This is a genomic window from Pseudomonas sp. GW821-FHT02B10 (genome assembly GCF_059421865.1).
Window position 1 is genome coordinate 1 of record NZ_JBWKVU010000019.1, and the last position, 55938, is coordinate 55938.

The 55938-nt window shown below is 58.1% G+C and carries 60 protein-coding genes and 4 tRNA genes (1 of these 64 only partly in view); 53 read left to right on the plus strand and 11 right to left on the minus strand.

Features of this window, described 5'->3' with window-relative positions; genetic code table 11:
* Nucleotides 1-185 precede the first annotated feature (185 nt).
* The 50 genes from birA to bfr all read left to right on the plus strand — a co-directional run bounded on the left by birA (nucleotide 186) and on the right by bfr (nucleotide 36680).
* A complete protein-coding gene (birA, locus tag AC07VU_RS28600) occupies nucleotides 186-1145 on the plus strand; it encodes a bifunctional biotin--[acetyl-CoA-carboxylase] ligase/biotin operon repressor BirA (RefSeq protein ID WP_274304821.1) in 960 nt (319 codons plus the stop codon).
* Entirely contained in the window at nucleotides 1135-1884 is a 750-nt protein-coding gene (locus tag AC07VU_RS28605) for a pantothenate kinase (protein WP_274304820.1), read from the plus strand. The genes birA and AC07VU_RS28605 overlap by 11 nt, the downstream gene beginning before the upstream one ends.
* A 7-nt stretch (nucleotides 1885-1891) precedes the next feature.
* A complete protein-coding gene (locus AC07VU_RS28610; RefSeq protein WP_274304819.1) occupies nucleotides 1892-2329 on the plus strand; it encodes a hypothetical protein in 438 nt (145 codons plus the stop codon).
* Between the two features lie 142 nt (nucleotides 2330-2471).
* A tRNA-Tyr gene (locus AC07VU_RS28615) sits at nucleotides 2472-2556 on the plus strand.
* Nucleotides 2557-2580: 24 nt separating this feature from the next.
* Nucleotides 2581-2654: transfer RNA gene (locus AC07VU_RS28620), tRNA-Gly, on the plus strand.
* Nucleotides 2655-2680: 26 nt separating this feature from the next.
* A tRNA-Thr gene (locus AC07VU_RS28625) sits at nucleotides 2681-2756 on the plus strand.
* Between the two features lie 84 nt (nucleotides 2757-2840).
* A complete protein-coding gene (gene tuf / locus AC07VU_RS28630) occupies nucleotides 2841-4034 on the plus strand; it encodes an elongation factor Tu (RefSeq protein ID WP_007924207.1) in 1194 nt (397 codons plus the stop codon).
* A 54-nt stretch (nucleotides 4035-4088) separates the two neighbouring features.
* A tRNA-Trp gene (locus AC07VU_RS28635) sits at nucleotides 4089-4164 on the plus strand.
* A gap of 45 nt (nucleotides 4165-4209) precedes the next feature.
* The gene (gene secE / locus AC07VU_RS28640) at nucleotides 4210-4578 is read left to right on the plus strand and encodes a preprotein translocase subunit SecE (RefSeq protein ID WP_009045851.1); all 369 of its coding nucleotides are present in this window, start codon (nucleotides 4210-4212) and stop codon (nucleotides 4576-4578) included.
* A 9-nt stretch (nucleotides 4579-4587) separates the two neighbouring features.
* The gene (gene nusG / locus AC07VU_RS28645) at nucleotides 4588-5121 is read left to right on the plus strand and encodes a transcription termination/antitermination protein NusG (protein WP_002555501.1); all 534 of its coding nucleotides are present in this window, start codon (nucleotides 4588-4590) and stop codon (nucleotides 5119-5121) included.
* Nucleotides 5122-5239: 118 nt separating this feature from the next.
* A complete protein-coding gene (rplK, locus tag AC07VU_RS28650; protein ID WP_003176435.1) occupies nucleotides 5240-5671 on the plus strand; it encodes a 50S ribosomal protein L11 in 432 nt (143 codons plus the stop codon).
* A complete protein-coding gene (rplA, locus tag AC07VU_RS28655) occupies nucleotides 5671-6366 on the plus strand; it encodes a 50S ribosomal protein L1 (RefSeq protein ID WP_007925952.1) in 696 nt (231 codons plus the stop codon). The genes rplK and rplA overlap by 1 nt, the downstream gene beginning before the upstream one ends.
* Nucleotides 6367-6564: 198 nt before the next feature.
* Nucleotides 6565-7065, plus strand: a complete 501-nt coding sequence (gene rplJ, locus AC07VU_RS28660) for a 50S ribosomal protein L10 (RefSeq protein WP_007925954.1) — start codon at nucleotides 6565-6567, stop codon at nucleotides 7063-7065.
* An 80-nt stretch (nucleotides 7066-7145) separates the two neighbouring features.
* On the plus strand, nucleotides 7146-7511 hold the full coding sequence (rplL, locus tag AC07VU_RS28665) for a 50S ribosomal protein L7/L12 (protein ID WP_007925956.1): 366 nt from the start codon (nucleotides 7146-7148) through the stop codon (nucleotides 7509-7511).
* 219 nt (nucleotides 7512-7730) lie between these two features.
* Nucleotides 7731-11804, plus strand: coding sequence for a DNA-directed RNA polymerase subunit beta (gene rpoB / locus AC07VU_RS28670; RefSeq protein ID WP_007925957.1), 4074 nt, complete (start codon nucleotides 7731-7733; stop codon nucleotides 11802-11804).
* Nucleotides 11805-11868: 64 nt separating this feature from the next.
* Nucleotides 11869-16068 (plus strand): DNA-directed RNA polymerase subunit beta', encoded by a 4200-nt coding sequence (gene rpoC / locus AC07VU_RS28675; protein WP_007925958.1) that lies wholly within the window; start codon nucleotides 11869-11871, stop codon nucleotides 16066-16068.
* Between the two features lie 198 nt (nucleotides 16069-16266).
* Nucleotides 16267-16638: a 30S ribosomal protein S12 gene (rpsL, locus tag AC07VU_RS28680; protein WP_003186084.1), complete on the plus strand. Its 372-nt coding sequence runs from the start codon at nucleotides 16267-16269 to the stop codon at nucleotides 16636-16638.
* Between the two features lie 110 nt (nucleotides 16639-16748).
* Nucleotides 16749-17219 (plus strand): 30S ribosomal protein S7, encoded by a 471-nt coding sequence (rpsG, locus tag AC07VU_RS28685; RefSeq protein WP_007925959.1) that lies wholly within the window; start codon nucleotides 16749-16751, stop codon nucleotides 17217-17219.
* A 30-nt stretch (nucleotides 17220-17249) separates the two neighbouring features.
* Nucleotides 17250-19379: an elongation factor G gene (gene fusA, locus AC07VU_RS28690; protein ID WP_007925960.1), complete on the plus strand. Its 2130-nt coding sequence runs from the start codon at nucleotides 17250-17252 to the stop codon at nucleotides 19377-19379.
* Nucleotides 19380-19409: 30 nt separating this feature from the next.
* A complete protein-coding gene (gene tuf, locus AC07VU_RS28695) occupies nucleotides 19410-20603 on the plus strand; it encodes an elongation factor Tu (protein ID WP_007924207.1) in 1194 nt (397 codons plus the stop codon).
* A 140-nt stretch (nucleotides 20604-20743) separates the two neighbouring features.
* The gene (gene rpsJ, locus AC07VU_RS28700; RefSeq protein WP_003186070.1) at nucleotides 20744-21055 is read left to right on the plus strand and encodes a 30S ribosomal protein S10; all 312 of its coding nucleotides are present in this window, start codon (nucleotides 20744-20746) and stop codon (nucleotides 21053-21055) included.
* A gap of 80 nt (nucleotides 21056-21135) precedes the next feature.
* The gene (gene rplC / locus AC07VU_RS28705; protein ID WP_007924205.1) at nucleotides 21136-21771 is read left to right on the plus strand and encodes a 50S ribosomal protein L3; all 636 of its coding nucleotides are present in this window, start codon (nucleotides 21136-21138) and stop codon (nucleotides 21769-21771) included.
* A 12-nt stretch (nucleotides 21772-21783) separates the two neighbouring features.
* A complete protein-coding gene (gene rplD, locus AC07VU_RS28710) occupies nucleotides 21784-22386 on the plus strand; it encodes a 50S ribosomal protein L4 (protein ID WP_007924200.1) in 603 nt (200 codons plus the stop codon).
* Nucleotides 22383-22682, plus strand: a complete 300-nt coding sequence (rplW, locus tag AC07VU_RS28715; RefSeq protein ID WP_002555488.1) for a 50S ribosomal protein L23 — start codon at nucleotides 22383-22385, stop codon at nucleotides 22680-22682. Before rplD ends, rplW begins: the two co-directional genes overlap by 4 nt.
* A gap of 14 nt (nucleotides 22683-22696) precedes the next feature.
* Complete coding sequence (gene rplB / locus AC07VU_RS28720; protein ID WP_007924198.1) at nucleotides 22697-23521, plus strand: 50S ribosomal protein L2; 825 nt, start codon at nucleotides 22697-22699, stop codon at nucleotides 23519-23521.
* Nucleotides 23522-23537: 16 nt separating this feature from the next.
* Nucleotides 23538-23813 carry a 30S ribosomal protein S19 gene (gene rpsS, locus AC07VU_RS28725; protein WP_002555486.1) on the plus strand — a complete coding sequence of 92 codons (276 nt, stop codon included), beginning with the start codon at nucleotides 23538-23540 and terminating at the stop codon, nucleotides 23811-23813.
* A gap of 13 nt (nucleotides 23814-23826) precedes the next feature.
* Entirely contained in the window at nucleotides 23827-24159 is a 333-nt protein-coding gene (gene rplV, locus AC07VU_RS28730; RefSeq protein ID WP_003103908.1) for a 50S ribosomal protein L22, read from the plus strand.
* Nucleotides 24160-24172: 13 nt separating this feature from the next.
* Nucleotides 24173-24859 (plus strand): 30S ribosomal protein S3, encoded by a 687-nt coding sequence (rpsC, locus tag AC07VU_RS28735; RefSeq protein WP_007924192.1) that lies wholly within the window; start codon nucleotides 24173-24175, stop codon nucleotides 24857-24859.
* 12 nt (nucleotides 24860-24871) lie between these two features.
* Entirely contained in the window at nucleotides 24872-25285 is a 414-nt protein-coding gene (rplP, locus tag AC07VU_RS28740) for a 50S ribosomal protein L16 (RefSeq protein ID WP_003228729.1), read from the plus strand.
* On the plus strand, nucleotides 25285-25476 hold the full coding sequence (rpmC, locus tag AC07VU_RS28745) for a 50S ribosomal protein L29 (protein ID WP_002555481.1): 192 nt from the start codon (nucleotides 25285-25287) through the stop codon (nucleotides 25474-25476). The genes rplP and rpmC overlap by 1 nt, the downstream gene beginning before the upstream one ends.
* A 2-nt stretch (nucleotides 25477-25478) precedes the next feature.
* Nucleotides 25479-25745, plus strand: coding sequence for a 30S ribosomal protein S17 (gene rpsQ, locus AC07VU_RS28750; protein WP_003194644.1), 267 nt, complete (start codon nucleotides 25479-25481; stop codon nucleotides 25743-25745).
* Between the two features lie 23 nt (nucleotides 25746-25768).
* Complete coding sequence (rplN, locus tag AC07VU_RS28755) at nucleotides 25769-26137, plus strand: 50S ribosomal protein L14 (protein ID WP_002555479.1); 369 nt, start codon at nucleotides 25769-25771, stop codon at nucleotides 26135-26137.
* 11 nt (nucleotides 26138-26148) lie between these two features.
* Entirely contained in the window at nucleotides 26149-26463 is a 315-nt protein-coding gene (gene rplX, locus AC07VU_RS28760) for a 50S ribosomal protein L24 (RefSeq protein WP_003186046.1), read from the plus strand.
* Nucleotides 26464-26483: 20 nt separating this feature from the next.
* Entirely contained in the window at nucleotides 26484-27023 is a 540-nt protein-coding gene (gene rplE, locus AC07VU_RS28765) for a 50S ribosomal protein L5 (RefSeq protein WP_007924186.1), read from the plus strand.
* Between the two features lie 13 nt (nucleotides 27024-27036).
* Nucleotides 27037-27342, plus strand: a complete 306-nt coding sequence (rpsN, locus tag AC07VU_RS28770; RefSeq protein ID WP_003228726.1) for a 30S ribosomal protein S14 — start codon at nucleotides 27037-27039, stop codon at nucleotides 27340-27342.
* Nucleotides 27343-27550: 208 nt separating this feature from the next.
* Complete coding sequence (gene rpsH, locus AC07VU_RS28775; RefSeq protein WP_003228724.1) at nucleotides 27551-27943, plus strand: 30S ribosomal protein S8; 393 nt, start codon at nucleotides 27551-27553, stop codon at nucleotides 27941-27943.
* Nucleotides 27944-27955: 12 nt separating this feature from the next.
* Complete coding sequence (gene rplF / locus AC07VU_RS28780) at nucleotides 27956-28489, plus strand: 50S ribosomal protein L6 (protein WP_007924185.1); 534 nt, start codon at nucleotides 27956-27958, stop codon at nucleotides 28487-28489.
* Nucleotides 28490-28499: 10 nt separating this feature from the next.
* Nucleotides 28500-28850, plus strand: coding sequence for a 50S ribosomal protein L18 (gene rplR, locus AC07VU_RS28785; RefSeq protein ID WP_003186037.1), 351 nt, complete (start codon nucleotides 28500-28502; stop codon nucleotides 28848-28850).
* A gap of 3 nt (nucleotides 28851-28853) precedes the next feature.
* Nucleotides 28854-29354, plus strand: a complete 501-nt coding sequence (gene rpsE, locus AC07VU_RS28790) for a 30S ribosomal protein S5 (RefSeq protein WP_007924184.1) — start codon at nucleotides 28854-28856, stop codon at nucleotides 29352-29354.
* Nucleotides 29355-29356: 2 nt separating this feature from the next.
* The gene (gene rpmD, locus AC07VU_RS28795) at nucleotides 29357-29533 is read left to right on the plus strand and encodes a 50S ribosomal protein L30 (protein ID WP_003176408.1); all 177 of its coding nucleotides are present in this window, start codon (nucleotides 29357-29359) and stop codon (nucleotides 29531-29533) included.
* Between the two features lie 3 nt (nucleotides 29534-29536).
* Nucleotides 29537-29971, plus strand: coding sequence for a 50S ribosomal protein L15 (rplO, locus tag AC07VU_RS28800; RefSeq protein ID WP_007924183.1), 435 nt, complete (start codon nucleotides 29537-29539; stop codon nucleotides 29969-29971).
* Entirely contained in the window at nucleotides 29972-31300 is a 1329-nt protein-coding gene (gene secY / locus AC07VU_RS28805) for a preprotein translocase subunit SecY (RefSeq protein WP_007924182.1), read from the plus strand.
* A 24-nt stretch (nucleotides 31301-31324) separates the two neighbouring features.
* Entirely contained in the window at nucleotides 31325-31441 is a 117-nt protein-coding gene (rpmJ, locus tag AC07VU_RS28810; protein WP_002555468.1) for a 50S ribosomal protein L36, read from the plus strand.
* 130 nt (nucleotides 31442-31571) lie between these two features.
* The gene (gene rpsM, locus AC07VU_RS28815; RefSeq protein ID WP_009045849.1) at nucleotides 31572-31928 is read left to right on the plus strand and encodes a 30S ribosomal protein S13; all 357 of its coding nucleotides are present in this window, start codon (nucleotides 31572-31574) and stop codon (nucleotides 31926-31928) included.
* Nucleotides 31929-31958: 30 nt separating this feature from the next.
* Nucleotides 31959-32348: a 30S ribosomal protein S11 gene (rpsK, locus tag AC07VU_RS28820; RefSeq protein ID WP_007924177.1), complete on the plus strand. Its 390-nt coding sequence runs from the start codon at nucleotides 31959-31961 to the stop codon at nucleotides 32346-32348.
* Between the two features lie 18 nt (nucleotides 32349-32366).
* Nucleotides 32367-32987 (plus strand): 30S ribosomal protein S4, encoded by a 621-nt coding sequence (gene rpsD, locus AC07VU_RS28825; protein ID WP_003176404.1) that lies wholly within the window; start codon nucleotides 32367-32369, stop codon nucleotides 32985-32987.
* Nucleotides 32988-33009: 22 nt separating this feature from the next.
* The gene (locus AC07VU_RS28830) at nucleotides 33010-34011 is read left to right on the plus strand and encodes a DNA-directed RNA polymerase subunit alpha (RefSeq protein WP_007924176.1); all 1002 of its coding nucleotides are present in this window, start codon (nucleotides 33010-33012) and stop codon (nucleotides 34009-34011) included.
* Between the two features lie 42 nt (nucleotides 34012-34053).
* On the plus strand, nucleotides 34054-34440 hold the full coding sequence (rplQ, locus tag AC07VU_RS28835) for a 50S ribosomal protein L17 (RefSeq protein ID WP_007924175.1): 387 nt from the start codon (nucleotides 34054-34056) through the stop codon (nucleotides 34438-34440).
* Between the two features lie 171 nt (nucleotides 34441-34611).
* Nucleotides 34612-36060 carry a catalase gene (locus AC07VU_RS28840; RefSeq protein ID WP_053262849.1) on the plus strand — a complete coding sequence of 483 codons (1449 nt, stop codon included), beginning with the start codon at nucleotides 34612-34614 and terminating at the stop codon, nucleotides 36058-36060.
* Between the two features lie 155 nt (nucleotides 36061-36215).
* Complete coding sequence (gene bfr / locus AC07VU_RS28845; RefSeq protein ID WP_007924173.1) at nucleotides 36216-36680, plus strand: bacterioferritin; 465 nt, start codon at nucleotides 36216-36218, stop codon at nucleotides 36678-36680.
* Nucleotides 36681-36771: 91 nt separating this feature from the next.
* Here bfr and uvrA read toward each other — a convergent pair whose 3' ends face one another.
* Complete coding sequence (gene uvrA, locus AC07VU_RS28850; RefSeq protein ID WP_277589705.1) at nucleotides 36772-39606, minus strand: excinuclease ABC subunit UvrA; 2835 nt, start codon at nucleotides 39604-39606, stop codon at nucleotides 36772-36774.
* A gap of 180 nt (nucleotides 39607-39786) precedes the next feature.
* Between uvrA and AC07VU_RS28855 the strand changes: the two genes are divergently transcribed.
* Nucleotides 39787-41181: an MFS transporter gene (locus AC07VU_RS28855; protein ID WP_457275062.1), complete on the plus strand. Its 1395-nt coding sequence runs from the start codon at nucleotides 39787-39789 to the stop codon at nucleotides 41179-41181.
* A gap of 9 nt (nucleotides 41182-41190) precedes the next feature.
* A complete protein-coding gene (locus AC07VU_RS28860; RefSeq protein ID WP_009045846.1) occupies nucleotides 41191-41703 on the plus strand; it encodes a single-stranded DNA-binding protein in 513 nt (170 codons plus the stop codon).
* 94 nt (nucleotides 41704-41797) lie between these two features.
* On the opposite strand, the gene AC07VU_RS28865 is transcribed toward AC07VU_RS28860, so the two are convergent.
* The 10 genes from AC07VU_RS28865 to AC07VU_RS28910 form a co-directional block, all read right to left on the minus strand.
* Nucleotides 41798-42853, minus strand: a complete 1056-nt coding sequence (locus AC07VU_RS28865; protein WP_495030915.1) for a hypothetical protein — start codon at nucleotides 42851-42853, stop codon at nucleotides 41798-41800.
* 199 nt (nucleotides 42854-43052) lie between these two features.
* Nucleotides 43053-45449: a hypothetical protein gene (locus AC07VU_RS28870; RefSeq protein ID WP_495030916.1), complete on the minus strand. Its 2397-nt coding sequence runs from the start codon at nucleotides 45447-45449 to the stop codon at nucleotides 43053-43055.
* Nucleotides 45450-45459: 10 nt separating this feature from the next.
* Nucleotides 45460-46599, minus strand: coding sequence for a hypothetical protein (locus AC07VU_RS28875; protein ID WP_495030917.1), 1140 nt, complete (start codon nucleotides 46597-46599; stop codon nucleotides 45460-45462).
* Entirely contained in the window at nucleotides 46578-48023 is a 1446-nt protein-coding gene (locus AC07VU_RS28880) for an alkaline phosphatase family protein (protein ID WP_053262844.1), read from the minus strand. The genes AC07VU_RS28875 and AC07VU_RS28880 overlap by 22 nt, the downstream gene beginning before the upstream one ends.
* Nucleotides 48013-49245 (minus strand): metabolite traffic protein EboE, encoded by a 1233-nt coding sequence (eboE, locus tag AC07VU_RS28885; protein ID WP_495030918.1) that lies wholly within the window; start codon nucleotides 49243-49245, stop codon nucleotides 48013-48015. Before eboE ends, AC07VU_RS28880 begins: the two co-directional genes overlap by 11 nt.
* Nucleotides 49242-50126 (minus strand): TatD family hydrolase, encoded by an 885-nt coding sequence (locus AC07VU_RS28890; RefSeq protein ID WP_150053019.1) that lies wholly within the window; start codon nucleotides 50124-50126, stop codon nucleotides 49242-49244. Before AC07VU_RS28890 ends, eboE begins: the two co-directional genes overlap by 4 nt.
* Before the next feature lie 38 nt (nucleotides 50127-50164).
* Complete coding sequence (locus AC07VU_RS28895) at nucleotides 50165-50932, minus strand: EboA domain-containing protein (RefSeq protein WP_274304812.1); 768 nt, start codon at nucleotides 50930-50932, stop codon at nucleotides 50165-50167.
* Nucleotides 50929-51813 carry a UbiA family prenyltransferase gene (locus tag AC07VU_RS28900; protein ID WP_150053018.1) on the minus strand — a complete coding sequence of 295 codons (885 nt, stop codon included), beginning with the start codon at nucleotides 51811-51813 and terminating at the stop codon, nucleotides 50929-50931. Before AC07VU_RS28900 ends, AC07VU_RS28895 begins: the two co-directional genes overlap by 4 nt.
* On the minus strand, nucleotides 51810-53693 hold the full coding sequence (locus AC07VU_RS28905; protein ID WP_274304811.1) for a 3-dehydroquinate synthase: 1884 nt from the start codon (nucleotides 53691-53693) through the stop codon (nucleotides 51810-51812). The genes AC07VU_RS28900 and AC07VU_RS28905 overlap by 4 nt, the downstream gene beginning before the upstream one ends.
* A 732-nt stretch (nucleotides 53694-54425) precedes the next feature.
* A complete protein-coding gene (locus tag AC07VU_RS28910; RefSeq protein WP_495030919.1) occupies nucleotides 54426-54992 on the minus strand; it encodes a cysteine hydrolase family protein in 567 nt (188 codons plus the stop codon).
* 103 nt (nucleotides 54993-55095) lie between these two features.
* Here AC07VU_RS28910 and AC07VU_RS28915 point away from each other — a divergent pair, with 103 nt between their 5' ends.
* Nucleotides 55096-55938 carry the 5' portion of a GlxA family transcriptional regulator gene (locus AC07VU_RS28915; protein ID WP_495030920.1) on the plus strand. The gene runs 156 nt beyond the window's last position, so only the first 843 of its 999 coding nucleotides appear in the window; it begins with the start codon at nucleotides 55096-55098; its stop codon lies beyond the right edge, outside the window.

Here is a 55938-nt window from a genome sequence, read left to right on the forward strand (position 1 = left end):
AGTAGGTCATCGTCAAGATTAAATTCCGAAACCCCAATTGCGAAAGCAGTTGGGGTTTTGTTTTTGCGCGCGGAAAACCCTTTCAAATTGCAGCTGCTAGCTGCTTGATTGTGCCTGGTCACGCTTTCTATGCAACAGCCTTAGGCATGGCTATCATGCCTGCCTCATTGTGAGGCGAGATCTGCATGCTGACATTGTTGGAGCTTCTGAAGGATGGGCGGTTTCACTCGGGCCAGGCCCTTGGTGCTGCCTTGGGCGTTAGTCGCAGTGCCGTATGGAAGCAGTTGCAGCAGTTGGAGGCTGAGCTGGGGCTCTCTATCCATAAAGTTCGCGGTCGCGGTTATCAGTTGGCGGCTCCGCTGACGCTTCTGAATCCGGCTGATATTTACGAGCAATCAAAGGATTGCCCTTGGGCTGTGCTGGTTTTCGATTCTATTGACTCTACAAACGCCGAAGCTCTGAGGGTTGTCGAGCGTGGCGTGCCTGCGCCGTTCCTGGTGCTCGCTGAGCGTCAGACGGCGGGGCGTGGTCGGAGAGGGCGAAAATGGGCTAGCCCTTTTGCAGAAAATGTTTATTACAGCCTCGTACTGCGTATCGATGGTGGAATGCGTCAGCTTGAAGGGCTCAGCTTGGTAGTCGGGCTGGCGGTCATGCAAACCTTGCGCGAGTTTGGAATTGCTGGTGCGGGCCTGAAGTGGCCAAACGATGTTTTAGTTGGACGCAAAAAAATCGCCGGAATCCTGTTGGAGTTGGTTGGGGATCCTGCTGATGTTTGTCATGTAGTTCTGGGTGTAGGTATCAACGTCAGCATGCAGAAAACCGACGAGATTGATCAGCAGTGGACGTCTGTACGGCTTGAGTCCGGCAAGCAGGTTGATCGCAACCAGTTGGTTGCTCGGTTGAGCATGATGCTGAAGGCTTACCTGGAGCGCCACCAGGCCCAGGGCTTTTCCTCTATTCAAGAGGAGTGGGAGCAGAATCATTTGTGGCAAGGTAGTGCGGTGTCTCTGATTGCTGGGATCAATAAAATAGACGGTGTTGTTATGGGCATCGATCAGCAGGGCGCATTGCGATTGAGGGTGGATGGGGTTGAGAAGGTCTACAGCGGTGGTGAGCTCAGCTTGAGGTTACGCAATGATTCTTGAGCTTGATTGCGGAAACAGCTTCATTAAATGGCGCGTTCTGGATAATGCTGCGCTTGGGGTATTTGCTGAGGGTGTGGTTGATTCCGATGATGCTTTGGTCGGGCATCTGCGTACGCTAAACGGCTTGGTTTTGACCCGCTGCCGCTTGGTCAGCGTGCGCACGGCCGAGGAGACGAGCAAGCTTACTTCCATGTTGGTTCAGGCTTTTGGCGTGGCGGTGATCTGTGCTGCGCCTGCGAAAGAAATGGCCGGCGTACGAAATGGTTATGAGGAGTTTGAGCGACTTGGCCTGGATCGCTGGCTTGCCATGCTGGGAGGCTTTCGCCTTGCGGCTGGTGCCTGCCTGGTACTCGATTTCGGGACGGCGGTTACTGCGGATTTCATTTCTGCGGATGGCGAGCACCTGGGGGGGTTTATCTGCCCAGGGATGCCATTGATGCGTAATCAGCTGAGAACTCACACTCGTCGAATTCGGTACGATGATTTGTCTGCCGAGCGCGCGCTGGTGAACCTTTTACCGGGTCGTACGACGGTTGAGGCGGTAGAGCGCGGCTGCTCATTGATGTTGAGGGGGTTCGTTCTAACTCAGTTGGAGTTGGCGCGTGGTTACTGGGGGGATGATTTCGTAGTATTTCTCACTGGTGGTGATGCTGATCTGGTTTCTGGGGTTGTCCCGCAAGGGCGAGTGGTTCCGGATCTGGTTTTTGTCGGATTGGCTATGGCATGCCCATTGTCCTGAGGTTTTTATGCGCTGGTTGTTCCTGCTGCTTCTGGTTCTCAATGTGTTCTATTACGTCTGGCATCAGCAGGAAGTGCCTTTACGTGCTAAGGAGGTAACACCTCTGACGCTTTATAAAGGGGCCCAGCAGGATATCCGCTTGTTGAGTGAGTCGTCTGACGCTCTCTCTAGGCGTGATAAGGGTGGGGCTCAAGCCGATTGCCTCTATATAGGTGGTTTTGCTCGTCGTGATCAGGCTCAAATGCTCGAGCAGCGTCTGTCGGCATTGGGGGTGGAGGTCCGGTTGAAGTCCTTGGGGTTGCCTGATGCTTCTGGTTACTGGTTGCGGGTGGCTCCTGAAAGCAAGCATTTGCTGGATGATTCGCTGCTGCAGAATCTTGCTAAAGAATTCAATGAGTTAAAACATAAAATAATGTCATGCGAAGGCATTGCAACTGCCGAATAGTTTGCATAGAATGGCGCCCGCTCCGCAGTGAAGACCTCTAGAGGTAGACGCAGCGAAGCGAGGTCAACGCAGCTAACCTCAGGTTTTTAATGAGAAAATGCTTGACAGAAGGGTGGCATGATGTAGAATGCTGCCTCGCTTAGGAGGGGTTCCCGAGCGGCCAAAGGGATCAGACTGTAAATCTGACGTCTACGACTTCGAAGGTTCGAATCCTTCCCCCTCCACCAGATTTAGCGTGAGCTGCAGGCTCCGCGGGTATAGTTTAGTGGTAGAACCTCAGCCTTCCAAGCTGATGATGCGGGTTCGATTCCCGCTACCCGCTCCAAGTTTGCAGGTTGTGCAAAGTGTTTCGCTCTTGTAGCTCAGTTGGTAGAGCACACCCTTGGTAAGGGTGAGGTCAGCGGTTCAAATCCGCTCAAGAGCTCCATATAACAAGGCAGATATGAAAATATCTGCCTTTGTTTTAATGGCTTGTGTGACTTGCTCAATTCTTCTCCTAGGGGTGATTTCGATGGCTAAGGAAAAGTTCGAACGTAATAAGCCGCACGTCAACGTTGGTACCATTGGTCACGTTGACCACGGTAAAACCACTCTGACTGCTGCTCTGACTCGTGTCTGCTCCGAGGTTTTCGGTTCGGCTCGCGTTGACTTCGACAAGATCGACAGCGCCCCAGAAGAAAAGGCTCGTGGTATCACCATCAACACTGCGCACGTAGAGTACGACTCGAACATTCGTCACTACGCGCACGTTGACTGCCCGGGTCACGCCGACTACGTCAAAAACATGATCACTGGTGCTGCCCAGATGGACGGCGCGATCCTGGTTTGCTCGGCTGCCGATGGTCCGATGCCACAAACTCGCGAGCACATCCTGCTGTCCCGTCAGGTAGGCGTTCCGTACATCGTTGTCTTCCTGAACAAGGCTGACATGGTGGACGACGCTGAGCTGCTGGAACTGGTTGAGATGGAAGTGCGCGACCTGCTGAGCACTTACGACTTCCCGGGTGATGACACTCCAATCATCATCGGTTCGGCTCTGATGGCTCTGAACGGCCAGGACGACAACGAAATGGGCACTACCGCTGTTAAGAAGCTGGTAGAAACTCTGGATACCTACATCCCAGAGCCAGAGCGTGCTATCGACAAGCCGTTCCTGATGCCAATCGAAGACGTGTTCTCGATCTCCGGCCGCGGTACCGTGGTAACTGGTCGTGTTGAGCGTGGTATCGTTCGCATCCAGGAAGAAGTTGAGATCGTTGGTCTGCGCGATACTCAAAAAACCACCTGCACCGGTGTTGAGATGTTCCGCAAGCTGCTGGACGAAGGTCGTGCTGGTGAGAACTGCGGCGTTCTGCTGCGTGGCACCAAGCGTGACGACGTTGAGCGTGGCCAGGTTCTGGTTAAGCCAGGTACCGTTAAGCCGCACACCAAGTTCACTGCTGAAGTGTACGTTCTGAGCAAAGAAGAAGGCGGCCGTCATACTCCGTTCTTCAAAGGCTACCGTCCACAGTTCTACTTCCGTACTACTGACGTGACTGGTAACTGCGAGCTGCCAGAAGGCGTTGAAATGGTAATGCCAGGTGACAACATCCAGATGACTGTCACTTTGATCAAAACCATCGCGATGGAAGATGGTCTGCGTTTCGCTATCCGTGAAGGCGGTCGTACCGTCGGCGCTGGCGTCGTAGCCAAAGTCATCGAGTAAGTTCTTGATATATCTCCATCGGGCCGGCATAATGGTCGGCCTGATTTTGTTTTTAGGTCAGTAGCTCAATTGGCAGAGCGACGGTCTCCAAAACCGTAGGTTGGGGGTTCGATTCCCTCCTGACCTGCCAGATTCACTCGGTGTGTCTGGCTTTCTTTTCACAGGATCTTCATAGATGACTCCTAAAGCTGAAGCTCAAGGCTCTCGCTTCGATCTGCTCAAGTGGCTTGTAGTAGTTGCTTTGGTGGTCGTTGGCGTTGTCGGTAATCAGTATTACTCCGCTTCGCCGATCCTGTACCGCGTACTCGCTTTGCTTGCTATCGCTGCTGTGGCTGCCTTTGTGGGTCTGCAGACTGCCAAGGGCAAGTCTTTCTTTGTACTGGTTAAGGAAGCTCGCACCGAGATTCGTAAAGTCGTATGGCCAACTCGCCAAGAAACCACGCAGACCACGTTGATCGTAGTGGCTGTTGTTCTGGTTATGGCGTTGCTGTTGTGGGGGCTTGATTCCCTGCTCGGCTGGCTCGTTTCCTTGATTGTTGGCTAAGGGTGTCCCGTGGCTAAGCGTTGGTACGTTGTGCATGCTTACTCGGGTTACGAGAAGCATGTAATGCGTTCGTTGATCGAGCGCGTAAAGCTGGCTGGCATGGAAGATGGCTTTGGTGAAATTCTGGTTCCCACTGAAGAAGTGGTTGAGATGCGTAATGGCCAGAAACGCAAAAGCGAGCGCAAGTTCTTCCCTGGTTATGTGCTGGTTCAGATGGATATGAATGAGGGTACTTGGCACTTGGTCAAGGATACTCCTCGGGTGATGGGTTTTATCGGCGGTACTGCCGACAAGCCTGCGCCAATCACGGACAAAGAAGCGGAAGCCATTCTGCGTCGTGTTGCTGATGGTAGTGACAAGCCTAAGCCTAAGACTCTGTTCGAGCCGGGTGAGGTTGTTCGTGTTACCGATGGTCCGTTCGCTGACTTTAACGGCACCGTCGAAGAAGTTAACTACGAAAAGAGCCGGATCCAAGTGGCTGTGCTCATTTTCGGTCGCTCTACTCCGGTAGAACTAGAGTTCAGCCAGGTCGAAAAGGCATAGCTGAACGAGAATCCCATACCCCGCAGCCCAAGGCTGTGGGGTTTTGTCGTCACTGGGATAAACGCGCAAGTAACCGGGGAGCCTTTCCAGGCGTTTGAACCCGTAATTGGAGTGCCTCATGGCTAAGAAGATTACTGCTTACATCAAGCTGCAAGTGAAGGCCGCACAGGCCAACCCAAGTCCACCCGTCGGTCCAGCACTGGGTCAGCACGGCGTGAACATCATGGAATTCTGCAAGGCCTTCAACGCCCGTACCCAGGGTCTTGAGCCAGGTCTGCCGACTCCTGTGATCATCACTGTTTACAGTGACCGCAGCTTCACTTTCGAAACTAAGAGCACCCCTGCTTCGGTTCTGCTGAAGAAAGCTGCTGGCCTGACCAGCGGTTCCGCTCGTCCGAACACCGTTAAGGTTGGCACCGTTACCCGTGCTCAGCTGGAAGAAATCGCGAAAACCAAAAACGCGGATCTGACTGCAGCTGATATGGATGCAGCCGTGCGTACTATCGCCGGTTCTGCTCGTAGCATGGGCCTTAACGTGGAGGGTGTGTAATGGCTAAGCTGACCAAGCGCCAAAAGGCTATCGCCGGCAAGATTGAAGCGGGCAAGGCCTACAGCTTCGTAGACGCGGCTGCTCTCCTGACCGAGCTGTCGACCGTCAAGTTCAGCGAGTCTGTTGATGTCGCTGTAAACTTGGGCGTTGACCCACGTAAGTCCGACCAGGTTGTTCGCAGCGCTACCGTGCTGCCTCACGGCACTGGCAAGACGGTGCGTGTAGCTGTGTTCACCCAAGGTCCAGCCGCTGAAGCTGCCCTGGCTGCCGGCGCTGATCGCGTAGGCATGGACGACCTGGCTGCCGAAATGAAAGGCGGCGACCTGAACTATGACGTAGTTATTGCTTCCCCGGATGCAATGCGCGTTGTAGGTCAGCTGGGCCAGATCCTCGGTCCACGTGGTCTGATGCCTAACCCCAAGGTTGGTACCGTAACTCCAGACGTAGCTGGCGCTGTTAAAAACGCCAAGGCTGGTCAGGTTCGTTATCGCACCGACAAAAACGGCATTATCCATACCTCCGTTGGCAAGGTCGGCTTCGACGCCGTCAAGCTGAAGGAAAACGTTGAAGCCCTGATCGCTGACCTGAAGCGTATCAAGCCAGCTTCCTCGAAAGGTATCTACGTCAAGCGCGTTACCCTGAGCACCACCATGGGCCCAGGTCTGGTCATCGACCAAGGCTCGCTGGACGTATAAGACACAGGTTGGCGCAAGAGATTGCGCCAATTGAAAGATTGGGGTCCCTGCCTGGCGGGGGCTATCCAAGACCGTAGGCGACGCAAGTCTTAAACCACAAGCCTACGCAGATGGTGCTCCCGGTTCCTTACCGAATCAGACACCAAAACGACATCCGACCTCGGTTGGATGAAACGGTAACAAGCAGGAGTTAAACCCGTGGCAATTAAACTCGAAGACAAGAAGGCCATCGTCGCTGAAGTCAACGAGGCTGCCAAAGGCGCTCTGTCCGCTGTCGTGGCTGATGCCCGTGGTGTGACAGTAGGCGCTATGACCGGACTCCGTAAAGAGGCCCGCGAAGCTGGCGTGTATGTACGTGTCGTACGTAACACCCTGCTCAAGCGCGCTGTTGAAGGCACTCAATATGACGTGCTCAACGACGCGTTCGTCGGCCCTACCCTGATTGCATTCTCCAAGGAACATCCGGGCGCTGCTGCTCGTATTTTCAAAGAGTTCGCAAAGGGTCAGGAAAAGTTCGAGATCAAGGCAGCTGCGTTCGAGGGCAAGTACCTCGCAGCAAACGAGATCGACGTGTTGGCTTCGCTGCCAACTCGCGACGAAGCTATTGCGAAGCTGATGAGCGTGATCCAAGGCGCTACCAGCAAGCTGGCTCGTACTCTGGCGGCCATTCGCGACCAGAAAGAAGCTGCTGCTGCCTAAGGCACTGCAAGCCCTTTCAAAATCATATGTTTAATTTGATGGCTGCGTAGGCTGTCACCCCAATACAGGAATTTATAGTCATGTCTCTGACTAACGAGCAAATCATCGAAGCAATCGGCCAGAAAACCGTTCTGGAAGTTGTTGAGCTGATCAAAGCAATGGAAGAAACCTTCGGCGTTACCGCTGCTGTTGCCGCTGCTGGTCCAGCTGCTGCTGCCGCTGTTGTTGAAGAGCAAACTGAATTCAACGTCATGCTGACTGAAGCTGGCGAGAAGAAAGTTAACGTGATCAAGGCTGTACGTGAACTGACCGGTCTGGGCCTGAAAGAAGCCAAGGCTGTAGTTGACGGTGCTCCTGCCATGGTTCTGGAAGGCGTTGCTAAAGAAGCCGCTGACAAAGCCAAAGCAGCTCTGGAAGAAGCAGGCGCTAAAGTCGAGCTGAAGTAAGCATCGACTTTGTGTCTCCAGCCCAAGCGTTAAGCTGAGGCTGATGGCTGGTGGCTCTTGCCACCGGCCTTTTTCCGTTATTGGCAGCCGACTGGGTCGGTGCCTTTAACGTGCTGTAACCACCCTGTGCGGTGGCGCAAACCAAAGGGTTTGCACGATTTTCTGGCTGCTCCCGTCGGGAGGGGCCAAATAAGCAGGTGACCAAGCTGGGGAACGCTGATGGCTTACTCATATACTGAGAAAAAACGTATCCGCAAGGACTTTAGCAAGTTGCCGGACGTCATGGATGTGCCGTACCTCCTGGCCATCCAGCTGGATTCGTATCGTGAATTCTTGCAAGCGGGAGCGACTAAAGATCAGTTCCGCGACGTGGGCCTGCATGCGGCCTTCAAATCCGTTTTCCCGATCATCAGCTACTCCGGCAATGCTGCGTTGGAGTATGTCGGTTATCGCCTGGGCGAACCGGCATTTGATGTCAAAGAATGCGTGCTGCGCGGTGTAACTTACGCCGTACCTTTGCGGGTAAAAGTTCGTCTGATCATTTTCGACAAAGAATCGTCGAACAAAGCGATCAAGGACATCAAAGAGCAAGAAGTCTACATGGGTGAAATCCCCCTGATGACTGAGAACGGTACCTTCGTAATCAACGGTACCGAGCGTGTAATCGTTTCCCAGCTGCACCGTTCCCCTGGCGTATTCTTCGACCACGACCGTGGCAAGACGCACAGCTCCGGTAAGCTGCTGTACTCCGCACGTATCATTCCTTACCGCGGTTCCTGGTTGGACTTCGAGTTCGACCCGAAAGACTGCGTGTTCGTGCGTATCGACCGTCGTCGCAAGCTGCCTGCATCGGTACTGCTGCGTGCGCTGGGCTACACCACTGAAGAAGTGCTGGACGCTTTCTACACCACCAACGTATTCCATGTGCGCGGCGAAAGCCTGAGCCTGGAGCTGGTGCCTCAGCGCCTGCGCGGTGAAATTGCAGTCCTCGATATTCAGGATGACAAAGGCAAGGTTATTGTCGAGCAGGGTCGTCGTATTACCGCTCGTCACATCAACCAGCTGGAAAAAGCCGGGATCAAAGAGCTGGAAGTGCCTCTGGACTACGTCCTGGGTCGTACTACCGCCAAGGTCATCGTGCATCCGGCCACCGGCGAAATCCTGGCAGAGTGCAACACCGAGCTGAACACCGAGATCCTGGCGAAGATCGCCAAGGCTCAGGTCGTGCGTATCGAAACGTTGTACACCAACGATATCGATTGCGGACCGTTCGTTTCCGACACTCTGAAGATCGACTCCACCACCAACCAGCTGGAAGCGTTGGTCGAGATCTATCGCATGATGCGTCCTGGCGAGCCTCCAACCAAGGATGCGGCTGAGACCCTGTTCAACAACCTGTTCTTCAGCCCTGAGCGCTATGACCTGTCTGCGGTCGGCCGGATGAAGTTCAACCGTCGTATCGGTCGTACCGAGATCGAAGGTTCGGGCGTGTTGTGCAAGGAAGACATCGTTGCTGTTCTGAAGACTCTGGTCGACATCCGTAACGGCAAAGGCATCGTCGATGACATCGACCACCTGGGTAACCGTCGTGTTCGCTGCGTAGGCGAAATGGCCGAGAACCAGTTCCGCGTTGGCCTGGTACGTGTTGAGCGTGCGGTCAAAGAGCGTCTGTCGATGGCTGAAAGCGAAGGCCTGATGCCGCAAGACCTGATCAATGCCAAGCCTGTGGCTGCGGCGGTGAAAGAGTTCTTCGGTTCCAGCCAGCTGTCCCAGTTCATGGACCAGAACAACCCGCTGTCTGAGATCACCCACAAGCGTCGTGTCTCCGCACTCGGCCCGGGCGGTCTGACCCGTGAGCGCGCAGGCTTCGAAGTTCGTGACGTACACCCGACTCACTATGGTCGTGTATGCCCGATTGAAACGCCGGAAGGTCCGAACATCGGTCTGATCAACTCCTTGGCTGCCTATGCTCGCACCAACCAGTACGGCTTCCTCGAGAGCCCGTACCGCGTGGTGAAAGAAGGTCTGGTGACCGACGAGATCGTGTTCCTGTCCGCTATCGAAGAGGCCGATCACGTGATCGCCCAGGCTTCGGCGACCATGAACGACAAAGGTCAGCTGATCGATGAGCTGGTAGCTGTTCGTCACTTGAACGAATTCACCGTCAAGGCGCCAGAAGACGTCACCTTGATGGACGTTTCGCCGAAGCAGGTAGTTTCGGTTGCAGCGTCGCTGATTCCGTTCCTCGAGCACGACGACGCCAACCGTGCGTTGATGGGTTCGAACATGCAGCGTCAGGCTGTACCAACCCTGCGTGCCGACAAGCCGCTGGTAGGTACCGGCATGGAGCGTAACGTTGCCCGTGACTCCGGCGTTTGCGTCGTGGCTCGTCGTGGCGGCGTGATCGACTCGGTTGACGCCAGCCGTATCGTGGTTCGTGTTGCGGATGACGAAGTTGAACCAGGCGAAGCCGGTGTCGACATCTACAACCTGACCAAATACACCCGCTCCAACCAGAACACCTGCATCAACCAGCGTCCGCTGGTGAGCAAGGGCGATCGGGTTCAGCGTAGCGACATCATGGCCGACGGTCCGTCCACCGACATGGGTGAGCTGGCTCTGGGTCAGAACATGCGCATCGCGTTCATGGCATGGAACGGCTTCAACTTCGAAGACTCCATCTGCCTGTCCGAGCGTGTGGTTCAGGAAGACCGCTTCACCACGATCCACATCCAGGAACTGACCTGTGTGGCCCGTGACACCAAGCTTGGCCCAGAGGAAATCACTGCAGACATCCCGAACGTGGGCGAGGCTGCACTGAACAAGCTGGACGAAGCCGGTATCGTTTATGTGGGTGCTGAAGTTGGCGCAGGCGACATCCTGGTCGGTAAGGTCACTCCGAAAGGCGAGACCCAGTTGACTCCGGAAGAGAAACTGCTGCGTGCAATCTTCGGTGAAAAAGCCAGCGACGTTAAAGACACTTCCCTGCGTGTACCTACCGGTACCAAGGGTACTGTCATCGACGTACAGGTCTTCACTCGCGACGGCGTGGAGCGTGACGCTCGTGCCTTGTCGATCGAGAAGAGCCAGCTCGACGAGATCCGTAAGGATCTGAACGAAGAGTTCCGTATCGTTGAAGGCGCCACTTTCGAACGTCTGCGTTCCGCTCTGGTCGGCCACAAAGCCGAAGGCGGCGCCGGTCTGAAGAAAGGTCAGGAAATCACCGACGAAGTACTCGACGGTCTTGAGCATGGTCAGTGGTTCAAGCTGCGTATGGCTGAAGATGCTCTGAACGAGCAGCTCGAGAAGGCTCAGGCCTACATCGTTGATCGCCGCCGTCTGCTGGACGACAAGTTCGAAGACAAGAAGCGCAAACTGCAGCAGGGCGATGACCTGGCTCCAGGCGTGCTGAAAATCGTCAAGGTTTACCTGGCAATCCGCCGCCGCATCCAGCCGGGCGACAAGATGGCCGGTCGTCACGGTAACAAGGGTGTGGTCTCCGTGATCATGCCGGTTGAAGACATGCCGCACGATGCCAATGGCACCCCGGTCGACGTTGTCCTCAACCCGTTGGGCGTACCTTCGCGTATGAACGTTGGTCAGATTCTCGAAACCCACCTGGGCCTCGCGGCCAAAGGTCTGGGCGAGAAGATCAACCGCATGGTCGAAGAGCAGCGCAAGGTTGCGGAACTGCGTAAGTTCCTGGACGAGATCTACAACCAGATCGGCGGTCGTAACGAAGATCTGGATAGCTTCTCCGATCAGGAAATCCTGGATCTGGCGAAGAACCTGCGCGGCGGCGTGCCGATGGCCACTCCGGTGTTCGACGGTGCCAAGGAAAGCGAAATCAAGGCCATGCTGAAACTGGCGGACCTGCCAGAAAGCGGCCAGATGCAGCTGACCGACGGCCGTACCGGCAACAAGTTCGAGCGCCCGGTTACTGTTGGCTACATGTACATGCTGAAGCTGAACCACTTGGTAGACGACAAGATGCACGCTCGTTCTACCGGTTCGTACAGCCTGGTTACCCAGCAGCCGCTGGGTGGTAAGGCGCAGTTCGGTGGTCAGCGTTTCGGGGAGATGGAGGTCTGGGCACTGGAAGCATACGGTGCTGCATACACTCTGCAAGAAATGCTCACAGTGAAGTCGGACGATGTGAACGGTCGGACCAAGATGTACAAAAACATCGTGGACGGCGATCACCGTATGGAGCCGGGCATGCCCGAGTCCTTCAACGTGTTGATCAAAGAAATTCGTTCCCTCGGCATCGATATCGATCTGGAAACCGAATAACACGTGACGCGAATCGAGAGCGGGGCAGGATTGCCCGCTCTCTGCTCCGCCAGGAGGAAAGGCCTTGAAAGACCTACTGAATTTGCTGAAAAACCAGGGTCAAGTCGAAGAGTTCGACGCCATCCGTATCGGATTGGCCTCGCCTGAGATGATCCGTTCGTGGTCGTTCGGTGAAGTTAAAAAGCCGGAAACCATCAACTACCGTACGTTCAAGCCTGAGCGTGACGGCCTGTTCTGCGCCAAGATCTTTGGCCCGGTAAAGGATTACGAGTGCCTGTGCGGTAAGTACAAGCGCTTGAAGCATCGTGGCGTGATCTGCGAGAAGTGCGGCGTTGAAGTTGCACTGGCCAAGGTTCGTCGTGAGCGCATGGCGCACATCGAACTGGCTTCGCCGGTTGCCCACATCTGGTTCCTGAAATCGCTGCCGTCCCGTATCGGCCTGCTGATGGACATGACCCTGCGTGATATCGAGCGTGTTCTCTACTTCGAGAGCTACGTCGTTATCGATCCGGGCATGACCACCCTGGAAAAAGGTCAGCTGCTGAACGACGAGCAGTATTTCGAAGCGCTGGAAGAGTTCGGTGACGACTTCGACGCCCGCATGGGTGCCGAGGCTGTCCGCGAGCTGCTGCACGCTATCGACCTGGAGCACGAGATTGGCCGTCTGCGCGAAGAGATTCCGCAAACCAACTCGGAAACCAAGATCAAGAAGCTGTCCAAGCGTCTGAAGTTGATGGAAGCCTTCCAGGGTTCCGGCAACCTGCCAGAGTGGATGGTGCTGACCGTTCTGCCGGTTCTGCCGCCAGATCTGCGTCCACTGGTCCCGCTGGATGGCGGTCGTTTCGCGACTTCCGACCTCAACGATCTGTATCGTCGAGTGATCAACCGTAACAACCGTTTGAAGCGTCTGCTGGATCTGTCCGCTCCGGACATCATCGTGCGCAACGAAAAGCGTATGCTGCAGGAAGCCGTCGACGCACTGCTCGACAACGGTCGTCGTGGCCGCGCTATCACCGGTTCCAACAAGCGTCCTCTGAAATCCCTGGCCGACATGATCAAGGGTAAGCAAGGTCGTTTCCGTCAGAACTTGCTCGGTAAGCGTGTTGACTACTCCGGTCGTTCGGTAATTACCGTAGGTCCGACCCTGCGTCTGCACCAGTGCGGTCTGCCTAAGAAAATGGCTCTCGAGCTGTTCAAACCGTTCATTTTCGGCAAGTTGGAAATGCGTGGCCTGGCCACCACCATCAAAGCCGCGAAGAAAATGGTCGAGCGCGAGCTGCCAGAGGTCTGGGACGTTCTCGCCGAAGTGATTCGCGAACACCCAGTGCTCCTCAACCGTGCACCGACCCTTCACCGTCTGGGTATCCAGGCGTTTGAGCCAGTACTGATCGAAGGTAAGGCTATCCAGCTGCACCCTCTGGTCTGTGCTGCGTACAACGCCGACTTCGACGGCGACCAAATGGCCGTGCACGTACCGCTGACACTGGAAGCCCAGCTGGAAGCGCGTGCGTTGATGATGTCGACCAACAACATCCTGTCGCCAGCCAACGGTGAGCCAATCATCGTTCCGTCGCAGGACGTTGTATTGGGTCTGTACTACATGACTCGTGAAGCGATCAACGCCAAGGGTGAAGGTCGTGTGTTCGCGGACCTGCAGGAAGTTGACCGTGTATTCCGTGCCGGCGAAGCCGCACTGCATGCCAAGGTCAAGGTGCGGATCACCGAAACCGTCAATGACCGTGATGGCGGCAGCGTGACCAACACTCGTATCGTCGATACCACTGTCGGCCGTGCGCTGTTGTTCCAGGTTGTGCCAAAAGGGCTGTCGTACGACGTCGTCAACCTGCCGATGAAGAAAAAGGCGATCTCCAAGCTGATCAACCAGTGCTACCGCGTGGTTGGTCTGAAAGAGACTGTGATCTTCGCTGACCAGTTGATGTACACCGGTTTTGCCTACTCGACCATTTCCGGCGTTTCCATCGGTGTTAACGACTTCGTTATCCCGGATGAAAAAGCCCGCATCATCGGTGCTGCCACCGACGAAGTGAAAGAGATCGAGAGCCAGTACGCCTCCGGCCTGGTAACCCAGGGCGAGAAGTACAACAAAGTGATCGACCTTTGGTCGAAAGCGAACGACGAAGTCTCCAAGGCGATGATGGCCAACCTCTCGAAAGAGAAAGTCATCGACCGTCACGGCGACGAAGTCGAGCAAGAATCCTTCAACTCGATGTACATGATGGCCGACTCGGGTGCGCGGGGTTCCGCAGCACAGATTCGTCAGCTGGCCGGTATGCGTGGTCTGATGGCCAAGCCGGACGGTTCCATCATCGAAACGCCGATTACTGCGAACTTCCGTGAAGGTCTGAGCGTACTCCAGTACTTCATCTCGACTCACGGTGCTCGTAAAGGTCTGGCGGATACCGCGTTGAAAACTGCGAACTCCGGTTACCTGACTCGTCGTCTGGTAGACGTGGCGCAGGATCTGGTTGTAACCGAGATCGACTGTGGCACCGAACATGGCCTGGTAATGACTCCGCACATTGAAGGCGGCGACGTTGTAGAGCCGTTGGGTGAGCGCGTGTTGGGTCGTGTTATTGCCCGTGACGTATTCAAGCCAGGTACCGAGGACGTCATCGTTCCTGCCGGCACTCTGGTCGACGAGAAGTGGGTCGAGTTCATCGAGCTGAACAGCATCGACGAAGTGATCGTGCGTTCGCCGATCAGTTGTGAAACCCGCTACGGCATTTGCGCCAAGTGCTACGGCCGCGACTTGGCTCGTGGTCACCAGGTGAACATCGGTGAAGCTGTCGGCGTTATCGCTGCTCAGTCCATCGGTGAGCCGGGTACCCAGCTGACGATGCGTACGTTCCACATCGGTGGTGCGGCAAGCCGGACCTCCGCGGCCGACAGCGTTCAGGTGAAGAACGGCGGTACCGTCCGTCTGCACAACCTGAAGCATGTTGAGCGAGTGGATGGTCACCTGGTTGCAGTGTCCCGTTCCGGCGAGCTGGCGATCGCTGACGACTTCGGTCGTGAGCGTGAGCGTTACAAGCTGCCGTACGGTGCTGTGATTTCGGTTAAAGAAGGTGACAAGGTCGACGCTGGCTCTATCGTGGCCAAGTGGGATCCGCACACTCACCCGATCGTTACCGAAATGAAAGGTACCGTGACCTACGTGGGCATGGAAGAAGGCATCACGATCAAGCGTCAGACTGACGAATTGACCGGTATGACCAACATTGAAGTACTTGACGCGAAAGATCGTCCAGCTGCCGGTAAAGACATTCGTCCTGCCGTGAAGATGGTCGACGACAACGGCAAGGATCTGTTGCTGCCAGGCACTGACGTAATTGCTCAGTACTTCCTGCCAGCCAACGCCCTGGTCGGTGTAGCGGACGGCGCGAAGATCGCGATCGGTGATGTTATCGCTCGTATCCCGCAAGAAACTTCGAAGACCCGTGACATCACCGGTGGTCTGCCGCGTGTTGCCGACCTGTTCGAAGCTCGTCGTCCGAAAGAGGCCTCGATCCTGGCTGAAGTCAGCGGCACCATCGCGTTCGGTAAAGAGACCAAGGGCAAGCGCCGTCTGGTCATTACCCCGAACGACGGTAGCGATCCGTACGAAGAGCTGATTCCGAAGTGGCGTCACCTGAACGTCTTCGAAGGCGAACAGGTAAACCGCGGCGAAGTTATCTCCGACGGTCCAAGCGATCCACACGACATCCTGCGTCTGCTGGGTGTGAGTGCGCTGGCCAAGTACATCGTGAACGAGATCCAGGACGTTTATCGTCTGCAGGGCGTGAAGATCAACGACAAGCACATTGAGACCATTCTGCGTCAGATGCTGCGTAAGGTTGAGATCGCTGAATCCGGCGATTCCAGCTTCATCAAGGGCGACCAGATGGAACTGACTCACGTACTGGTAGAGAACGAGCGTCTGAACACCGAAGACAAGTTTGTCGCCAAGTTCACCCGCGTTCTGCTGGGTATCACCAAGGCGTCGCTGTCGACCGAATCGTTCATCTCGGCGGCCTCTTTCCAAGAGACCACTCGCGTACTGACCGAAGCGGCGGTAACCGGCAAGCGCGATTACCTGCGCGGCCTGAAAGAAAACGTGGTCGTGGGTCGCCTGATCCCGGCTGGTACTGGCCTGGCCTATCACAGTGAGCGTAAGCGTCGCCGTGATGCAGACAAGCCTCTGCGCGTAAGCGCAAGTGAAGTTGAAGCTGCACTGACCGAAGCGCTGAACTCCAGCGGTAACTGAGGTCTGCAGTAGATTGAGATAGGGCCCTGGCTTTCCGCTCACGAATCAAGACGATTTTGTCAGGGTTCGTGATAGGGGAGGCCGGGGCCTTGCCTTGACTGGGGACAAGATCCTCTTTAGACTCTTGTACCCCTAAATTTGGTGGGGCTTGCGCCCTGCCATTTTGTTTATGTCGAAAGACAACAGTGGAGCTAGTAGATGGCAACTATCAACCAGCTGGTACGTCAGCCGCGTAAGCGTATCGTCGAGAAATCCGACGTGCCTGCGCTGCAGAACTGCCCGCAACGTCGTGGCGTGTGCACTCGCGTGTATACCACTACGCCGAAAAAACCTAACTCGGCACTGCGTAAAGTATGCCGTGTGCGCCTGACCAACGGTTTCGAGGTTTCCTCGTACATCGGTGGTGAAGGCCACAACCTGCAAGAGCACAGCGTGGTACTGATCCGCGGCGGTCGTGTAAAAGACTTGCCAGGTGTTCGTTACCACACCGTTCGCGGCTCCCTGGATACCTCCGGCGTTAAAGGTCGTAACCAAGGTCGTTCGAAGTACGGTACCAAGCGTCCGAAGTAATCGGTCGTTTTGCAGTTAATTATTTTATTGAGTCGATAAGAGTAAGGTCGGGCACGAGTCCTTTGGATCAACTGTCCCGAGCTAACCTGAAGACCGTTTGAGGGCTTATCATGCCAAGACGTCGCGTAGCAGCCAAACGTGAGATTCTGGACGATCCGAAATACGGAAGCCAGATCCTCGCCAAGTTCATGAACCACGTAATGGAAAGCGGCAAGAAAGCCGTTGCCGAGCGTATCGTTTATGGCGCGCTGGAAAAAGTTAAAGAACGCAAGAACAGCGATCCCCTGGAAATCTTCGAGAAAGCTCTCGACGCCATCGCTCCGCTGGTCGAAGTGAAGTCGCGCCGTGTTGGCGGTGCTACTTACCAGGTTCCGGTCGAAGTTCGTCCGTCCCGTCGTAACGCTCTGGCAATGCGCTGGTTGGTAGACTTCGCCCGTAAGCGCGGCGAGAAGTCTATGGCTCTGCGCTTGGCTGGCGAACTGCTGGATGCTGCCGAAGGCAAGGGTGCTGCAGTTAAGAAGCGTGAAGACGTACACCGTATGGCTGAAGCCAACAAGGCTTTCTCGCACTACCGCTTCTAATATCGGCATCATTCATTTTGCGAGGGCTTTATGGCTCGTACTACAGCAATCAACCGCTACCGTAACATCGGTATCTGTGCCCACGTTGACGCGGGCAAGACTACCACTACCGAGCGGATCCTGTTCTACACAGGTCTCAGCCACAAGATGGGTGAGGTGCATGACGGCGCTGCTACCACCGACTGGATGGTGCAGGAGCAGGAGCGTGGTATCACCATTACCTCTGCTGCTGTAACTACCTTCTGGAAAGGTTCGCGCGGCCAATACGATAACTATCGTGTAAACGTTATCGATACCCCGGGCCACGTAGACTTCACCATTGAAGTAGAGCGTTCGCTGCGCGTACTCGACGGCGCGGTCGTTGTGTTCTGCGGTACTTCCGGTGTTGAGCCTCAGTCCGAAACCGTATGGCGTCAAGCCAACAAATACGGCGTTCCACGTGTTGTTTACGTGAACAAGATGGACCGTGCCGGTGCCAACTTCCTGCGTGTTGTTGCTCAGATCAAAAACCGTCTGGGTCACACTCCGGTTCCAGTTCAGCTGGCTATCGGTGCAGAAGATAACTTCGAAGGTCAGATCGATCTGATCAAGATGAAGGCTATCTACTGGAACGACGACGACAAGGGTACTACCTATCGCGAGGAAGAAATTCCTGCCGATATGCTGGACCTGGCTAACGAGTGGCGCTCCAACATGGTTGAAGCTGCTGCCGAAGCCAACGAAGAGCTGATGAACAAGTACCTTGAAGAAGGTGAGCTGACTGTCGAAGAGATCAAGGCAGGCCTGCGCGCGCGCACCCTGGCCAGCGAGATCGTTCCGGCTGTCTGCGGTTCCTCGTTCAAGAACAAGGGCGTTCCGCTGGTTCTCGATGCTGTCATCGACTACCTGCCTGCTCCGACCGAGATCCCTGCAATCCAGGGTATCCATCCGGACAACATCGACGACGAAAACGCTCCGAAAATCGAGCGTCACGCCGACGACAGCGAACCGTTCTCGGCTCTGGCGTTCAAGATTGCTACTGACCCGTTCGTGGGCACCCTGACTTTCGTGCGCGTTTACTCGGGCATGCTGCAGTCTGGCGACTCCGTGATCAACTCGGTCAAGGGCAAGAAAGAGCGCGTTGGTCGTATGGTGCAGATGCACGCTAACCAGCGTGAAGAAATCAAGGAAGTGCTCGCGGGCGACATCGCTGCGCTGATCGGCATGAAGGACGTCACTACCGGTGACACCCTGTGTGATGCCGCTAGCCCGGTTATCCTCGAGCGTATGGACTTCCCTGAGCCGGTGATTTCGGTGGCCGTTGAGCCGAAAACCAAGCAAGACCAGGAGAAGATGGGTATTGCACTGGGCAAGCTGGCTCAGGAAGATCCGTCGTTCCGCGTCAAGACTGACGAAGAGACTGGTCAGACCATCATCTCGGGTATGGGTGAGCTTCACCTGGACATCCTCGTTGACCGCATGAAGCGCGAGTTCAACGTCGAAGCCAACATCGGTAAGCCGCAGGTTTCCTACCGCGAGAAGATCACCGTCGGCTGTGAAGTTGAAGGTAAGTTCGTTCGTCAATCCGGCGGTCGTGGCCAGTTCGGTCATTGCTGGATCCGTTTTGCTCCGGCAGACGTCGACGAAAAAGGCAATATCACTGAAGGTCTGGTGTTTGCCAACGAGGTCGTTGGTGGTGTGGTTCCGAAGGAATACATCCCGGCAATCCAGAAGGGTATCGAAGAGCAGATGAAGAACGGCGTTGTCGCCGGCTATCCGCTGATCGGCCTGAAGGCTACCGTGTTTGATGGTTCTTACCACGACGTCGACTCTAACGAGATGGCGTTTAAGGTAGCGGCCTCCATGGCGACCAAGCAGCTGCGTGAGAAGGGCAAGGGCGTAGTTCTTGAGCCGATCATGAAGGTTGAAGTAGTAACCCCTGAGGACTACATGGGTGACGTGATGGGTGACCTGAACCGTCGTCGTGGTCTGATCCAGGGTATGGAAGACTCGGTCTCTGGCAAGGTTATCCGTGCTGAAGTGCCGCTGGGTGAAATGTTCGGTTATGCGACCGACGTTCGTTCCATGTCCCAGGGTCGCGCGAGCTACTCCATGGAGTTCTCCAAGTACGCCGAAGCTCCGTCGAATATCGTCGAAGCACTCGTTAAAAAACAAGGCTAATCCAGCCCTTTAGGCAAGAGGTTCACTGTCGTGGCTAAAGAAAAATTTGAACGTAACAAACCGCACGTCAACGTTGGCACCATCGGTCACGTTGACCACGGTAAAACCACTCTGACCGCTGCACTGACTCGTGTTTGCTCCGAGGTTTTCGGTTCGGCTCGCGTTGACTTCGACAAGATCGACAGCGCCCCGGAAGAAAAGGCTCGTGGTATCACCATCAACACTGCGCACGTAGAGTACGACTCGAACATTCGTCACTACGCGCACGTTGACTGCCCAGGTCACGCCGACTACGTCAAAAACATGATCACTGGTGCTGCCCAGATGGACGGCGCGATCCTGGTTTGCTCGGCTGCTGATGGTCCGATGCCACAAACTCGCGAGCACATCCTGCTGTCCCGTCAGGTAGGCGTTCCGTACATCGTTGTCTTCCTGAACAAGGCTGACATGGTGGACGATGCTGAGCTGCTGGAACTGGTTGAGATGGAAGTGCGCGACCTGCTGAGCACTTACGACTTCCCAGGTGATGACACCCCAATCATCATCGGTTCGGCTCTGATGGCTCTGAACGGCCAAGATGACAACGAAATGGGCACTACCGCTGTTAAGAAGCTGGTAGAAACTCTGGATACCTACATTCCAGAGCCAGAGCGTGCTATCGACAAGCCGTTCCTGATGCCAATCGAAGACGTGTTCTCGATCTCCGGCCGCGGTACCGTGGTAACTGGTCGTGTTGAGCGTGGTATCGTTCGCATCCAGGAAGAAGTTGAGATCGTTGGTCTGCGCGACACTCAGAAAACCACCTGCACCGGTGTTGAGATGTTCCGCAAGCTGCTGGACGAAGGTCGTGCTGGTGAGAACTGCGGCGTTCTGCTGCGTGGCACCAAGCGTGACGACGTTGAGCGTGGCCAGGTTCTGGTTAAGCCAGGTACCGTTAAGCCGCACACCAAGTTCACTGCTGAAGTATACGTTCTGAGCAAAGAAGAAGGCGGCCGTCATACTCCGTTCTTCAAAGGCTACCGTCCACAGTTCTACTTCCGTACTACTGACGTGACTGGTAACTGCGAGCTGCCAGAAGGCGTTGAAATGGTAATGCCAGGTGACAACATCCAGATGACTGTCACTCTGATCAAAACCATTGCGATGGAAGATGGTCTGCGTTTCGCTATCCGTGAAGGCGGTCGTACCGTCGGCGCTGGCGTCGTAGCCAAAGTCATCGAGTAATCGACGACTCATGAAAAAGCCCCCGCTTGCGGGGGCTTTTTTATTGGGTTGACACTCTGTGGGGCCGTCTATAGAATTGCGCCTCCTTTTAACGGGCGTATTGCGCCCGGTGGGAATAGCAGCCTGGAGTCTGAAATCCAATGCAAAATCAGCAAATCCGTATCAGGTTGAAGGCTTTCGACCATCGCCTGATCGACCAATCCACCCAGGAAATCGTGGAAACCGCGAAACGTACTGGTGCTCAAGTGCGTGGTCCTATTCCACTGCCTACCCGTAAAGAGCGGTTCACCGTTCTGGTCTCCCCGCACGTCAACAAAGACGCGCGTGACCAGTACGAGATCCGTACTCATAAGCGCGTACTGGACATCGTCCAGCCAACGGATAAAACCGTTGATGCTCTTATGAAGCTTGATCTTGCGGCAGGTGTGGAAGTGCAGATCAGCCTCGGCTAAGACTCGGTCTTAGTCGTGTAACGCTCTGAAATGGGCGGCCATAGCGGGTGAAAGCCCCGTACACTCATGAGGTTTACAACATGACTATTGGTGTAGTCGGTCGTAAATGCGGTATGACCCGTATTTTCACCGAAGAAGGTGTCTCCATTCCGGTCACGGTCATTGAGATCGAGCCGAATCGCGTCACCCAGTTCAAAACTGAAGAAACCGATGGCTATCGTGCAGTGCAAGTCACTGTAGGTGAGCGTCGTGCTTCGCGCGTGACTGCTGCTCAAGCAGGTCACTTCGCTAAAGCGAACGTTGCTGCCGGTCGTGGCGTTTGGGAATTCCGCCTTGAAGAAGGCGAGTACCAAGCTGGCGATCTGATCAATGCAGAAATCTTCGCAGCTGGCCAACTGGTAGATGTTACCGGTCAGTCGAAAGGTAAAGGCTTCGCCGGTACCATCAAGCGTTGGAATTTCCGCGGTCAAGATAACACCCACGGTAACTCCGTTTCCCACCGCGTCCCGGGCTCTATTGGCCAGTGCCAGACTCCTGGTCGTGTATTCAAGGGCAAAAAAATGTCCGGTCATATGGGCGCTGAGCGCGTGACCGTGCAGTCCCTGGAAGTAGTGCGCGTCGACGCTGAACGCAATCTGTTGTTGGTCAAGGGTGCTGTTCCTGGCGCTACTGGCGGCAACCTGGTTGTACGTCCGGCGGCCAAGGCTCGCGGTTAAGGGGAAGCTGACATGCAATTAAATGTAAATGACGCTCAAGCGATCGAAGTTTCCGAACTGACATTTGGCGGCGAATTCAACGAGACGCTGGTTCACCAAGCAGTCGTGGCCTACATGGCCGGCGGCCGTCAAGGTAGCAAGCAGCAAAAGACCCGTTCCGACGTTTCCGGTGGCGGCAAGCGCCCATGGCGTCAGAAAGGTACTGGCCGTGCTCGTGCCGGTACTATCCGTAGCCCAATCTGGCGTGGCGGCGGTACCACTTTCGCAGCTCGTCCACAGGATCACTCCCAGAAGCTGAACAAGAAGATGTATCGCGCAGCAATGCGTTCCATCCTTGCTGAGCTGGTGCGTACTGATCGTCTGGTCGTGGTTCAGGATTTCGCTGTTGAAACTCCGAAAACCAAAGATCTGCTGGGCAAGCTGAACAACATGAGTCTGACCGACGTTCTGATCGTGTCTGACGCTGTTGATCAGAACCTGTACCTGGCTGCTCGTAACCTGCCACACGTTGATGTACGTGACGTGCAAGGTTCCGATCCAGTTAGTCTGATCGCATACGACAAAGTGTTGATCACTGTGTCGGCCGTGAAGAAATTCGAGGAGCTGCTGGGATGAACCAGGAACGCGTATTTAAAGTTCTGCTTGGCCCGCACGTTTCCGAGAAGGCTACGGTTCTGGCAGACAAGAAAGGCCAGTTCGTTTTCAAGGTTGCTACTGATGCAACCAAGCTGGAAATCAAGAAGGCCGTCGAAAGCCTGTTCAGCGTGAAAGTGGAGCGCGTTACTACCCTGAACGTTCTGGGTAAGAGCAAGCGTACCGCTCGCGGTCTGGGCAAGCGTAATGACTGGAAGAAGGCAGTTATCTCCCTTCAGCCAGGCCAAGATCTCGATTTCAGCAGCAGTGCTGAGTAAGGAAGGGGTGCATCATGGCAATCGTTAAATGCAAACCGACTTCCCCTGGCCGCCGTTTTGTGGTCAAGGTGGTCAACCAGGAGCTGCATAAAGGCGCTCCTCACGCACCGCTGCTCGAGAAGAAATCGAAGTCTGGTGGTCGTAACAACAATGGCCGTATTACCACTCGTCACGTTGGTGGTGGTCATAAGCAGCACTACCGTCTGGTCGACTTCCGTCGCAACGACAAAGATGGCATCGCTGCCACTGTCGAGCGTATCGAATACGATCCAAACCGTACTGCTCACATCGCTTTGCTGCTGTACGCAGACGGCGAGCGTCGCTACATCATCGCCCCTAAAGGCGTGAGCGCTGGTGACCAGCTGATCGCAGGTGCTCTGGCACCGATCAAGCCGGGCAACGCTCTGCAACTGCGTAACATTCCAGTTGGTAGCACCGTACACGGCATCGAACTGAAGCCAGGTAAAGGCGCACAAATCGCTCGTTCCGCTGGTGCTTCGGCTCAGCTGATCGCTCGTGAAGGTGTCTACGTGACCCTGCGTCTGCGTTCTGGTGAGATGCGTAAAGTCCTGGCTGAATGCCGTGCGACCCTGGGCGAAGTCTCGAACTCCGAGCACAGCCTGCGTTCGCTGGGTAAAGCTGGTGCCAAACGCTGGCGTGGCGTTCGCCCAACCGTTCGTGGTGTTGCCATGAACCCGGTTGACCACCCACATGGTGGTGGTGAAGGTCGTACCTCTGGTGGTCGTCATCCGGTATCGCCATGGGGCTTCCCGACTAAGGGCGCGAAGACTCGTGGTAATAAGCGTACCGACAAAATGATCGTCCGTCGTCGCAAGTAAATAGAGGGATACGACAGTGCCACGTTCTCTGAAAAAAGGTCCTTTTATTGATCTTCACCTACTGAAGAAGATCGAAGTGGCGGCGGAAAAGAACGATCGCAAACCAGTTAAGACCTGGTCGCGCCGTTCCATGATCCTGCCACAAATGGTCGGTCTGACCATTGCTGTGCATAACGGTCGTCAACATGTTCCAGTTCTCGTGAACGAAGACATGGTCGGCCACAAACTGGGCGAGTTCGCCGGTACCCGTACATATCGCGGGCACGTGGCTGACAAGAAAGCCAAGCGTTAAGGGGTAAGGAACGATGGAAGTAGCCGCTAAGTTGTCGGGCGCTCGAATCTCCGCCCAGAAAGCCCGCTTGGTCGCCGACCAGATCCGCGGGAAGAAGGTGGGCGAAGCGCTCAACCTGTTGGCTTTCAGCAGTAAGAAAGCCGCCGAGATCATGAAGAAAGTGCTGGAGTCGGCCGTAGCCAACGCCGAGCATAACGAAGGCGCAGACGTTGATGACCTGAAGGTCTCCACCGTTTTCGTCAACGAAGGGCGTTCGCTGAAGCGCATCATGCCACGTGCCAAAGGCCGTGCTGATCGCATCGTCAAGCGGTCTTGCCATATCACTGTCAAGGTTGCTGACAAGTAACGGAGTCGAAGAGATGGGTCAGAAAGTACATCCCATTGGCATTCGCCTGGGAATCGTCAAGGAGCACACCTCCGTCTGGTACGCAGACGGTCGGACTTATGCGGACTATTTGCTCGCAGATCTGAATGTGCGTGAGTACCTCCAAGACAAACTAAAAAGCGCGTCCGTAAGCCGTATCGATATCCATCGTCCGGCTCAAACTGCACGCATCACCATCCACACCGCTCGTCCCGGCATCGTGATCGGCAAGAAAGGTGAAGATGTTGAGAAGCTGCGTCAGGACCTGACCAAGCAAATGGGTGTGCCTGTGCACATCAATATCGAAGAGATCCGCAAGCCGGAGCTCGACGGTATGCTGGTTGCCCAGAGCGTAGCTCAGCAGCTGGAGCGTCGCGTAATGTTCCGTCGCGCTATGAAGCGCGCAGTACAGAACGCCATGCGCATTGGTGCCAAAGGCATCAAAATCCAAGTGAGCGGTCGTCTCGGCGGTGCTGAAATCGCACGTACTGAATGGTATCGCGAAGGTCGTGTGCCACTGCACACCCTGCGTGCCGATATCGACTATGCCACCTACGAAGCTCACACCACTTACGGTGTGATCGGTGTGAAGGTTTGGATCTTCAAAGGCGAAGTAATTGGTGGTCGCCAAGAAGAGCTGAAGCCACAAGCACCTGCGCCTCGTAAAAAAGCTGCTAAGTAAGGGGTACGCCAAATGTTGCAACCAAAGCGTACGAAGTTCCGCAAGCAAATGACCGGCCACAACCGTGGTCTGGCATTGCGCGGTAGCAAAGTCAGCTTCGGCGAGTTCGCGCTGAAGTCTGTTGCTCGTGGTCGTCTCACCGCTCGTCAGATCGAGTCAGCGCGTCGTGCTCTGACCCGTCACGTAAAACGTGGCGGCAAGATCTGGATCCGTGTATTCCCGGACAAGCCTATTTCCAAGAAGCCACTCGAAGTTCGGATGGGTAAAGGTAAGGGTAACGTCGAATACTGGGTTGCCCAGATTCAGCCAGGCAAAGTCCTGTATGAAATCGAGGGTGTTTCTGAAGAGCTGGCGCGTGAGGCTTTCGCCCTGGCTGCTGCAAAGCTGCCGCTCGCCACCTCCTTTGTTAAACGGACGGTGATGTGATGAAAGCGAATGAACTTCGTGAAAAATCCGCACAGCAGCTGAACGAGCAACTGCTCGGCCTGCTGCGCGACCAGTTCAATCTGCGTATGCAGAAGGCAACTGGCCAGTTGGGGCAGTCTCATCTGCTCTCGCAAGTTAAGCGTGACATCGCTCGCGTGAAGACTGTGCTCAACCAGCAGGCAGGTAAGTAATCATGGCTGAAGCCGAAAAAACTGTCCGTACGCTGACTGGCCGTGTTGTCAGCGACAAGATGGACAAGACCATCACCGTTCTGATCGAGCGTCGCGTTAAGCACCCTATCTACGGTAAATACGTTAAGCGTTCGACTAAGCTGCACGCGCACGACGAAACCAACCAGTGCCACATCGGCGACAAAGTCACTATTCGTGAAACTCGTCCGATGGCCAAGACCAAGTCTTGGGCGCTGGTTGATGTTCTCGAACGCGCTGTGGAAGTCTAAGGGCTAAGGGTCGGAGAAATTATATGATTCAGACTCAATCCATGCTCGATGTGGCCGATAACAGCGGCGCTCGCCGCGTTATGTGCATCAAGGTGCTGGGTGGCTCCCATCGTCGTTACGCTGGTATCGGTGACATCATCAAGGTTACCGTCAAGGAAGCAATTCCTCGCGGTAAGGTGAAGAAAGGTCAAGTGATGACTGCTGTTGTAGTCCGCACTCGCCATGGCGTCCGTCGTGCTGACGGCTCCATCATCCGCTTTGATGGCAACGCTGCTGTTCTGTTGAACAACAAGCAAGAGCCGATCGGCACCCGTATCTTTGGGCCAGTGACCCGTGAACTTCGTACTGAGAAGTTCATGAAGATCGTCTCGCTCGCCCCAGAAGTGCTGTAAGGAGATCCGACATGCAAAAGATTCGTCGTGACGACGAGATCATCGTGATCGCCGGCAAAGACAAGGGTAAGCGCGGTAAGGTGCTTAAGGTTCTCGCTGACAACCGTCTGGTTGTTGGTGGTCTGAACCTGGTTAAGCGTCATACCAAGCCTAACCCGATGTCGGGCGTACAGGGCGGTATCGTCGAGAAAGAAGCGCCACTGCACGCTTCCAACGTCGCCATTTTCAACGGCGAAACCAACAAGGCTGACCGCGTTGGTTTCAAAGTAGAAGACGGCAAAAAAATTCGTGTCTTCAAGTCGACCCAAAAAGCGGTTGATGCTTGAACACTGCTAGGTAGAAGACCATGGCACGACTACAAGAGATTTACCGGAAGGAAATCGCTCCGAAACTTAAGGATGAACTTAAGCTTTCGAACGTGATGGAAGTTCCGCGCGTTACCAAAATCACCCTGAACATGGGTCTGGGCGAAGCGATCGGCGACAAAAAAGTCATCGAGCACGCTGTTGCTGACCTGGAAAAGATCACCGGCCAGAAAGTCGTTGTGACCTACGCTCGGAAATCCATCGCTGGCTTTAAAGTCCGTGAAGGTTGGCCGATCGGCGTCAAAGTGACCCTGCGTCGTGAGCGTATGTACGAGTTCCTGGATCGTCTGCTGTCGATCTCCCTGCCTCGGGTTCGCGACTTCCGCGGCCTGAATGCCAAGTCCTTCGACGGTCGTGGCAACTACAGCATGGGCGTGAAAGAGCAGATCATCTTCCCGGAAATCGACTACGACAAGATCGATGCTCTCCGCGGTCTGGACATTACCCTGACCACCACTGCCAAGAACGATGATGAAGGCCGCGCTCTGCTGCGTGCTTTCAAATTCCCGTTCCGCAACTGATTGGAGTAGGAAAATGGCCAAGAAGAGCATGAAAAACCGTGAGCTGAAGCGTCAGCTCACCGTTGCCAAGTACGCCACCAAGCGTGCAGCGCTGAAAGCTATCATCGTCGATCTGAACGCAAGTCCAGAAGCGCGTTGGGAAGCTACTGTAGCTCTGCAGAAGCAGCCACGTGACGCAAGCGCTTCGCGCATGCGTAACCGCTGCCGCCTGACTGGTCGTCCGCACGGCGTTTACCGCAAGTTCGGCCTCGGCCGTAACAAGCTGCGTGAAGCTGCAATGCGTGGTGACGTACCAGGTCTGGTTAAAGCCAGCTGGTAATAGCTATCAAAGTCTCGGTGTTCGGGGTCGCAAGATCCTGACCGCCGGTGGCCTTGAACATGAATCAAGCCCCTTTTGGGGCTTGATTCATTTCTGGGGTGTGTCTAGAATGACCGGCTCGCCTGAGCCCGTGTTTTTTGCCCGGAATTTCTCGGCGACAAGCTGTAGCCGCAAGGCTCATTTTTTTTGTATCAGGAGCGTCTAGCCCATGAGTATGCAGGACCCGTTAGCGGACATGCTAACTCGAATCCGTAATGCCCAGATGGCTGAAAAGTCCGTCGTAAGCATGCCGTCTTCCACGCTGAAGGTGGCTGTAGCAAAAGTCCTGAAGGACGAAGGTTACATCGCGGGTTATCAGATCAGCAGCGAAACCAAGCCACTGCTGTCCATCGAGCTGAAATACTTCGAAGGCCGTCCGGTCATCGAGGAAGTGAAGCGCGTTAGCCGTCCAGGCCTGCGTCAGTACAAGTCCGTTGAAGATCTGCCGAAAGTTCGTGGCGGTCTCGGCGTGTCTATCGTCTCCACCAACAAAGGTGTGATGACTGATCGTGCTGCGCGCGCTGCCGGTGTCGGCGGCGAAGTTCTTTGCACTGTGTTCTAAGGGGGGATAAGCATGTCTCGCGTCGCTAAGAACCCCGTTAAGCTGCCAGCTGGTGTTGAAGTTAAATTCGCCGGCCAACAGCTTTCGGTGAAGGGTGCCAAGGGCACTCTCGAACTGAACGTACACTCGTCCGTTGAAATTGTTCAGGAAGCTGGTGAGCTGCGTTTCGCTGCTCGCAATGGCGACCAACAAACCCGCGCAATGGCCGGTACCACTCGTGCGTTGGTAAACAATATGGTCCAAGGCGTAAGCCAAGGCTTCGAGCGCAAGCTCCAGCTGGTCGGTGTTGGTTACAAGGCACAAGCAAAAGGCACAGTGCTGAACTTGGCCCTTGGCTTCTCGCATCCAGTGGACTACGAGCTGCCGGAAGGCATCACCGCTGAGACTCCTAGCCAGACCGATATCCTGATCAAGGGCATCGACAAGCAGCTGGTAGGTCAAGTGGCCGCTGAGATCCGCGACTTCCGTCCGCCAGAGCCTTACAAAGGTAAAGGTGTGCGCTACGCGGACGAAGTCGTCCGTCGTAAAGAAGCCAAGAAGAAGTAGGGCATAGCAAATGACCGACAAAAAAGTTACTCGACTGCGTCGCGCTCGCAAAGCACGCCTGAAAATGCACGAACTCGAAGTCGTGCGTCTCTGCGTGTTCCGCTCTTCGCAGCACATCTACGCCCAGGTCATTTCGGCCGACGGCAACAAGGTCCTGGCAAGTGCCTCGACTTTGGATAAAGAACTGCGTGATGGCGCCACTGGCAACATCGACGCGGCCACTAAGGTTGGCCAGCTGGTCGCTACGCGTGCAAAAGCCGCTGGCGTCTCGCAGGTGGCTTTCGACCGCTCTGGCTTCAAGTACCACGGCCGCGTCAAGGCGCTGGCTGATGCTGCTCGTGAAGCTGGGCTGGAGTTCTAAGTTATGTCAAATAACGACCAAAAGCGCGACGAAGGCTACATTGAGAAGCTGGTTCAAGTTAACCGCGTAGCCAAAACCGTAAAAGGCGGCCGTATCTTCACTTTCACCGCGTTGACCGTGGTTGGTGATGGTAAAGGTCGCGTTGGCTTCGGCCGTGGCAAGTCGCGTGAAGTGCCTGCTGCGATCCAGAAGGCAATGGAAGCTGCTCGCCGCAACATGATCCAAGTTGATCTGAACGGCACTACCCTGCAGTACGCAATGAAGTCCGCTCACGGAGCTTCGAAGGTGTACATGCAGCCTGCTTCTGAAGGTACCGGTATCATCGCTGGCGGCGCTATGCGTGCTGTCCTCGAAGTTGCTGGCGTTCAGAACGTTCTGGCCAAGTGCTACGGCTCGACTAACCCAGTAAACGTGGTTCACGCCACTTTCAAGGGTTTGAAAGCAATGCAGTCCCCTGAATCCATTGCCGCCAAGCGTGGCAAAAGCGTCCAGGAGATCATCTGATCATGGCTACCGTTAAAGTAACGCTGATCAAAAGCATGACCGGCCGTATCCCTAACCACAAACTGTGCGTTAAGGGTCTGGGTCTGCGTCGCATCGGTCACACTGTAGAAGTCCAGGATACTCCCGAGAACCGCGGGATGATCAACAAGGCTTACTACATGCTGCGTGTCGAGGGTTAATCGATGAAACTCAATGATCTGAGTCCAGCGCCGGGTTCCCGTCGCGAAAAGCATCGTCCGGGCCGTGGTATCGGTAGTGGTTTGGGTAAGACTGGTGGCCGTGGTCACAAAGGTCAGACTTCCCGCTCCGGTGGCACCATTGCTCCAGGCTTTGAAGGCGGTCAACAGCCGCTGCATCGTCGTCTGCCAAAGTTCGGTTTCGTATCCCTGAAGGCCATGGACCGCGCAGAAGTGCGTCTGTCCGAGCTGGCTAAAGTGGAAGGCGACATCGTCACCGTGCAGTCCCTGAAAGATGCCAACGTGATTAACCAAAACGTACAGCGTGTGAAAATCATGCTGTCCGGCGAAGTTACTCGCGCTGTGACTATCAAGGGCATCGCAGCCACCAAAGGTGCGCGTGCGGCTATCGAAGCAGCTGGCGGCAAGTTCGAGGAATAAATGGCTAAGCAAGGTGCTCTCTCTGCGCTCGGCAAAGGCGGTATGTCTGAACTCTGGGCTCGTCTGCGTTTTCTGTTCTTGGCGATTATCGTCTACCGAATAGGCGCACACATCCCGGTTCCAGGTATCAACCCTGACCGACTCGCAGACCTGTTTCGACAGAATGAGGGGACCATTCTTAGCTTGTTCAACATGTTTTCCGGCGGCGCGCTGGAACGGATGAGCATCTTTGCACTGGGGATCATGCCGTACATCTCGGCATCGATCATCATGCAGCTGATGACCGCCGTCAGCCCGCAGCTGGAGCAGTTGAAGAAGGAAGGTGAAGCTGGCCGTCGCAAGATCAGCCAGTACACCCGCTACGGCACTGTCGTCCTAGCTCTTGTTCAGGCCATCGGCATGTCCGTTGGCCTGGCGGGGCAGGGCGTTGCGTTCACTGGTGACTTTGGCTTCCATTTCGTCGCGGTATCCACTTTTGTGGCTGGTGCGATGTTCATGATGTGGCTGGGTGAGCAGATTACTGAGCGTGGTGTTGGCAACGGTATCTCGATGTTGATTTTCGCAGGTATCGTCGCCGGTCTTCCGAGAGCGATCGGGCAGTCTTTCGAGTCTGCGCGTCAGGGTGATATCAACATTTTTGCCCTGGTTGCCATCGGTTTGCTGGCAGTAGCGATTATCGGTTTTGTGGTGTTCATTGAGCGTGGCCAGCGTCGTATTGCTGTTCACTATGCCAAGCGTCAGCAAGGCCGTAAGGTGTTTGCTGCGCAGACTAGCCACTTGCCGCTGAAAGTGAATATGGCAGGCGTTATTCCTGCTATTTTCGCGAGCAGCATTTTGCTGTTCCCGGCTTCGTTGGGTGCCTGGTTCGGTCAGTCTGAAGGTATGGGCTGGTTGCAGGACATCTCGCAGTCGATCGCTCCTGGTCAGCCGTTGAATATTCTGCTGTTTAGTGCAGGGATTATTTTCTTCTGCTTCTTCTATACGGCGTTGATGTTCAATCCGAAAGACGTAGCGGAAAACCTGAAGAAGTCCGGTGCCTTTATTCCGGGCATCCGTCCAGGTGAGCAGTCTGCGCGCTACATTGATGGCGTTCTGACCCGCTTGACCATGTTCGGTGCTCTATATATGACGGCCGTCTGCCTGTTGCCCCAGTTCCTGGTGGTTGCAGCAAACGTTCCGTTCTACCTTGGCGGGACCTCGTTGCTGATCGTGGTCGTGGTTGTTATGGACTTTATGTCGCAAGTACAATCGCACCTCGTTTCGCACCAGTACGAATCCCTGATGAAGAAAGCCAACCTGAAGGGTTACGGCAGCGGCATGCTGCGCTGACCCATAAGGTTCGAGGAGTTGGTGATGAAAGTTCGTGCATCGGTGAAAAAGCTGTGCCGTAACTGCAAGATTATTCGCCGCGAAGGTGTTGTTCGAGTAATTTGCAGCGCGGAACCGCGTCACAAACAGCGCCAAGGCTGAGTGTGATTGTGCTTCAAGCCCAGCAGCTAGTGCGCTGCTGGGTTGATTATTTGTTATTACAGCGATATTATCTCGCGCCCTATTTCTTGGCTTCCGGGGCGTAGGTAGCTGTCAATTGGAGTCCCACTGAATGGCCCGTATTGCAGGCGTTAACATTCCAGATAACAAGCATACTGTTATCTCGCTGACCTACATCTATGGTGTTGGTCGCACGACTGCGCAGAAAATCTGTGCAGAGACTGGGGTCAACCCAGCCGCAAAGATCAAGGATCTGAGCGACGAGCAAATTGAACAGCTGCGTGGCGAAGTGGCGAAGTTCACCACTGAAGGTGACCTGCGTCGCGAAATCAACATGAAAATCAAACGCTTGATGGATCTGGGCTGCTACCGCGGTCTGCGCCATCGTCGTGGTCTTCCAGTGCGCGGTCAGCGTACCAAGACCAACGCGCGTACTCGCAAAGGTCCGCGTAAGCCGATCCGCAAGTAATCGCACCAGCGAATCGACAGGAATTTAGTCATGGCAAAACCTGCTGCTCGTCCTCGTAAAAAGATTAAAAAGACAGTGGTTGATGGCATCGCCCACATCCACGCGTCTTTCAACAACACCATCGTGACCATCACCGACCGTCAAGGTAACGCTCTTTCCTGGGCAACCTCCGGTGGTTCGGGTTTCCGCGGTTCCCGCAAGTCCACCCCGTTCGCTGCTCAAGTAGCTGCTGAGCGTGCTGGTCAAGCTGCGCTGGAATATGGCCTGAAAAACCTCGACGTTAACGTCAAGGGCCCAGGTCCAGGTCGTGAATCCGCAGTCCGCGCTTTGAACGGCTGTGGCTACAAGATCGCCAGCATCACCGACGTGACGCCAATCCCGCATAACGGGTGCCGTCCGCCGAAGAAGCGCCGCGTGTAATCCAGGAGATTGTAAAGAATGGCTCGTTACATTGGTCCAAAATGCAAACTGGCTCGTCGCGAAGGCACCGATCTCTTCCTGAAGAGCGGCGTGCGCGCTATCGAATCCAAGTGCAACATCGAAGCAGCACCTGGTATCCACGGCCAGCGCCGCGGTCGCCAGTCCGACTACGGCACCCAGCTGCGTGAAAAACAGAAGGTCCGTCGTATCTACGGCGTTCTCGAGCGTCAATTCAGCGGCTACTACAAAGAAGCTGCCGGCAAGAAGGGTGCAACCGGTGAAAACCTGCTGCAACTGCTCGAATGCCGTCTGGACAACGTTGTATACCGTATGGGCTTCGGTTCGACTCGTGCCGAATCTCGTCAGCTGGTATCGCACAAGTCGATCAGCGTAAACGGTCAGACCGTTAACGTTCCGTCCTACCAGGTTCGTGCTGGTGACGTGGTTGCTGTTCGCGAGAAAGCAAAAAACCAACTTCGCATTGTCCAAGCTCTCGATCTGTGTGCCCAACGTGGCCGCGTAGAATGGGTAGAAGTAGACACTGAGAAGAAGTCGGGCGTTTTCAAGAACGTTCCAGCTCGCAGTGATCTGTCCGCCGACATCAACGAAAGCCTGATTGTCGAGCTCTACTCCAAGTAAGGGCTAGAAAATAGGTGCATCCATGCAGATTTCGGTAAATGAGTTCCTGACACCCCGCCATATTGATGTGCAGGTTGTCAGTCCAACCCGCGCCAAGATCACCCTCGAGCCTCTCGAGCGTGGTTTTGGCCACACCCTGGGCAACGCGCTGCGCCGCATCCTGTTGTCCTCAATGCCCGGCTGTGCAGTAGTCGAGGCCGAGATTGACGGTGTGCTCCACGAGTACAGCGCCATCGAAGGTGTACAGGAAGACGTAATTGAAATCCTGTTGAACCTTAAAGGTCTGGCTATCAAGCTGCACGGCCGTGACGAAGTTACGCTGACCTTGTCGAAGAAGGGTTCGGGGGTGGTTACCGCTGCCGATATTCAGCTGGATCATGATGTCGAGATCGTTAACCCCGATCACGTAATCGCTAACCTGGCGTCTAACGGCGCCCTGAACATGAAGCTCGTAGTAGCTCGTGGTCGTGGTTATGAACCGGCAGACTCGCGTCAGAGCGATGAAGACGAAAGCCGCAGCATCGGTCGCTTGCAGCTTGACTCTTCGTTCAGCCCGGTTCGCCGTATCGCATACGTGGTGGAAAACGCCCGTGTCGAGCAGCGTACCAACCTGGACAAGCTGGTTATTGATCTGGAAACCAACGGTACCCTGGATCCTGAAGAGGCTATCCGTCGTGCTGCAACCATCCTGCAACAGCAGTTGGCTGCGTTCGTCGACCTCAAAGGTGACAGTGAGCCAGTGGTAATCGAGCAGGAAGACGAGATCGATCCGATCCTGCTTCGCCCGGTTGACGATCTGGAACTGACTGTACGTTCGGCTAACTGCCTTAAGGCGGAAAACATTTACTACATCGGCGACCTGATTCAGCGTACCGAAGTAGAACTGTTGAAGACTCCGAACCTTGGCAAGAAATCCTTGACCGAAATCAAGGACGTTCTGGCCTCCCGCGGTCTGTCCCTCGGCATGCGCCTCGACAACTGGCCGCCTGCAAGTCTTAAGAAGGACGACAAGGCGACTGCCTGATCGTCGTAATCACCGAACGTTGTGTTTGGTAAGGAATGAACCATGCGTCATCGTAAAAGTGGTCGTCACCTGAGCCGCACCAGCTCGCACCGCAAGGCCATGTTCCAAAACATGGCGGTGTCGCTGTTCGAGCACGAGCTGATCAAAACTACACTGCCGAAAGCTAAAGAACTGCGCCGCGTTGCTGAGCCGCTGATCACTTTGGCCAAGACAGACAGCCTGGCTAACCGCCGTCTGGCTTTCGACCGTACTCGTTCGAAAGCTATCGTTGGTAAGCTCTTCAACGACCTGGGCAAGCGTTACGCTACCCGTGAGGGTGGTTACCTGCGCATCCTCAAGTGCGGTTTCCGCGCTGGCGACAACGCGCCTATGGCGTACGTCGAGTTGGTTGATCGTGCTGTCGGCGGTGAAGCTGTATCCGCTGAGTAAGACGTCAAATACAAAGAACCGGGCCTAGTGCCCGGTTTTTTGTGTCTGCTATATTAGAAAATTTCTATCGATAGCAATAATTTAATGCATTTGATGCTGTCATCTTGATAGTCGATACTCCTCGTCAGCCGATTAGCCGGCAGTTCCAAGACTGACAGAGGAAGATTGAGCATGAGCCAAAACAAAACGCTTACCACCGCAAGTGGCGCTCCAGTCGCCGATAACCAGAATTCCCGTTCTGCTGGCCCTCGTGGCCCGCTGCTGCTCGATGATTTTCACCTGATCGAGAAGCTTGCCCACTTCAACCGTGAAAACATTCCTGAGCGTCGCGTACATGCCAAAGGCTCGGGTGCCTATGGCACTTTCACTGTGACCCGCGACATCACCGAATACACCAGCGCCAAGCTTTTCGAGTCCGTGGGTAAGCAGACTCCTACCTTCCTGCGGTTCTCCACCGTAGGTGGCGAGCGTGGTTCGGCTGATACCGAACGCGACCCGCGCGGTTTTGCCCTGAAGTTCTATACCGAAGAAGGTAACTGGGACATCGTCGGCAACAACACGCCTGTGTTCTTCATTCGCGATCCACTGAAGTTTCCCGACTTTATCCACACCCAGAAACGTCTGCCGCAGAGCAACCTGAAGAGCGGCCAGGCCATGTGGGACTTCTGGTCACACTCTCCCGAGGCGCTGCACCAGGTCACCATCCTGTTCTCGGATCGCGGGATTCCGGACGGCTATCGTCATATGCACGGCTTCGGTAGCCACACCTACAGCTTGATCAACGCCAAGGGCGAGCGTCACTGGGTGAAATGGCACTACAAGACCCAGCAGGGCATCAAGAACCTGGCACCGGCCGAGGCTGCCCGCCTGGCGGGTACCGATCCGGATTACGCCCAACGTGACCTGTTCAACGCGATCGAGCGCGGCGACTTCCCGAAATGGAGCGTATGCATTCAGATCATGACCGAGGCTGAAGCTGCTGCTCACTACGAGAACCCGTTCGACGTGACCAAGACCTGGTCGCAGAAGGAGTTCCCGCTGATCGAGGTCGGTGAGCTGGAATTGAACCGCAACCCGCTGAACTACTTCGCGGAAGTCGAGCAGGCTGCCTTTGGTCCTAGCAACATGGTGCCAGGCGTCGGCCTGTCGCCGGACCGCATGCTGCAAGGCCGCGTATTCGCTTATGCCGACGCTCATCGCTATCGTGTCGGCACCAACCACCAGCAACTGCCGGTCAACGCCCCACGCAGCCCGGTGAACAGCTACCAGCGCGACGGCTCCATGGCCTTTGGCAGCAATGGTGGCGCGGCACCGAACTATGAGCCGAACAGCTACGCCGATGCGCCGAAGCAGGCCCCTCGCTACGCTGAGCCGGCCCTGGCCCTCAGCGGTGCGGCGGATCGTTACGATCACCGCGAAGATACCGACTACTACAGCCATGCAGGCGCTCTGTTCCGCCTGATGAATGATCAGCAGCAAGCCCTGTTGATTAACAACATCGCCGGCGCAATGGCGGGTGTCAGCTCGGACGTGGTCCAGCGTCAACTGCAGCATTTCTTCAAGGCTGACCCGGCTTATGGAGAAGGAATCGCAAAGGCGTTGGGTGTACAGCTTAACTAAGTCTAAACGAGAAGCAGAACCGCCCTCATTTGGGCGGTTTTTGCGTTTTTTCGGCTACTTTTCTCTGAAAATCTTCACTTTGTTAGCGTTTTTACAGTGACCTGCAAGTCAGCTTGGTTCAAAATACAGACTTTCAAGCAGGGAGATGTAGGGCGATGCAAGGTCACCCGGACGTAATCGATTACCTCAACACGTTGCTGACGGGCGAACTGGCGGCGCGTGACCAATATTTCATCCACTCGCGCATGTATGAGGACTGGGGCTTCAGCAAGCTCTACGAGCGCATCAATCACGAGATGGAAGAAGAGACTCAACACGCCGATGCATTGATGCGTCGCATCCTGATGCTCGAGGGCACGCCACGCATGCGCCCTGACGATCTGGATATCGGTACCACCGTGCCGGACATGTTCGCCGCCGACCTGCGCCTGGAGTACAAGGTCCGCGCTGCACTGTGCAAAGGCATCGAACTGTGCGAGAAGCACAAGGACTATGTCAGCCGCGACATCCTGCGTGTGCAGTTGGCCGATACCGAAGAAGACCATACCTACTGGCTGGAAAAGCAGTTGGGCCTGATCAAGTCGATCGGTCTGGAAAACTATTTGCAGTCGCAGTTCTGATGCTTTAGCCAGCGCCTGCAGGCAAATGCAGGACTGACGAGCACAAAAAAGCCCCTGCCATTTCACAATGGCAGGGGCTTTTTCATTGGGCTCAGGCCCGGTCGCGGGTCAGCAGTGGCTTGAGGTAGTAGCCGGTATGGGATTGCGGCATTTCTGCCAACTGCTCCGGCGTACCCTCGGCAATGATCTGTCCGCCCTTGGAACCGCCTTCCGGCCCCAGGTCCACCAGCCAGTCGGCGGTCTTGATCACGTCCAGGTTGTGTTCAATCACCACCACGGTGTTGCCGTGGTCACGCAGGCGATGCAGAACGTCCAGCAACTGCTGGATATCGGCAAAGTGCAGGCCGGTGGTTGGCTCGTCGAGGATGTAGAGGGTCTTGCCGGTGTCACGCTTGGACAGCTCGCGAGACAGCTTGACCCGCTGCGCCTCACCGCCGGACAAGGTCGTTGCCGACTGCCCCAGCTTGATGTAGGAAAGCCCCACATCCATCAGCGTCTGCAGCTTGCGCGCCAGCGCCGGCACCGGGTCGAAGAACTCCCGCGCTTCCTCGATGGTCATTTCCAAGACCTCGTGGATGCTCTTGCCCTTGTACTTGATCTCAAGGGTTTCGCGGTTGTAGCGCTTGCTCTTGCACACATCGCACGGCACGTAGATGTCCGGCAGGAAGTGCATCTCTACCTTGATCAGGCCGTCGCCCTGGCAGGCTTCGCAGCGTCCGCCCTTGACGTTGAAGGAGAAGCGGCCCGGACCGTAGCCGCGCGAGCGCGATTCGGGTACCCCGGCAAACAGTTCGCGGATCGGCGTGAACAGCCCGGTATAGGTCGCCGGGTTGGAGCGCGGGGTACGACCGATCGGGCTTTGATCGATATCGACCACCTTGTCCAGGTGCTGCAGGCCGTTGATGCTGTCGTGCGCAGCGGCTTCCAGCGTGGTCGCGCCGTTCAGCGCCGTGGCGCTGAGGGGGAACAGGGTGTTGTTGATCAGGGTCGACTTGCCCGAACCGGAGACACCGGTCACGCAGGTCAGCAGGCCGATCGGAATCTCCAGGTCGACGTTGCGCAAGTTGTTGCCGCGAGCCCCTTTTAGAGACAGAGAAAGCTTCTTGTTGCGCGGCGTACGCTTGGCCGGCACGGCGATTTTCACGCGCCCTGACAGGTATTTGCCGGTCAGCGAATCGGGATGGGACATCACCTCGTCGGGAGTGCCCTCGGCGACGATCTGTCCGCCATGCACGCCAGCGCCCGGGCCGATGTCCACCACATAGTCGGCCAGGCGAATGGCGTCCTCGTCGTGTTCGACCACGATCACCGTATTGCCGATATCCCGCAGGTGCTTCAGGGTGCCCAGCAAGCGATCGTTGTCGCGCTGGTGCAGGCCGATGGAGGGTTCGTCGAGAATGTACATCACCCCCACCAGACCAGCGCCGATCTGGCTGGCCAGACGAATACGCTGCGCCTCGCCGCCGGACAGGGTATCGGCGCTGCGATCCAGGGTCAGGTAATCCAGGCCGACATTGACCAGGAACTGCAGGCGCTCGCGGATTTCCTTGAGGATTTTGTCGGCAATCTCGCCACGGCGTCCGGTTAGCGACAGGGTGCCGAAGTAATCGGTGGCATCGCCGATCGGCAGGCTGGTAACGGCCGGCAACGTCTTCTCGCCGACCCACACGTGGCGGGCTTCGCGACGCAGGCGGGTGCCGCGGCAATCCGGGCACGGCTGGGTGCTGAGGAACTTGGCCAGCTCCTCGCGCACGGTGGCCGATTCGGTCTCGCGGTAGCGACGTTCCAGGTTCGGCACTATGCCTTCGAACGGGTGGGAGCGTTTGACGATATCGCCACGATCGTTGAGGTACTTGAAGTCGACGTTCTGCGTGCCGCTGCCGTTGAGAATGACCTTCTGCTGGTCGGCCGGCAGCTGGTTGAACGGCACTTCCAGGCTGAAGCCGTAATGCGATGCCAGCGAGCCAAGCATCTGGAAGTAATAGACGTTGCGCCTGTCCCAGCCACGAATCGCCCCTTCGGCCAGGGTCAGCTCGCCATTGACCAGGCGCTTGGTGTCGAAGAACTGCTTGACCCCCAGGCCATCGCAGGTCGGGCAGGCACCGGCCGGGTTGTTGAAGGAGAACAGCTTGGGTTCCAGTTCGCTGATGGCGTGACCACAGATCGGGCAGGCGAAGCGCGCGGAGAAGATGATTTCTTCGCCGGGCTCGTCGTCCATCGGCGCTACCAGGGCGATACCGTCGGCCAGCTTCAGTGCGGTCTCGAACGACTCGGCCAGACGCTGCTGCAGGTCGGCGCGGACCTTGAAGCGGTCGACCACCACATCGATCGAGTGCTTCTTCTGTTTATCCAGCTTCGGCAGCTCATCCAGCTCGTAGAGCTTGCCGTTGACCCGGGCACGGACGAAGCCCTGGGCGCGCAGTTCCTCGAAGACCGACAGGTGCTCGCCCTTGCGCTCGCGAATCACCGGCGCCAGCAGCATCAGCTTGCTGCCTTCCGGCTGGGCCAGCACCAGGTCGACCATCTGGCTGACGGTCTGGGCTTCCAGCGGGATGTCGTGATCCGGGCAGCGTGGCGTACCCACGCGCGCATACAGCAGGCGCAGGTAGTCGTAGATCTCGGTGATGGTGCCCACGGTGGAGCGCGGGTTGTGCGAGGTGGATTTCTGCTCGATGGAAATTGCCGGCGACAAACCTTCGATGGTGTCGACGTCGGGTTTTTCCATCATCGACAGGAATTGCCGGGCATAGGCCGACAGCGACTCGACATAACGGCGCTGGCCTTCGGCGTACAGCGTGTCGAACGCCAGGGACGATTTGCCGGATCCGGACAGGCCGGTGATGACGATCAGTTTGTCCCGTGGCAGGGTCAGGTCGATGTTCTTCAGGTTGTGGGTTCGGGCCCCACGAATCAGGATCTTGTCCAAAGTGGCCTCGCTCGGCGGGCGTCGAAAACGTAGGAGTATAAGGGCAAATACTGGATGGATGCACACTATCAAATGAGGTCTGTGCAGCCGTAGATGAAACCTGCGCGGCAAAGCGTCGCCATATACCCCGTCAATCGATCGGACTGGTAGAATCGCCGCCGGTTCACACGAGGTTTTTCCATGCATGATCCCCACAGCGAACGCATGAGTGGCGCCGAGACCCGCGCGGCAAGCGGTCTGGCCCTGGTGTTCGCCTTCCGTATGCTTGGCATGTTCATGGTGTTGCCGGTCCTGGCGACCTATGGGATGGACCTGGCGGGAGCGACCCCGGCCCTGATCGGGTTGGCGATCGGCGCTTACGGCCTGACCCAGGCGATTTTCCAGATCCCGTTCGGGATCATTTCCGACCGCATCGGCCGTCGTCCGGTGATTTACCTGGGGCTGATCGTCTTTGCCCTGGGCAGTGTGCTGGCGGCCAACGCCGATTCGATCTGGGGCGTGATCGCCGGGCGCATCCTGCAGGGCGCCGGGGCGATTTCCGCGGCGGTCATGGCGCTGTTGTCGGACCTGACCCGCGAGCAGCACCGCACCAAGGCGATGGCCATGATCGGCATGACCATCGGCCTGTCCTTTGCCGTGGCCATGGTGGCCGGCCCGCTGCTGACCCGCGCTTTCGGCTTGCCCGGGCTGTTCTTCGCCACCGGCGGCATGGCGCTGCTGGGCATTTTCATCGTCGCCTTCATGGTGCCGCACTCGACCGGCCCGTTGCAGCACCGCGAATCCGGGGTCGCGCGCCAGGCCCTGTTGCCGACGCTCAAGCACCCGGACCTGCTGCGCCTGGATCTTGGTATCTTCGTGTTGCACGCGATGCTGATGTCGAGCTTCGTCGCCTTGCCGCTGGCCCTGGTGGAAAAAGCCGGCCTGCCCAAGGAACAGCACTGGTGGGTCTACCTCACCGCGCTGTTGATCTCCTTCTTCGCCATGATCCCGTTCATCATCTACGGCGAGAAGAAACGCAAAATGAAACGAGTTCTGCTGGGCGCGGTCAGTACGCTGCTGCTCAGCGAGCTATTCTTCTGGGAGTTCGGCGACAGCCTGCAGGCGCTGGTGATCGGCACGGTGGTGTTCTTCACCGCGTTCAACCTGCTGGAAGCTTCGCTGCCGTCGCTGATCAGCAAGGTTTCACCGGCCGGTGGCAAGGGTACGGCCATGGGGGTCTATTCCACCAGCCAGTTCCTCGGTTCGGCGCTGGGAGGCATTCTCGGCGGCTGGTTGTTCCAGCATGGCGGTTTGTCGGTTGTATTCCTGGGTTGCGCAGGGTTGGCTGCACTCTGGCTGGCCTTTGCTGTTACCATGCGCGAACCACCTTACGTGACGAGCCTGCGCTTGCCGTTATCGCCCGAAGCGATCCGCGAAGCCGGTCTGGTCGAGCGCCTGAAGGCCGTTGTTGGGGTAACAGATGCAGTGATGGTGGCCGAAGAAGCCGCCATTTACATCAAATTGGACACCGAATTATTGGATCGCGCGACCCTCGAGCAGTTGGTCAACCCAGCCCGATCGGCGTGCGAAGCCTAGGAGAACGTTATGGCCCGTGGGGTTAACAAAGTCATATTGGTCGGCACTTGCGGCCAGGATCCTGAAGTTCGCTACCTGCCTAACGGTAACGCCGTGACCAACCTGAGTCTGGCCACCAGCGAACAATGGACCGACAAGCAGACCGGTCAGAAGGTCGAGAAGACCGAGTGGCACCGTGTGTCGATGTTCGGCAAGGTCGCGGAAATCGCCGGCGAGTACCTGCGCAAAGGTTCGCAGGTCTACATCGAAGGCAAGCTGCAGACCCGCGAGTGGGAAAAAGACGGCATCAAGCGTTACACCACTGAAATCATCGTCGACATGCAGGGCACCATGCAGCTGCTGGGCGGCCGTCCTCAGGGCGACCAGGGCCAGGGCATGGGCAACTCCGCGCCACGTCCGCAGCAGTCGCGTCCGCAGCCTTCGCAGGCGCCACAACGCGAATCGCGTCCAGCGCCTCAGCAGTCCTCGCCACAGCCGGCGCAGAACTTCGACGACAGCTTCGATGACGATATTCCGTTCTGATCCCTCGGAACGCAGGTCATGAGTGAAAAACGGAGCCCTTAATGGGCTCCGTTTTTTTTTTGGCCGCTTGAAACACCGGCCTGGTGTCGCCGCTTTAGAGTTCGACTCGCCGCAGCCTCCCGGTCAAGGGGACGGGCGGGCCGTCGGGGGTGGGCAAGGGGCGGCCACTCAAGCCCATGCCTTCGCTGATCAATACGGCCCCCGGTACCAGGCACAGGTTGGACGGGGTATCCAGGCCCTGGGCGAGGATACTCACTTCTCTTGTCTGCAGGTTGCAGCACAGCAGGCGGCCGCTGAAGCGGGCGAAGCCGCCGTGCAGGCATTCGCCGTCCCAGTCCGTGAGCAGCGGTTGCAGCAGACGGTCGCAGAGTTCCAGCACCAGCAGCTGTCCCGTCGGGGTCAGTGCCAGGCCGGTGGGCAGTTGTAGGCCTTCGATCAGGACTTCGCTGTGGCCGCTTTCCGGCCAGACCCGGATCACCTGGCCGGCCTGGTCGGCGAAGTCGATGCCCCGGCGGCTCGGGTCCTGGTGCAACTCGCCGGAAAACAGGCTGATCAGCATGGCGCCGGTGCTCGGTTCGTAGACCAGGGTAACGGGCACCGCATCCTGATCCTGGCCCAGGTCGGGCAGCTCGACCAGGACCCGCTCCTCGCCGGTGCCGCTGAACTCCACCAGTTGGTTGCTATCGGGTTTGACTGCCAGCCAGCGATGACGCGTGGGGTGATAGCACAGGGCGTTGAGGTTGCCGCGGCTGTGAAACAGAGGCTCGGGAGGGCTACAGGCCAGGTCCAGGACTTTCGAGCCTTCGACGTAGTCGGTCAGGCTGGCCAGGCAACGCCCCGCGCCGCAGGCGATATCCGACAGCCCCAGGATTTCGTCGCGCAGCATGCGTGCCTGCATGTTCATGGAGCGAAAGCCATGGGCCAGCGTTTCGGGCATCAGGTAGGCACCCGTCCGGCGCGGGTCGGGGCGTAGTCGGCTGATGCGCCCACTGAACGGTTGGTCCGGCCGCCCGGAGCCGGCTTCGGCCAGCAGCAGGCTGCCATCGGCTTGCAGACAGAGGCCCCGGGGGTTGAGCAGGTTCTCGCGAATGACCGTGTGCGCACGCAAGTTTTCACGGGGCCGGGGGGGAATCCGTAGGGGAGCTGTCATCGGTTCTCTCCAGTTGGCATTGGGTCGGTTCATAGCGGCGGTTGCCAGGGTTCGCTGCTGTCCTGCCCGGCGAAAGCCCAGGGACAGAACAGCAGGAGCAATGGCAACAGGCGGCGCAAGAGACGGACGTTCATGGCGGCACTCCTGTGAAGTGCCGGGTGACGCTGTGTCACCCGGTGTTCCCGGTACGGGGTTCCTGTCAGCAGGGGGGGAAGTCCTTCATGCTCAGGGGCATCGGCGGGTAATTGTGTTTCACCAGGGCGTTGGCCCAAAGCTCCAGCACGGCCCGCCGGCTCTGCGACATGTCACGGGTGATGGGCATCGAGAGCGTGCTTTCTTCCTGGTACTCCTTGCTGATCAGCACGATCAATTGGTCGATGGCGCCTTCCACGCGCTGCTGGGAGTTGAGCGGCATGAACTTGTTCATGATCGGGTACAGGTAATAGAAGGGCTGCAGGATCTGCGGGTAGATGAAGTTGTTCCACATCAGCTGGCTGGCGTTCAGGTCCCGGTAGATGGTGTTCCAGTAGTCGATGAAGTCCTGCTGCAGCTTCGGCTCCAGCGGCAGCACCCGCAAAGGCGCGAGGCAGTCGGTGTAGGCCTCGGAGTAGTTGAAGCTAAAGGGCACGGCGGGCATCTTGCCGCCTTCGGGCAGGAAGAAACGCAGGGTAGGGAAACCCGGTGCCTCTGCCCTGATTCCCAGTCGAGCGACACCGCTGGCGTCGGTGCGGATCCTGGCGATGCTGTAGTTGACGCTGCTGGTAGCCGTTTCGTCGCGCAGGGTTCCGGTCTGGGCGATGGCATTGTCGAAAACCAGGCAGGGGTGCAGGTTGACGGTAATGGGTTGGTCGAGGAACTGCTGATAACCGACCGGTTCTCCCTCCGGCACGGTATTGGAGGTGACGACCGTGCGCCTGTCCGTGAGCCGGCGGCCGCTGCCAGTGGCCAGATAGCTGACAGCCACCGGTGTGTCGATGAACTGCGGCCGGTTGGAGCGGTTCAGCGTAGGTTCTTCCGGGTAATCGTAGAACAGGGTGAAGTCGGCTTCGTTGCTGAATGCCAGGTAATAGTCGCTGGTGGTCACCATATAGGCGTTGCCGTATTCGGCGACCAGCAGCTCGGTGCCCTCCGGCGCGGGCTTGCCGTCCTTCTGCACCATGATCGTCAGCGTCTTGTGGTCGCCCACATCAATGAATCCGCCACTCTCGACCACTTCGGCGGTCCACTGCCGCTGGGTGGCGGCGATCACCGGTTCGGCGCTTGCCAGCAGTTGTTGCAGTTCCAGGGGACCGCTCTCGAGCAGGTTCTTTTGCTCGACAGTCAGGGGCACGTCGAGAATGCCTGAGCGCTGGTTGAAGGCCGACTGACGGTACAGGGGGTAGGTGATCATGACGGCGGAGATGAACCGGTCTTCCTGGCGCACCCCCAGGTGGAGGATGCCGGCATTGAATTTCTCGGCCACCGCGATGGGGGCCTTGGGATCGACCGGATAGAACGGAATGCCGTTGGACAGGTCCAGCGACAGGGTGTCGCCGGTGATCTGGACAGGGATCACGCCCAGCGTGGCCTTGGTGTCTTGCATATCGCCAGGCGTGGTCTTGTAGACCGGCACCGGCTCCGCCGGGACCAGGCGCCGGCCAGCCGGGGCGGTGGGGAATTCGTCGTCGAACCACAGGCCCAGGGTGCCCGCCGTGCTGCTGTAGGCCGGGTTGTAGAAAATATCGGCGACGTTGTTCAGCCCCTGCTCATACATCCGCTGCACCTGGGCCACGTCCTCGGGGTTGCTGGAATGGGTATTGACCGGCGGGAAGTCGTTGAACACGCCGTTCTTGTCGTAGTAGGTCAGGTAGGTGGAGAAGCGGAACATCAGCCCCTTGGCGCCTTGCTCGATCATCTGCTGCTGGAGCTGTTGCAGCAGGAGCGAATCGCCGACGGCCCAGTCCAGGTTTTCCCTCGCAAAGCAGGTCTGCCAGGTGGTCGTCACATAGCTCAGGCCGCCGAAGGTGGATGCCCAGTTGAAGTTCAGGAAGCGGTCGAGCATCCGGTACTGGCGGTTGAGGGTCAGGCCGCACTGGGCGTCGCCCAGCACCAGCTTGTCGAAATACAGCGCGGTGAAGGTGTTCTGCCAGGGGCTGATATCGACGAAGCGTGCGGGCGTGGGCGCCTGGCTGCCAAAGGGGTTGCCGAGCAACTGAAAGCTCTTGCTGACCAGCGGGTCCCGGTCGATGTAGGTATTGGCCTGGAGCTCGCCACCAATGATCGTTGACTGGGTGTCCTTGTAGCTCACGGTGCCGCAGGCATTGTCGCCGAACAGATCCCATTCGGCGGGCATGAACGGATTGCGGAAGGCCCCGGCATTGGTCGGCACCTGCAATACATAGCGAGGTACCTGGGTACTGGACAACGGCTGGATGGTCCAGGGCATCAGCGCTTCGGGGGCGTTCTGGGGATTGATGTCGTAGGAGTTCAGGAACTGCCAGTTGAGGTCCATCCTGACCGCGTCATAGAGCGGCAGTGCATCGTTGTTGTTGGCCGTTGGCGGGTTCCAGAACATATGGCCGTTGAGGTAGATGCGGGGGAAGTTCAATACGCTCATGTCAGGCTCCTTAGCGTTGCCACTGGGCGCGTTTAAGCGACCAGACAAAGTCCAGTTTGTTGTAGTCGGCGAAGTCCGAAGCCGGCAGCGGGGTGGTGGGGTAGACGATCCCGCCGTCCTCTTTCATCGCGAAATTGAAGTAACCCTTCTGTTTCGAGTAGGCCGCGGTACCGTGGCAGGCCAGGCACGATGAGGTGTCCTGGAAGGCCGACTCCAGTTGCGAATTGGCCAGCACCTGGGGCACGGGTTGGAATTCGACCCCGATCAACTCGTACTTCGAGAGGTAGGGGTAGTTGCCCTGGAAGCTGCTGTTGACTGGTATGGAGGGGGGCGTCGGCCCGGTGGTGTTGGTCATCGGGGTGGCCGGCACGGCGTTGGTCACGGTGTATTTGTGGTTGTTGACGTTCTCGAAGGTGGTCCAGATCCACTCGGGACTCAGCTTGTTGATCACGTGCATGCCGCTGAGCGCGGCATAGCCGACCTGATACTGGTTCTGGTGGGGGTAGTAGGCCTGGATGACGTAGTAGCCGTCGTTTTCCAGCTGTTGCTTGAACGCGGCATCGGTGCCGATCCAGATCCACGAGGTTTTTACCTCCCAGGAGGCCTCGGGAAATTTCAGGTTGCTGGTCAGCGCGTACTGACCGTTCATGTTGTAGACCTGTTTCTGCATGATGTAGTCGAAGGTGCCCTGGCCCATCTGCAAGAGAAAACGCACCGGCTGGCCCCGTTGCGCTGCCGGTACCTGGCCGCCCATCAGCAGGGGCAGCCCGTCCACCTGTAGCGTGCTGTCCAGGTCATGGAAGGTCCGGTCGAGGTTCATCCCCAGTTGCCGGGCCTGTTCCAGGACTGCGTCGGGCGCGGGTTGCTCCGGCAGGTAGGGCTGGGGCGGGGCACCATTGGGCAGGAACACCTGACTCGAGGGCTTGAGCCCTTCCCAGACCCGGTTGGGGCTGCCCTGGGCGGACGGCTGGTTGAGGCAGACGAACCAGTTCCAGGCCTGGGTCTCGGGGCTGGCGAGGAAGTCGCTGCGGGTCTTCTCGACGCTGGTCCCGTAGGTGAAGAAATTGCTGCAGTCGTAAGGGCTGGCGCTCTGGGCCTGGGCCAAACCGGCCACGGCACTCAGAACTGTTATAGAGATGGCTCGCCGCATGGAAGCTCCTTGGCATTGGCCGGGTCGTGGTGAGGGCGCTCCAGGAAGTACTGCAGGAGCAGTTGCTTGACTGCCGTGGCCGGAAGCTGGTCCGGCAACGACAGACCGCAATTGGTGATCAGCAGCGGAGCGGTCGCGCGGCTGGCCGGCAAGCGTCCATGGCTGCCGCGGACCAGCCGGGTATCCAGGGGGATCAGGTCCATGTAGTAGCGAAAGCCGAGTTTTTTCTGCAGCAGGCGCCGCGCCGCTCGCAGTTTCGGAAAGCGGATGGCCGGATCGATGAACAGTTCCAGCGGGTCGTAGCCCGGCTTGCGGTGGATGTCCACGGTGCGGGCGAAGTCGGGGGCCAGGCAGTCGTCGAGCCAGTAGCGGTAATCGAACCAGTAGCCGGCGGCGGCCACCGCCACCAGTTCGCCGCTGCGCTCGTGGTCCAGTTGCCAGTCCCGTTGCGCGGGCTTGTCCAGCACCTGCTCGATGCCCGGCTGGCGCTGCAATAGCGCCTTGACCCGGGCCACGTCCTCGGCGCGTTTCACGTAGACATGGGCGATCTGATGGTCCACCACGGCGAAGGCGGCGCTGGCGCCAGGGTCGAGCAATTCCCAGCTCAGCGACTGGCGGACCTGCAGCCATCCTTCACGGCGCAGCAGGCGGTTGATCGACACCGATTGCCGGACCGCCTCGATGCCGTATTCGGAGAGCAGCATCACCCTGGCGCCCTGGGCTTGGGCGAAGCTCAGCAGGCGCCCCACCTGCTGGTCGATAGCGCGGACCTCGTCGGCGATCGACGGGTCTTGGGGGCCCAGGCGTTGCAGGCTGTAATCCAGGTGCGGCAGGTAGATCAGTTGCAGGTCGGGTCGGTTGAGCTGGAACTCGGCCATGGCGCAATCGACGATCCAGCGGCTGGAGGCGATGCCCGCCGCGGGCCCCCAGAAACCGGGGAAGGGAAACTCGCCGATCTGCCGCTCGAGGGTCTGGTGCAGGCTGGCGGGCGTCGAATAGAGCCCGAACACCTTGCGCCCATCGGCCGGGTAATGGGGGCGTGGAGTGATGGCCGCATCCACCTCTGCGTGCATGTTGAACCACCAGAACAACTGGCTGCAGCGAAAGTCGGGGCGCTGGCGCTTCAGGGTCTGCCAGACCTTTTCCCCCTGGACCAGGGCGTTGGATTGCAGCCAGAAGCGCACTTCGGCCTGGTCGCGAAAGTACCAGCCGTTGCCGACGATACCGTGTTCCGCGGGCGTCAGGCCGGTCAGCAGCGAGGCCTGCACGGTCGAGGTCACGGCCGGGAACACCGGTTGCAGGCTGGTCATCGCGGCGTTGCGCAGCAAGGCATTGATCCGTGGCGTGGCCTCGCCCAGCAGGCTCGGCGTCAACCCGACCACATTGATCAGCAACAGTGGTGGGCAGCTTGTTTCAGACACCATGGGGGCAGGCCTCCTGCGCGGGGGATGGGGCGCTTAGCAGTTGCCGCTCGCGTAATTGCCCTTCGACCCAGCGCAACTCGGCAACGATGCCCTGGAGCAGCGCCTGTTCGGTCTGTGGCCGCAGCGGAGCGGGCAGCACGTTCCAGCTGTAGGTTTCCACCTCCAGTACCGGGTGCACTTCCGGGTGCTCCGCCAGGTAATCGAAGGTCTGCAACAGCGCGCTCTGGCTGCCGCTGAGTTCGGGCAGCAACAACTGCTCGCTGAATAGCGGCACATGGAAATGGATGCGCAGCTCGGGGCAGGACGCCAGCTCGTTGGCCTGCAGTGCGGCGGGCAGGTCCGGCCAGGCCAGCAGGCGGCCCTGGTGGTCCCGGGCTTTGACCTGATGCAGGTAGGTGGCCTCGACAAAGTCCCCCAGGGCCGTCAGCACCTGCTGGCGCCGCAGAGGGTCCGCTTCCGGCAGGCGGCAGATCAGGGCATTGGAGAGCTGGATCTTGCCCACCGGCACACCGGCCTGGCGCAGCCGCTCCAGGGCGTCATGGCAATGCTCGAAGACCACGGCTTGATGGCAGACATCGAAGCACAGGGCCAGATGCTCATGATGGGGATCCGTGGCTTGCCAGCGGCGGAAGAATTGGATGGCCTGGTCGGTGTGCTCCAGCACGCAATCGGGCTCCATTTCCAGGCAGAACAGGATCTGTTTGCCGGTCTCCCGGCGCAGCCTGGCCAGGGCCTGGGTCAGCTGGCGCAGCTGCTGCTCGGCCCGTTGCCGGTGGGCCAGGCTCCAGGTGGCGGCATACCCCAGCGGCACGCTGGAAATCACCCCTTTGGGGCAATCCTGCGGCAGGGCCGCGGCCAGGATCCGCGCCAGTTGCAAGCTGTACTCCAGGCGCTGCGGATCGGCCCAGTTGGGCAGATAGACTTCGGCTTTCACCGCACCCTGGTGGAACTGGCCGTAGGGAAAGCCATTGAGCGAAGTCAGGCGCAGCCCGCTGTGCCGCAACAGCCTGAGAAATCCCATGAGGGCCTGCGGCTGTTGCAGCTCGGCCGCCGCCTGGGCGCTGATCCACAACCCGCTGTCCTGTTCGGGCAGGCCGCGTTGCTGGCGCACGCCCTGGAAGTGCGTCTCGATCGAGGCGCTCAGCGTGGCCAGGTCGGGGGCTGGGTGCACGTTGCTGCAATAGCCGATCCGGGCGGCGCTCCAGCCCCGACGAGCGCTCATTTGACCACCGGTTCCTGGCCGCGCAGGGCGGAGTTGTCCTGCCACTGACGACGCTGGTCGATGGGCAGCGGGGCACTCACCCACTGCTTGTCCAACTGCCCGCTCTGGGCGAAGAAATCCACCGGGTTGTGGAACAGCACCTGCTCCACCTGGGCTTCGCTGAAGCCGGCGGCGAGCATGGCCTGTCCGGTCTTGGGCACCTTGAGCGGATCGCTGATGCCCCAGTCGGCGGCGCTGTTGACCACCATTTTCTCGGGGCCGTACTCCTTGAGCAGGGCCACCATGCGCTGCTCCGACATCTTGGTGTTGGGGTAGATGGAGTGCCCGCGCCAGCAGTCGCTGTCGAGCACCAGGGGCAGGGTCAGTTCGTTGAGGTGATCGATGATCACCAGATGTTCGGCGATGCCCACTTCGCGGATCACTGCCAGGGTGCGCTTGGTGCCGCCGATCTTGTCGCGGTGCGGGGTGTGCACCAGCACCGGCAGGTTGAACTGCTTGGCCAGTTCCAGTTGCGCGGCGAGAAAGCGGTCTTCCTCCGGGGTGATGTCGTCGTAGCCGATTTCCCCTACCGCCACGACGCCGTCCTTGACCAGATAGCGCGGCAGGATCTCCAGCACCTCGTTGGCCAGCGACAGGTCATTGGCCTCCTTGGGGTTGAGGCCGATGGTGCAAAAGTGGTGGATGCCGAACATGCTGGCGCGAAAGCGTTCCCAGCCCAGCAGGGTATCGAAGTAGTCGATGAAGCTGCCGACGCTGGTGCGCGCCTGGCCTTGCCAGAAAGCCGGCTCGATCACCCCGGTGATGCCCGCGGCGGCCATGTTCTGATAGTCGTCGGTGGTGCGGCTGACCATATGAATATGCGGGTCGAAGTACTTCAGCATGGTGAGTCCCTTATGTGGTTGTAGAAAACCGTGGTGATTCAGGCGTCGGCCGGGAGGTGTTCGAGCCAGTGCGGCGGCAGTCGTCGCTGCTGGCACAGGTCGCGCAGACGCAGACGCTGGGCCGGGCTCAACAACTCGAAGGCGATGACCTGGGGCAGCCCGTCGGAAACGTTGCGCTGCGCCGCCAATTGCTCCTCCATCAGGTCCAGCGCCAGCTGGTTGAGATCGACGCTGCGGCGCTGGGCCAGGCCGTTGATCCGGCGGCTGTCCAGGCCCATGCCCAGGCTCTTGAGCACCAGTTGATTGAAGGCCCGGTCGTTGTAGTGGCGGGCCGGGAAGGGGTTGTCCAGGGCGATGGCGGCGAACACCTCGCGGTTGTTGGTGCGCCCCGCCTGCAGCGCCAGGTCGAGGCTGTGGCCTTGGCTATCGAGGTCGTCCAGGGCCTTGAGCAGGGCGCTCTTTTCCGAGTCGTCGGCCCAAAGGAACAGCTGGCGCAACAAGGGCAACCGATCGGCGCTGGCCTGCTGTTGCAGAAGCTGCGCCAACAACAGCGCGCGGGCCAGCTGGCTCCGGGTCCAGCCTTGGCTGTCGGGCACCAGGCTGTCACCGAGGCGGCGTTTGCACTGGCTGCTGAGCAGCACCAGGGTATTGGCCGAAGGCTTCCGGGCCAGTTGTTCCAGGGCCTCTTGCCACCAGCGGCGGGTGTCGGGGTCGAGCTGTCCGTCGAGCTGCCGGCGCCGTTCGGCGAAGGCGGCATGGCGGGGGGCGAGCGCATTCGAGGATGGGGCAATGACGTCCATGCTCATGTCGGCTTGATCCAGCGTTGAAGGTGGGGAAGCAGGAAAAACACCAGTACGCACAGCAGGCTGCCCAGGGGTTGGTTGGCCAGGGCCAGTACCAGGGCATCGAACAGTGGCAGGGCGGCCAGGCCGGCACCGATAAAGGCACGGATCTGCCGCTGCCGCGGGTTGGCCAGATGGCGCCGGTAGTGCCAGCCCAACCAGCCCAGCCACAGCAGCAGTACCAGCCAGAACACGCCGTTGTCGGCATAAGCGACCAGGGCCAGCGGGCTGAGCATCAGCAGCAGCGGCAGGCGGCTGAGCAGCTGGTTCTTATGTTCCAGCCGGGCCAGGTAAGTCAGGCCGGCGATGTAGGCGCCCAGCAACGCGGCGCACAACCACAACGGTTGCGGTGGCATGGCCAGGCTGGCGGCGGCGGTCAGGTACAGGGCCGAGCGGCAGCCGCCCATGAGCCAGACGCTGTGGGGGTGTTTTTTGTGCAGCAGGTTGTAGGCCAGGATGAACAGCAGCAACAACCCGGCGCTGGCCAGCAGCCAGCGAGGCTGGGCGATCAACTGGCTGAGCCCCAGCAGCGACAGTAACGCCAACAGCAGCAGGGCGGTGGTGGCCAGGCTCACCTGAGTGCGACTGACCAGGCCGAGGACAATGGGGCGCGGGTTCTGGTGCCGCTGATCCCAGTCGGCATCCAGCAGGTCGTTGAGCAGCATGCCCGCCAGGTAGAGCGCCGAGAGCACCACCAGCAGCAGCGTCCAGACCAGCGACGAGGGCGGCGCCAGGGCGGTGGCGCTGCTGGCCAGCAGGGCGGCGGCCAGGGCGTTGGTCCACACCGTCGGCAGGTTGGAGACCCGCCCCAGGGTCAGCCAGGTGCTCAGCGCTGAAGGCGTCATTGCGCGCAGCCCTCGCTCCAGGCGAAGTCCGCTCTGCCGAGGCTGGCCAGGCGCAACAGGGCTTGTTCCATCACTGGCAGTTCGATGTGGTGCACATCGATGGACTGGCCCAGGCGGTTGAGCATCGGGATCGACAACTGCCCCCCCAGGTGCTGGCGGAACTCTTCCAGACCTTGCAGCACCAGAGAGCCACCCTGGGCGTCTTTCAGGCGCAGTTCTGCGGGGCACAGGTTGAAGCCGAGCTTGTCGAGCACGTGCAGCAGGCGCTGGGTTTCCCCATCGGACAGCAGGCCGATGGCGTTGGCGTAGAGTGCATCCAGAGCCATGCCCACGGCCACCGCCTCACCATGGCGCAAGCGGTGCCGACTGAGGTTTTCCAGCTTGTGGGCGGCCCAGTGGCCGTAATCCAGAGGCCGGCCGTTGCCCCGTTCAAAGGGGTCGCCGGCACCATTGATATGGCCCAGGTGCAGCTCGGCGCAGCGGCGGATGGCATAACGGCTGGCGCTGTGCTCGAAGCTGGCCAGGGCCTCGACCTGCTGCTCCATCCACTGGAAGAACGCATGATCCTTGATCACCGCGACTTTCACCGCCTCGGCGAGGCCGGCGATCTGGTCTCGGTGCGACAGGCTGAGCAGCAGCTGGAAGTCGTTGATCACTGCCGTGGCGGGGTAGAACGCCCCCAGCAGGTTCTTCTGGGCGAAGGCGTTGATGCCGTTTTTCACCCCGATGCCGGCGTCGTTCTGGGCCAGCACCGTGGTCGGGATGCGGATCAGGCGCATGCCCCGATGGAAGGTGGCGCAGGCGTAGCCCACGGCGTCCAGTACCGCTCCGCCGCCCAGGGCCAGCACATAACAGTGCCGGTCCAGGCCGTGCTGCAGCATGTGCGCATACAACTGCTGGAGCACTTCCGGGGTTTTGCTCAGTTCCCCCGCCGGCACCGCGATCGGCGCGGCCTGCAGATGCAGGTCGGCGGTGTGGGCGCTGAAGTAATCGCTGATCTGCTGTGGCAATTGCGCGGAGCACTGCAGCAGTTGCTCGTCGACAAACACCAGCACGGTGGTCCGCCCCGGATGCTGCCGGGTGAGTTGCTGGTGCAGGCAGGCATTGTCCGCCTGGAAGATGTGGTCGGTGAACAGTACCGGATAGTGGTAGCTCACCTCGAAGCGACCCTCCAGGGAGCGCGCTCGATCACCCTGCGGCTGCGCGACGCGTGACTTGAGCAGGCTGCGGCCGCCCAGGAACAGACCCGGCAGGACCATGCTGGCGAGAATGGTCGCCAGCAGGGCATTCTGCTCTACCAGCAGACTGCCGATGGCGCTGTAGGCCAGGGCCAGTCCGGCGTTGGCCAGGGTGGTGACCAGCAGGAACTGGCGCTGTGGGTAGCGCTGCATGCCGGCGGCCAGCACCGAGGTCTCGGCCAGCACTGGCACACCACGCAGGCAGACCAGCGACAAGGTACTGAGGCGATAGGCCAGTTGCCCGGGTTGCCAGCTTCTGAGACCGAGCCAGTTGGAGAGCAGGCGAAAGTAGCCCGCCCCCAGCCAGTAGCCCAGGCAGGCTCCCAGGCACAGGCCGATAAAGATCACCAGGTAGCCGCCGATGGCACCCAGGGCTGCCACGGCCAGCAGCGCCACCAGGCTTGAAGGTACTGGCAGCAGCACATCCAGCGTCAGCAGGGCTACCAGCAGCAGGGCCAGGCCTAAACGTTGTGTGGGGTCGGTGGGTAGCAAGCTGCCCAGATGGTTCAGCAGTTGTTGGATCTGCTGTTCGAACAGCAGGAAGCTGGCGACCACGAGGGTCGAGAACAGGAATAACGAGAGCCAGTAATTCTCAGTCGTACCCTTCAGCGAGAAGGCACGAGGCAACGAGCTGCGCTTCATCAAGCATCCCTCTTGATTGATATGACTTATTCCGTGTCAGTTCAGCTTGTAAGGCAGGGGAGATGTTTGGTTATTGAATTCCTCGAAAGGTTCTTATTGGTTTTTGCCCCGTTGGAGAACACTTGGATCGCGATTAGTCATCAACTTAGCCAAGGCCGAGAGTTTTGCAAGTAAACCGAGCGAGCTGGCTGCAATACGCTTTTCTGGTTCGTTGGGAAAGCCTGGGAATAATGTGTTTGTACTGTTGCGAACAGTCTTGTGGATTGACGGTGATGACCTGTTTTTGTGGGTTTTAGTCAATGGGTTCGGGGTAGTACAAGATTTTTTGGTGTGGTGTTCGGCTATAGAGTGTATTGCTTTTTTTTATATGCAAGAGAAGTAACCAAAGGAAATAAACGCGGCAATTTATAAAGGGAATACTTTGGGAAGGGGGGACAAGGCAGGATTTGAAATAACTATTCTTAGGCTGACTATTAGTTGGCTATTGAATAGGTGACTTGTTGGTTTGGGCTTTATTGAGTTGTATGGGCGAATTTACTGTATGGACTTATTCAAGGGGGAGGTTGTTTGTTTGGTAGTAAGAATCATTCGTGAAGTTGTTCGGTTAAGTTGCCTTGCTTGAAACAACATGTATGTCGTGCGCCATGGACCTGGCTGTTTCTGCACCGGTTGTCCGTGAAGATCGGGCTGCACGGCGGCTGCGGTGAGGGAAAACTCACCGCAGCCGTGGGCTCAGGCCGGAGTGACGCGTTCGGCGGCAAGGAACTCTTCGGTGGACAAGACGCTGGCATAGGCGAACGCCAGGGCTGACATCACCGCGCTCTGAACCTGTGCCGCGGCGACTCGCTGGCCATTGAACTCCAGGTCGAGGGTGGCGCAGGCGTCATGGATCACTTTCACCGGGTAGCCCAGGTCGGCGGCGGCCCTGGCGGTACCTTCCACACACATGTGGCTCATGCTGCCGACCACCACCAGTTGTTCGATGCCGTGCTGGTCAAGAATGGCCTTGAGCTCGGTTTCGCGGAACGAGTTGACGAAGTGCTTGAGCACCACCGGCTCGTCGGCGCGGTTGCTGACCTTCGGATGCAGTTGCGCGCCGCTGGAGCCGGGGGTGAAGAACGGTGCGCTGTCGGAGGTGAATTCGTGGCGGATGTGCACCACCTGCTGGCCGCTGTCGCGGAAGGCCTGGATCAGCCGCGCGGCGTTGTCAGCGGCGGCTTCGACACCGACCAAGGGCCACTTGCCGTTGGGGAAGTAGTCGTTCTGGATATCGACTACGATGAGCGCTTGCTTGGCCATGGGTGTTTCCTCTGAAGTAGTGGTTGGCTGTGGAGTCCAGTATTGGCTCCGGCGGGCCGGTCGAGGATTGGCCGCACCGACAATAGAAGGGGGAAAACTGACAATGGGTATGGAAAGCGCAGTCGCCGAACTGGGCGTGCTGATCTATCCCGGCGCACAGATGGCCGCGGTGCATGGCTTGACCGACCTGTTCGAGGTCGCCAACCGCATTGCCGCCGAACAGCGCAGCACACAGTTGCCGCTGCTGCGCATCAGCCACTGGCAGGCCCAGGCCGACCAGGCGCCCGTACGGGTGTACGACAGTCGCCCGGGTGCTGAAGGTCCATTGCTGGCGGTGCTGATCCCACCCTCGATGGCCGGTTTTTCCCAGGCGCAGGCACCGCAGGCACTGATCCAATGGCTGCGCCAGCAGCATGCCAATGGCGCGACCCTGGGCGGGGTCTGTGTCGGTTCGATCCTGCTGGCCGAAAGCGGCCTGCTCGACGGCCGCAGCGCCACCACTCACTGGACCTCGGCGAAGCGGTTCGCCGAGCGCTACCCGAACATCCGCCTGAACGCCGACAAGCCGATCGTCGACGACGGCGACCTGATTACCACCGCCGGCCTGATGGCCTGGTCCGAGCTGGGGCTGCGCCTGGTCGACCGCCTGCTGGGCCCGAGCATCGCCAGCGGCACCGCGCGTTTCCTGGTGATCGAACACAGCGACAGCGCCAGCCAGTGCGGTAGTAACTTCGCGCCGATCCTCGGCCATGGCGACGCGGCGATCCTCAAGGTGCAGCACTGGCTGCAGGCCAATGGCGCGGTGGACGTTTCCCTCGCCGTCATGGCACAGCAGGCCGGGCTGGAGGAGCGCACCTTCCTGCGGCGCTTCCGGGCCGCCACCGGGCTCAAGCCCACCGAATATTGCCAGCACTTGCGGGTAGGCAAGGCACGGGAAATGCTCGAG

Coding starts and splice junctions, on each gene's coding strand:
- birA (WP_274304821.1), top strand. CDS start 186: ATGCTGACATTGTTGGAGCTTCTGAAGGATGGGCGGTTTCACTCGGGC.
- AC07VU_RS28605 (WP_274304820.1), top strand. CDS start 1,135: ATGATTCTTGAGCTTGATTGCGGAAACAGCTTCATTAAATGGCGCGTT.
- AC07VU_RS28610 (WP_274304819.1), top strand. CDS start 1,892: ATGCGCTGGTTGTTCCTGCTGCTTCTGGTTCTCAATGTGTTCTATTAC.
- tuf (WP_007924207.1), top strand. CDS start 2,841: ATGGCTAAGGAAAAGTTCGAACGTAATAAGCCGCACGTCAACGTTGGT.
- secE (WP_009045851.1), top strand. CDS start 4,210: ATGACTCCTAAAGCTGAAGCTCAAGGCTCTCGCTTCGATCTGCTCAAG.
- rplK (WP_003176435.1), top strand. CDS start 5,240: ATGGCTAAGAAGATTACTGCTTACATCAAGCTGCAAGTGAAGGCCGCA.
- rplA (WP_007925952.1), top strand. CDS start 5,671: ATGGCTAAGCTGACCAAGCGCCAAAAGGCTATCGCCGGCAAGATTGAA.
- rplL (WP_007925956.1), top strand. CDS start 7,146: ATGTCTCTGACTAACGAGCAAATCATCGAAGCAATCGGCCAGAAAACC.
- rpoB (WP_007925957.1), top strand. CDS start 7,731: ATGGCTTACTCATATACTGAGAAAAAACGTATCCGCAAGGACTTTAGC.
- rpsL (WP_003186084.1), top strand. CDS start 16,267: ATGGCAACTATCAACCAGCTGGTACGTCAGCCGCGTAAGCGTATCGTC.
- rpsG (WP_007925959.1), top strand. CDS start 16,749: ATGCCAAGACGTCGCGTAGCAGCCAAACGTGAGATTCTGGACGATCCG.
- fusA (WP_007925960.1), top strand. CDS start 17,250: ATGGCTCGTACTACAGCAATCAACCGCTACCGTAACATCGGTATCTGT.
- rpsJ (WP_003186070.1), top strand. CDS start 20,744: ATGCAAAATCAGCAAATCCGTATCAGGTTGAAGGCTTTCGACCATCGC.
- rplC (WP_007924205.1), top strand. CDS start 21,136: ATGACTATTGGTGTAGTCGGTCGTAAATGCGGTATGACCCGTATTTTC.
- rplD (WP_007924200.1), top strand. CDS start 21,784: ATGCAATTAAATGTAAATGACGCTCAAGCGATCGAAGTTTCCGAACTG.
- rplW (WP_002555488.1), top strand. CDS start 22,383: ATGAACCAGGAACGCGTATTTAAAGTTCTGCTTGGCCCGCACGTTTCC.
- rplB (WP_007924198.1), top strand. CDS start 22,697: ATGGCAATCGTTAAATGCAAACCGACTTCCCCTGGCCGCCGTTTTGTG.
- rplV (WP_003103908.1), top strand. CDS start 23,827: ATGGAAGTAGCCGCTAAGTTGTCGGGCGCTCGAATCTCCGCCCAGAAA.
- rpsC (WP_007924192.1), top strand. CDS start 24,173: ATGGGTCAGAAAGTACATCCCATTGGCATTCGCCTGGGAATCGTCAAG.
- rplP (WP_003228729.1), top strand. CDS start 24,872: ATGTTGCAACCAAAGCGTACGAAGTTCCGCAAGCAAATGACCGGCCAC.
- rpmC (WP_002555481.1), top strand. CDS start 25,285: ATGAAAGCGAATGAACTTCGTGAAAAATCCGCACAGCAGCTGAACGAG.
- rpsQ (WP_003194644.1), top strand. CDS start 25,479: ATGGCTGAAGCCGAAAAAACTGTCCGTACGCTGACTGGCCGTGTTGTC.
- rplN (WP_002555479.1), top strand. CDS start 25,769: ATGATTCAGACTCAATCCATGCTCGATGTGGCCGATAACAGCGGCGCT.
- rplX (WP_003186046.1), top strand. CDS start 26,149: ATGCAAAAGATTCGTCGTGACGACGAGATCATCGTGATCGCCGGCAAA.
- rplE (WP_007924186.1), top strand. CDS start 26,484: ATGGCACGACTACAAGAGATTTACCGGAAGGAAATCGCTCCGAAACTT.
- rpsN (WP_003228726.1), top strand. CDS start 27,037: ATGGCCAAGAAGAGCATGAAAAACCGTGAGCTGAAGCGTCAGCTCACC.
- rpsH (WP_003228724.1), top strand. CDS start 27,551: ATGAGTATGCAGGACCCGTTAGCGGACATGCTAACTCGAATCCGTAAT.
- rplF (WP_007924185.1), top strand. CDS start 27,956: ATGTCTCGCGTCGCTAAGAACCCCGTTAAGCTGCCAGCTGGTGTTGAA.
- rplR (WP_003186037.1), top strand. CDS start 28,500: ATGACCGACAAAAAAGTTACTCGACTGCGTCGCGCTCGCAAAGCACGC.
- rpsE (WP_007924184.1), top strand. CDS start 28,854: ATGTCAAATAACGACCAAAAGCGCGACGAAGGCTACATTGAGAAGCTG.
- rpmD (WP_003176408.1), top strand. CDS start 29,357: ATGGCTACCGTTAAAGTAACGCTGATCAAAAGCATGACCGGCCGTATC.
- rplO (WP_007924183.1), top strand. CDS start 29,537: ATGAAACTCAATGATCTGAGTCCAGCGCCGGGTTCCCGTCGCGAAAAG.
- secY (WP_007924182.1), top strand. CDS start 29,972: ATGGCTAAGCAAGGTGCTCTCTCTGCGCTCGGCAAAGGCGGTATGTCT.
- rpmJ (WP_002555468.1), top strand. CDS start 31,325: ATGAAAGTTCGTGCATCGGTGAAAAAGCTGTGCCGTAACTGCAAGATT.
- rpsM (WP_009045849.1), top strand. CDS start 31,572: ATGGCCCGTATTGCAGGCGTTAACATTCCAGATAACAAGCATACTGTT.
- rpsK (WP_007924177.1), top strand. CDS start 31,959: ATGGCAAAACCTGCTGCTCGTCCTCGTAAAAAGATTAAAAAGACAGTG.
- rpsD (WP_003176404.1), top strand. CDS start 32,367: ATGGCTCGTTACATTGGTCCAAAATGCAAACTGGCTCGTCGCGAAGGC.
- AC07VU_RS28830 (WP_007924176.1), top strand. CDS start 33,010: ATGCAGATTTCGGTAAATGAGTTCCTGACACCCCGCCATATTGATGTG.
- rplQ (WP_007924175.1), top strand. CDS start 34,054: ATGCGTCATCGTAAAAGTGGTCGTCACCTGAGCCGCACCAGCTCGCAC.
- AC07VU_RS28840 (WP_053262849.1), top strand. CDS start 34,612: ATGAGCCAAAACAAAACGCTTACCACCGCAAGTGGCGCTCCAGTCGCC.
- bfr (WP_007924173.1), top strand. CDS start 36,216: ATGCAAGGTCACCCGGACGTAATCGATTACCTCAACACGTTGCTGACG.
- AC07VU_RS28855 (WP_457275062.1), top strand. CDS start 39,787: ATGCATGATCCCCACAGCGAACGCATGAGTGGCGCCGAGACCCGCGCG.
- AC07VU_RS28860 (WP_009045846.1), top strand. CDS start 41,191: ATGGCCCGTGGGGTTAACAAAGTCATATTGGTCGGCACTTGCGGCCAG.
- AC07VU_RS28865 (WP_495030915.1), bottom strand. CDS start 42,853: ATGACAGCTCCCCTACGGATTCCCCCCCGGCCCCGTGAAAACTTGCGT.
- AC07VU_RS28870 (WP_495030916.1), bottom strand. CDS start 45,449: ATGAGCGTATTGAACTTCCCCCGCATCTACCTCAACGGCCATATGTTC.
- AC07VU_RS28875 (WP_495030917.1), bottom strand. CDS start 46,599: ATGCGGCGAGCCATCTCTATAACAGTTCTGAGTGCCGTGGCCGGTTTG.
- AC07VU_RS28880 (WP_053262844.1), bottom strand. CDS start 48,023: ATGGTGTCTGAAACAAGCTGCCCACCACTGTTGCTGATCAATGTGGTC.
- eboE (WP_495030918.1), bottom strand. CDS start 49,245: ATGAGCGCTCGTCGGGGCTGGAGCGCCGCCCGGATCGGCTATTGCAGC.
- AC07VU_RS28890 (WP_150053019.1), bottom strand. CDS start 50,126: ATGCTGAAGTACTTCGACCCGCATATTCATATGGTCAGCCGCACCACC.
- AC07VU_RS28895 (WP_274304812.1), bottom strand. CDS start 50,932: ATGAGCATGGACGTCATTGCCCCATCCTCGAATGCGCTCGCCCCCCGC.
- AC07VU_RS28900 (WP_150053018.1), bottom strand. CDS start 51,813: ATGACGCCTTCAGCGCTGAGCACCTGGCTGACCCTGGGGCGGGTCTCC.
- AC07VU_RS28905 (WP_274304811.1), bottom strand. CDS start 53,693: ATGAAGCGCAGCTCGTTGCCTCGTGCCTTCTCGCTGAAGGGTACGACT.
- AC07VU_RS28910 (WP_495030919.1), bottom strand. CDS start 54,992: ATGGCCAAGCAAGCGCTCATCGTAGTCGATATCCAGAACGACTACTTC.